Source organism: Vibrio sp. R10-SF1-ISO8 (assembly GCF_059833805.1).
This window is the reverse complement of the sequence record NZ_JCBDHL010000002.1, coordinates 1-57,671: the sequence shown is the minus strand read 5'-3', so window position 1 is coordinate 57,671 and position 57,671 is coordinate 1. Positions and strand designations below refer to the sequence as shown.

Here is a 57,671-nt window from a genome sequence, read left to right as displayed (position 1 = left end):
CTGAACTCATCGCGTACTTTAAAGAAGTTCATCCTACTGGTGAGGTCACCATCGGCTAACGTGTTAAGCGCTTTATTCATGGTAAACATTGCACCGCCAATAAAGGTCATGATGTAGTAAACACCAAGTGCGATAAGTGACAATGTTACTAAGATAATGACCAAGTGGGTTGTAGACATTGCTGACCACAAGTTTTGCTCGTGAATGGCGGCTAGACTAAACGCTCCATTATTGACGCTTACAGCACCTTCGCCAGTCCCAAATTGGATGGTGTTTGAATTATTGATGATGTTCGCGACCTGCTCTTGAGAGAGGTTTCCTGCTTCAATCAGGTTGCGCATTAGAATCAGTTCATCCTGATAAAGGTGATGAAGCATCTGATCTGCGCTGTTATCGAGTACTAGAGTTAAAATAATTAAAGCGATAACTGGAAGTAAGAAGAGTAAGTAGAACTTCTCCTGAATTTTTAAATGAATGAGATATTTATCAATCCAACGAAATGGTATTTCTTTCATAATTATTATGTCCAATGAAGAGACCCATATATCCATTATGGGTAAGAATAGTACGTGCTTAATATATCATTGACTCAATAGTAGAGGTATACGGAATGGAGCAAAGTTGTGAGAGGTTCACAGTATCGGGATTAGTTCAAGGAGTGGGATTCCGCTACCATACGTCATATCAAGGTCTTAAGCTTGAAGCGACAGGCTATGCTAAAAATCTGGACAATGGGGATGTTGAAGTGGTGGTCTGTGGCAGCCATTTGCAAATAGAAGCGATGGCTAAATGGTTAGAACACGGACCTAGAAGTGCAAGAGTTGATAGCTTGATTCGGGAATCTATCGCCTACAAACCGTTTAAAGGATTTAAAATCCTGTAGTTATTACTACAGGATTTTTAGCGCTACAAACATTTAGCGGGTTTTGGTAGTCCAGCGAGTTTTGTCGCTTGTTTAGCTGGTCCTTGTTTAAATAGTTTAAACAGATACTTACTGTTCCCTTTTTCTGGACCGTGGGCTTTTTCCATCGCTTTAACGAGCATGCGAACCGCAGGAGAAGTATTGAACTCTTCGTAAAAATCGCGAACAAAATGAACCACTTCTAAATGTGCTTCTGTTAACTCGATACCTTCTTGTTCTGCCAGTATTGAAATCATACCTTCTTCCCAGTCGGTATGATTTAACAAGTAGCCTTGTGCGTCAGTTTCGATTTGTTTGCCGTTGTACTCAAACATCTTACGATCCTAATTTTTATGATATTCAATAGGGTAGCGCAGCATACCTTGATTGGACAAGATAGCAACTAAGAAAAAGCCCGAAAGGGAAACCTTTCGGGCTTTGTACTACCTTTACAACAATGACGTATTAGTCGTTGTTCATAATGCCTAGAATTTGAAGCAGGCTAATGAAGATGTTGTAGATTGATACGTATAGAGTCACTGTCGCAGAGATGTAGTTAGTTTCACCACCACGAACAATGCTTTGAGTTGTCATCAGAATTGCCATTGTAGAGAAAACAATGAACAAGCTGCTTAGTGCTAGGTGAAGTACTGTTGATTGGATGAAGATACTTGCAATCATACCAACAATCAGAACAACAAATAGAGACAGCATCAAGCCACCCATCATAGATAGGTCACGCTTTGTTGTTAGTGCGTAAGCAGAAGCTGCTAAAAATGAAAGCGCAGTACCACCTAGTGCAGTAACGATAAGATCGCCCATACCTGCGCCAACGTAGGCGTTAAGGATTGGACCTAGCGTGTAACCCATGAAGCCTGTTAATAGGAATGTGAATACAAGGCCCATTCCATTGTTACGGTTCTTCTCAGTTAAGAATAGTAAGCCGTAAAAGCCTACCAGTGTGATAATTAGGCCAGGGTGAGGAAGGTTCATCACCATAGCAACACCAGCAACGACTGCAGACCAAAGCAGCGTCATTGAAAGTAGTGCGTAAGTGTTACGCAATACCTTGTTGGTTTGTAGAGCACTTTCTTGGCTTGAAGTGCGTGTAAACATAGGACTGTTCATAATCTTCCTCGTGAGGTTTTATGTTTATATCTACATTTATGAGGTTGAATGAGCAAAAGATCAAGCCCCAATTGGTGTAGTAGTAGATAAAATAATAATAGAAATAAAAACTTATGTATTTTGAAAGATGTAACACAATATAACAACTAAAAAGGGGCGACCTAAGTCACCCCTTTTACGTAGATCACGGATTAGTGGTGCAGTATTTGTGCTAAGAAGTTTTGCGTACGATCTGATTGAGGGTTCTCGAAGAAATCGACTGGGTTGTTTTCTTCAATAATCTCTCCCGCATCCATAAAGATAACGCGATCGGCGACTTCTTTGGCAAAGCCCATTTCGTGTGTTACACACAGCATGGTCATCCCTTCTTCCGCCAGTTCTACCATTACATCCAGCACTTCGCGTACCATTTCAGGATCGAGTGCAGAAGTAGGTTCGTCGAACAGCATCACTTGTGGATTCATACATAATGAGCGGGCAATCGCCACACGTTGTTGCTGACCACCAGAAAGCTGACCAGGATACTTGTCTGCCTGCTCAGGAATCTTAACACGCTCCAAATATTTCATCGCAATCGCTTCTGCTTCATCTTTTGGCATCTTCTTCACCCAGATTGGTGCCAGAGTACAGTTCTCTAACACAGTTAGGTGAGGGAAGAGGTTAAAGTGCTGGAAACACATTCCCACTTCACGGCGAACGGCTTCAATATTTTTAAGATCGTCTGTTAACTCGTTACCAGAAACGATGATCTGACCTTTCTGGTGTTCTTCCAAGCGGTTGATGCATCGAATCATTGTAGATTTACCCGAACCTGAAGGGCCACAGATAACGATTTTTTCGCCTTTCTTCACATCTAGGTTGATGTTCTTTAGTACGTGAAACTCGCCGTACCACTTATTCATATCCTTTAACTGGATCATGTAATCTTGTTGTTGCGTCATAATACGTCCTTGAGCTTTCTGATTATCGTTTGTGACCGGTATGAAGTTTGTTCTCTAGCCAGATCGAATATCTCGACATGCCAAAACAAAATACCCAGAACACTAACGCGACAAATACATAACTTTCGGTAGCAAATCCTAACCACTCAGGGTCAGTGTTTGCTGCTTGGCCGATACCGAGTACGTCAAACATACCAATAATAAGTACCAGACTGGTATCTTTAAATAGGCCAATGAATGTGTTGACGATTGAAGGAATGGTAATCTTAAGCGCCTGAGGCAAAATGATTAATCCCATTTTCTTCCAGTAGGTGAGCCCTAGAGCGTCAGCCGCTTCATATTGACCCTTAGGAATGGCTTGCAAGCCACCACGAACCACCTCTGCCATGTAGGCCGCACTGAACATAACCACACCAATAAGAGCGCGGATCAGTTTGTCTGTCTCCGAACCTTCAGCAAGGAACAGTGGCAACATGACTGACGCCATGAAGAGCACAGTGATCAGTGGAACTCCGCGCCATACTTCAATGTAAACGGTACAGATACTGCGGATGATAGGCATATCTGATCGACGACCCAATGCCAAAGCGACACCGATAGGAAGCGATACAACAATACCCACTAGAGCGATGATGAGCGTAACAAGCAAGCCACCCCATTTATGGGTTTCGACTACTTCAAGTCCAAATACGCCACCATACAGCAATGCAGCAATAATAAACGGGTAGATGTTGACAAAGAACAGCCAAATCCAAAGACGTTTTGGTGTCTTTTCATACGCTAACAGTACCGTAAAGATCGCTAGAGTAATGTAAAACAGACGCGGACGCCATAGCTCTTCCTGAGGGTAGAAGCCGTACATGAACTGCTCCCAGCGTACGCTGATAAACACCCAACAGGCTCCGTCACGACTACATGCGTCACGCGTTGTGCCTACCCAGTCAGCTTTCAGAAATGCCCAATCGACAATGTTCCAAAGCAGCATGAACGATAAGTAGGCAAGAACAATGGTAACAATTGAATTTACCGGACCATTAAACAGGTTTTTTCTAAGCCAACCGACAGCACCAACTGTATTTGCTGGAGGTGGCAGGTCAGGCTGAAATTGATGTACTTTCATGCTATCTCTCCACCAAAGCAACTTTACGGTTGTATATGTTCATCAATGCTGAGGTTAACAAACTCAACGTGAGGTAGACGCCCATTGTCATTGCAATAATCTCGATTGCCTGACCGGTCTGGTTGAGTGTTGTACCTGCAAACACGGACACCAAATCTGGGTAGCCAATCGCCATCGCAAGTGATGAGTTCTTGGTTAAGTTCAGATATTGGCTAGTCAGTGGAGGAATGATGATTCTTAGCGCTTGAGGAATAACGACAAGTTTTAAAGTGCGAGAGCGAGGTAGACCAAGCGACATCGCAGCTTCCGTCTGGCCATGGCTTACTGCGTTGATACCTGAACGCACGATCTCAGCGATAAACGACGCTGTATAGATACTTAAAGCCAGTAAAAGTGCTGCAAGCTCTGGAATAATGCTCACACCACCACGGAAGTTAAAGCCTTTTAGCTCTGGATATTCCGCCGTAATTGGTGAGCCCATTAAGAAGTAAACCACAACAGGCAAACCAACACATAACCCTAGGGCGATTCTACCCATTGGCGTTTGCTGACCTGTTAGGCGTTGCTTATTGTTCGCCCATATATTGATAAATACCGTTGCAATAACACCGAGAATCAGCGCACCAATTACAACTGATGATCCTGCTTCGAAGACTGGAGCAGGGAAGTACAGGCCTCGTACGTTGAGGAATATCGCTTCACCTAGGCTCAAACTTTGTCTTGCAGAAGGTAGGGCTTGAAGTACGGCAAAGTACCAAAAGAATATTTGCAGTAACAGAGGAACGTTTCGGAATATCTCAATGTAAACCGCTGCAAATCGGCTAACCAACCAGTTAGATGATAGGCGCGCAATACCCATAATAAAACCGATGATAGTCGCCAAGATGATACCGAAAAACGATACTAAGGCGGTGTTAAGTAGGCCGATAACGAACGTTCGACCGTAAGAATAGGTTTCATCGTATTCAATCAGCGTCAGGCCAATCCCAAAGCCAGCTTCTTGATCGAGGAAGTCAAAACCCGTGGCGATACCGCGAGCTTCTAAGTTGGTAAGTGCATTATTGACAATTGTGTAAAAGAAAAAGACAAGCGCTGCTATCGCAATAATCTGGAAAACAACTGCTCGAAAGGTGGGATTGTAAATAAGGCTAGCGTTTGAATTCGGTCCGTTATCCGAATTCGCCGCAACATTAGTAGGTTTCATACAGCTATAACCTCAAATCCATTTTTATAAAAAGGGCGGCCAAAACCGCCCAATTTTTTGTTTAGTAACTAGCTAATAATAGTTATTAACGGATTGGTGGAGCGTACATGAAGCCGCCAGCGTTCCATAGAGCGTTCACACCACGTGAAATTTTCAGTGGTGAACCTTCACCAACAGTACGCTCGAAGCTTTCACCGTAGTTACCCACTTGTTTGATAACTTGGTAACCCCAGTCGTCACGGATACCTAAACCTTTACCTTTAGGGCCATCAACACCTAGGATACGCTTGATGTTTGGATCTTTTGACTTCAGCATTTCATCCGCATTTTTAGATGTGATGCCGTATTCTTCTGCGTTAACCATCGCAGCTAGTGTCCATTTAGCGATGTTGAACCATTGGTCATCACCTTGACGAACAACTGGGCCAAGAGGCTCTTTAGAGATGATCTCAGGAAGTACTTGAGCTGAAGATGGGTCTTGTAGGTTCAAGCGAAGTGCATATAGACCAGATTGGTCAGTGGTTAGTACGTCACAACGACCTGCATCGAAACCTTTAGATGTTTGAGCTGCTGTATCGAATACAACTGGTTTGTATGACATACCATTGTTACGGAAGTAGTCAGCTAGGTTAAGTTCTGTTGTGGTACCGGATTGAACACATACTGAAGCGCCGTCTAGCTCTTTAGCACTTGTAAGGCCAAGATCTTTCTTAACCATAAAGCCTTGACCATCGTAGTAGTTTACGCCGACGAAGTTTAGACCAAGGGCCGTATCACGGTGCAATGTCCAAGTTGTGTTACGAGAAAGAACGTCGATTTCACCAGATTGTAGGGCAGTGAAGCGCTCTTTAGCTGTTAGAGGAACGTATTTTACTTTTGTTTTATCGCCTAATACTGCAGCTGCAAGACCTTGACAGTATTCTACGTCGATACCTTCCCATTCACCTTTCGAGTTCGGGTTAGAGAAACCTGGCAAGCCAGTACTTACACCACAAGTTAGGAAACCTTGTTTAGTTACTTTATCCAGCGTGCTATCTGCCGCAGAAGCGCTTGTAGACATCAGTGCAGTAGATGCAGCTACAACTGAAGCAAGAAGTGTTAGTTTATGTGCCATTTGTATCCTTCCTGTATGATCCATGTTTGTTCAGGCTCATCCTGATTAAACGATTAAATAATGTTGTGTTTCATTAATTATTAGGTTGCTATCGCTCGTCTTCGAGTCGTAGTTAAATCAACCAGTTATAAGCGTAGGAAAGGATCTGTGATTTCTCAAATGTATAATTTAAAAAGATTTTTGATTGAACTCACAAACCCTGACAGACATTAGAATGGCAATATGTTGCTAAAATGTAAATAGTGCAACAGGTCACAAAACTGGTGCGACAGGATGGTGTAATAAATTTATCAATACAATTAGATTTGAAGTTTGAATGAATGTCTCAGTGTGGTTGATAAAACCAAAGAAAGTATAAAATTTGGTCATAAATTATGGGCTTGATCGAAATCACATGAATCTAATGCCCCAATTTTGTTAGTATCGAGGGTAAAGACGTTTTCAGTTATTCAAGGAATGAAATGCAGTATTTTCCTCTATTTATAGATTTAAACCATAAACCTGTCTTGGTTGTTGGGGGCGGGGAAGTCGCGAGTAGAAAGGTTGATAGCCTGATCAGAGCGGGTGCAGATGTGACAATCGTCTCGCCGAAAATTGAAGACTATCTTGCTAATCTCGTTGCGAAAGAAGAGTGTCGTTGGGTCCAGGGATTTTATTCGGAAGAACTGCTCGAAAAGAAATTTGTGCAAGTATGGGCGACGACTGATAACCCAAGTTTGAATCATCAGGTGCATCATGATGCCAAACGCCAAGGTATTTTGGTCAATGTTGTAGACGATCAACCATATTGCGATTTTATCACGCCGTCTATTATCAACCGTGGTCGCATACAGCTAGCGATATCCAGTGGTGGAGCGGCTCCTGTTCTCATTCGTAATGTACGCGAGAAATTAGAAGCCGTTCTACCGCAAAACTTATCACTTCAAGCTGAGTTTGCCGCCTCTAAGCGTGCGGATATAAAGGAAAAGCTGCCAACTGTAGATGAGCGTCGTAAGTTTTGGGAGGCTTTCTTTGCACGTGCCGATGTAGACAAGGCGACGGCCAACTCAAGCCTAGAGCGTGCGTATCAAGCATTGTTGACTGAAGGGTTTGCTCAAAAAGGTTCAATCACTTGGATTGAACATGGTGATGATGTTGAACTTCTCACATTGAAAGCTCTTAGGCTGATGCAGCAAGCGGAACTAGTCCTTTTCGACGGCAAATGCCCATTTGGCTTTATTGATCTGGTGCGCCGAGATGCGGAGCGAGTGGAATACTGCAATGATGCGGAGCTTGCTAAGCTGCTAGAGAAGGCGAGAGCGGAAGACCTACGTGTGGCAGTCTTCATCCCACCAAAATTGAGTGGAGTGACGTTCTTACAAGGTGGAGACTTGTTATTAAGGTTAGGCTCTGGGAAATAGAAATAAAAAACCGATACTCAGTATCGGTTTTTTTCAGTTAGCACTTTTTCAGCTTAGTCGCGGAAGTTTTCGTACTGGAACGGCTGACCTAGCTCTGCTTCACGCATCAGCGCGATTACGGCTTGCAGGTCATCGCGTTTCTTGCCTGTTACACGTACTTTTTCGCCCTGAATCGAAGCTTGTACCTTCATCTTCTTATCTTTGATAAGTTTGACGATCTTTTTAGCAACAGGTGTTTCAATACCTTGCTTGAAGATGACAATCTGGTGCCAGTTCTTACCAGAGGCTTCTTCGCCTTTTGCTTCCATAGAGTTCGCATCGACACCGCGCTTAGCTAAGTGGCCACGTAGAATGTCGCGCATTTGCTTCAGTTGGAAGTCACCTTCAGCGTTCAATCGTACTGATTCATCTTTTTGCATTTCAAAAGATGCTTCTACACCACGAAAATCGAAACGAGTAGCAAGTTCGCGTGTTGCGTTGTCTACCGCGTTACGCAGTTCTACAGTGTCGACTTCAGAAACAATATCAAATGATGGCATGTTGGTTTCCTTCTATTATGAGCGTTCTTTAACAGCTGTTGCCAGCATATCAAGCATGGTTGCAGTATCTTCCCAACCTAAACAAGGGTCAGTGATGGATTGACCATAGGTGAGGTTGTTGATGTCAGCCATAGACTGGTTGCCTTCAAGAATGAAGCTTTCAGCCATGATACCCGCCACTTGGTTCTTACCAGATTTAATCTGCTCGCAGATATCTTTAGCAACATCCAATTGTTTGCGATGCTGCTTTTGGCAGTTAGCGTGGCTAAAGTCAACAACAAGGCGTTGTGGCAAACCAAACTCTTCCAATTGCTTGCATGCTGCTTCTACTGACTCAGCATCAAAGTTAGGGCCTTTATCACCACCACGCAGGATGACGTGACCATAAGGGTTACCACTAGTGCGGTAGACGGTCATGCGGCCATTTTTATCCGGAGAGTAAAAATAGTGTGACGCTTGTGAAGCGCGGATCGCATCAATTGCAATCTTGATGTTGCCGTTAGTACCGTTTTTAAAACCAACTGGGCAAGAAAGTGCAGAAGCCATTTCACGGTGGATCTGAGATTCTGTTGTACGTGCGCCAATCGCACCCCAAGTGATAAGGTCGGCGATGTATTGACCTGTGATCATATCGAGAAACTCAGTTGCCGTCGCAAGACCAAGTTTGTTGATGTCTAGCAGAAGTTTACGCGCCTTGTTTAAGCCCGCTTCTAATGCGTAAGAACCGTCTAGGTTAGGGTCTGTGATCAGTCCCTTCCAACCGACGACAGTACGAGGCTTTTCGAAATACGTACGCATTACAATGAAAAGCTCATCTTTGTATTGGTCTTGAATTGCTGCAAGACGCTCGGCGTAGTCAATTGCAGCTTCAGTATCATGTACTGAACAAGGGCCTACGATCACCAAAAGGCGTTGGTCTTCCCCTGTAAGAATGTTTTCTATTTGACGACGTGACTGTGCAATACGCTGGGCTACTTCGTCCGTAATGGGATGGGCGCTTCCTAACTCTGCCGGTGTCGGCATTGGACCCAAAGGTTGGGTTCTTAATTCATCGGTTTTTAATGGCATACCACAGCCTGTTCTTTTTATTGCGAAGCGGTAAAGATAACGGAAACACACCTAGGAATAAACTACTTATCGAGATTCTTCTTTATACAGGTCCGTAAAAGTGGAAAATTGACCGTGTGAACAACGCTCAATGGCTTCTAATGCTAGGGAGAGTGCGTTAAGTCTGAGTGAAAAAGGCAGTGACGAAATCGTTAAACCATTTGGACTAGCGGGTCATTACTAAGTGGTTAAACAACTGTTTCATATCACTGTTTGAATGTGTGATGTTAACAAGTTGTTGACATAACAGTGCGTTCGTTATGAACTGGACTAAATTTAACTGGTCGGATTAGATCTATGTTGTCAGCACTGTCAAAAGCAAACTTCTATCTTAACTATTTTGGTTTCTTCAAAGTTCCTTTTATCTGGTTAGCAAGACCAAAGATATTGCAACTTGATTCCGAAAGAGTGGAAATCAAGATTCCGCTAAAACGCAGAACGAAGAATCACCTCAATAGCATGTATTTTGGTGTGCTCGCGGTGGGTGCCGATGTAGCGGGCGGTTTTATGGCGATGAGTAAAGCCCAAGATTGTGGCAAGAAAGTATCGCTCGCCTTTAAAGCGGTCGAAGGGCAGTTTTTGAAACGTCCTGAAGGTGATGTTCACTTTGTGTGTGAAGATGGCAAGTTGATTGATGAAATGCTTGCTGAAACGTTTGAGACAGGGGAGCGGGTCAACAAAGCGGTAAAAATAACCGCCATATGTCCAACTCTTCACGGAGATGAGCCAATGGCGGAGTTCTTTCTTACTCTGTCACTGAAGCAAACGGGTGGCTGATATCTTCTACTTCCATTTGCTCGACGGCGACAATCTTGCTTCGATTTAACACGATCTTCCATCGGTAGAATTTAGGCTCACCGTCATGGTTATCTTCTTTGGCGATTAAGTTTATTAGGTGGCGTTTCTCTACCGATTCGCGACTGACTTGCCCATTGTTATGGGTGTAGACTTTATTCGAGCCCTTATCCATCAATCGGGTGAGGGCACGCATACTAACCATTAAAGATTCACGTGTTTCTTCATAGCCACTCATAAACTTAGAGGTCGACATTTCAGTTTGAGAGCTATAATGAAGGACTTGTTCTTCTCTTTGAACGACCCGTTTTTTACGAATTGATTTGATTCTGTCTGGCAGTTTATCCAGGACTTTATAATCGAGCCATTCGAGTTTTTGTCCGACCGCTTTCTTGGTGGTTGGATCGAGATAGAGCTTACGCCATTTAGGGCGACCTTTACGAATCCAACGCCACATCACGTCACGCAAGTCATCTTTGAAGATTTCTCGTAGTGCATAGACGAAAGACATCAACACGATGAAGGAGGCGGTAATTTCTCCCCAGTAGTCGCGCGCCAAAATCGCAGTGATGGTAACGAACACCATGACAAAGCCTGTCGCACCACCCTTGACAACGCGTTTCATATTCTTGCCGAGAGATTGTGTTTTCTCTTGCAGAACGACAGGGTGCTCAATCAAACGACGTAGCAGTCGCATCTTGTTACTTAATCGCGTTACGTCGTCACGTACACTTTTTGAGTTGTAGTTATTGAGCTTACGGTGTGCCGCCTCTTTTTCTACGATAGCAAGCAAGCTCTCTTTTAAGCTTTTGTATTCACTGTCTCGCGGCATATGCGCGATCAGAGACATCAAGCGCTGACCCGTATACCAAGAAAGATAGTTATCGATATTGGCGTAGTATCGTTTAAGTCCTTCTTCGTAAGGAACACTACGACGTAGCTTCTTTAGTATATCGAGGGAAAGCTTGATGACTTCGTCCACTTCGTCAGTGGTGACTGATTCTTTGTTATGTTTATTGAGCTCATTTACCGCTTTATCTAATGCGATAACATACTGATACGCGAACAAACTCAAACTTACACGATACTGAGTGGTCGATAGTCGGCCACGTTTCGCAAGTCGACTGTGAACGAGAGGGAGAAGTGTTTTGTCACTGTAATAAGCACGTTTTTGAGTGATGGATTCATAATAGAATTCACTCTCTTTGAGAACGTCAGGAGACAAACCAAGCTCACCTGGTACAAAAAAGTACAAGTCTAAATCAGACTTTTTGGTTGCCGCCATAGAGTGGGAAATTTTGAGTGTAATGCCGTCCTGCTTATCAACGGTTAACAAATAGAGCTCCTGAAAAAAGACAAAATACTTGGCGAAAGCATAACAGAGATTCGCTATAATCACCGCAAATTTAACAAGAGACAGTTGAAATGATTAAAGTTGGTCAGATTAACCACTTAGAAGTAGTAAAAAGAGCCGATTTCGGCCTATTTCTTGATGCTGGCGATTATGGTACGACCTTGTTGCCAAATCGATTCGTTCCAGAAGGTGTAGAAGTAGGTGATTTCCTAGATGCTTTTTTATACTTCGATTCTGACAGTCAGTTAGTCGCCACAACTGAAACGCCAATCGCCCAAGTAGGTGAATGGGGTTTGATGAAAATTGAAGGTGTGAACTCTACGGGGGCATTTGCTGATTGGGGTATTAAAGGCAAAGATCTACTTATTCCCTTTAGTGAACAGCGCGCTCGTTTTGCAACGGGGCAAACTGTATTAGTTTATGTCTACACCGATAAAGCATCCGGTCGTATCGTAGGTACCACTAAATTTAACAAGTGGCTTGATAAGACGCCAGCAAACTACCAACGCAATCAACAGGTGGATCTGATTATCGCAGAGCGAAGCGACTTAGGTTTCAAAGCTATTGTTGAAGGTCAGCACTGGGGGATGATTTTTAAATCTGACGTATTCGGTAAGCTGTTTATTGGCAAAAGGCTTAAGGGATACATCAAGAGCGTTCGTGAAGATGGCAAGATCGATCTTTCTCTGCAGAAGGTAGGTGTTGGAAAAATGGACGACTTGAGTCAGAAGGTACTGGACCTGCTAGAGAAGAAAGGGGGTTTCCTTCCTCTTAATGACAAATCTTCTCCAGAAGCAATTTTTGCTGCTTTCCGCACTAGTAAAGGAACGTTTAAGAAAACGATCGGTGGATTGTACAAACAAGGCAAAATAGTTATCGATAAAGAAGGTATTCGCCTTTCTTAGTTAAAACTTGAAGCGGCTTCCAAAAAAAGGCCCTTTGCTGATCCTGCATTGGGCCTAGGGGAAGGGCTCATAAAGAGCCTGCGCTAACTGTTTGAATTTCCGACTTTATCCATACATAAATTGTAGTTCAAGATCCGGATTTAGCTAGGCTCTTATAGAATTTCATACTATTGTTTTACCACTTAGAATAGATTTTTATCTCTTACTAACTCGCGCGGTAAACCATTCTTAATTCGATTTCCAACCCATTTTCCTAGACCAATCACATCGTTACCTAGCTTTACGATGACTTCGCCTTTGCCAGAAAGGCCCTCCGGGCGAACATCACGCCCCATAAACCATTCTCTCGCGTCATCGACTGAAAGTGCTACTGATGTTGTCTCCATTCCATCAGCAAGTGCTGTCGCTACTTGATGCTGCCAACGATAACCTTTTTTATGAGCTTCTGCGATTTTTATACCCATTCGAGAAAAGCGTAGTTCACCTAGCATAGGTTCCAACGCATTCGGGAATAGCCATACATCGTTGTCTCGCAGCCATACTGAGCTGTCGGCGGGCAGGTCGATATCCAAGGCTGATTTTAGCTGGATTTGAATGTCAGCTTGGATTTTGGTATTTGCTTTTTCGAAAGGAAACTTGCCTAGTCTTTTTTTAACTATAGGCGCTTCGACTGAGCCAAGCTTTCGTATACGTGCAACAAAGAAGCCTTCGCAATCATAAACCTGAGGGAAAATGTGCAGGAAACCATCTTCAGTAAGGGCTTTGTCAGCGCCGGGGAAAAGTTCGCTCAAGCTTTCAAAGCTAACTTCTTCACCAAACGTCTCTTTAAGGTGATGACAGACTTGCTGGTTTTCCTCAATGCTTAATGTACAGGTAGAATAAACCATCACGCCACCTGGTTTTAAAGCGTGAAATGCGCTTTCAATCAGGTCTTTCTGCGTATCTGAAATCGAGATGACAGACTCTTTTGTCCAGTTTTTCATTGCGTCTGCATCTTTGCGTACGGTTCCCTCCCCAGAACAAGGAGCATCAATCAGTACCGCATCGAACTGCTCTGGTAGCCAGCCGCCGAAAACGCGACCATCGAAGTTGCTCAATGCAGCGTTGCGGACACCACAACGCTCAATATTGGCATGCAAGACTTTGACTCGACTGGCAGAAAACTCATTCGCTACCAATACACCGCTATTTCCCATACAAGCAGCAATCTGAGTGGTTTTTGAGCCTGGAGCAGCAGCCATATCAAGTACACTTTCGAACTCATTGCTTTGCTCAAACAGTGCAGAAACCGGCATCATTGAACTGGCTTCTTGAATGTAGAATAGACCTGACATATGTTCAGCGGTATTTCCAAGTGGAACTTCAGACTCATCTGCTTCAATCCAAAAACCTTCATGGCACCAAGGCACAGCTTCCAACTGCCAACCTTTGCCTTTAGCTCGTTCAAGAAATTCATCTACGGTTATTTTTAGCGTATTGACTCGAATACTCTTGCGCAGAGGGCGCTGACATGCAGCGACGAAATCGTCCATGTTCAGACCTTGAGGAAGAATGGATTCGATTTCAGACAGGAACTCTTCTGGTAGATAAACGTTATGGTGCAAAGCTTTGTCTCGACTGGCTTAAAAGGTCGCTGATTATAGCCAAATAATAGGAAAAACGCAGCGGTTAGGCTGCGTTTTATTAGGTACATAGTGAATAATTCGTTGAGTGCTAGGGTTTAGGAATAGCCGCTCGCCATTCTTTCCAACCATCTTCTGCTTTAGCGTAAAGATAGAAAGATTGACCTTGCTCAGCGATTGGTTCTAGCTGATTTTGCTCTGGAGTGGAGAAGGTGATACCTCCACGAACTAAACTATCAAATGTACCCGCTTTGATGTTTGCTCCAGTTAAGCCGATAGACACATCCACACCTGATGTATTCCAGAAAACGCTATTGCGTCGCACCAGGTAAGCGTAATTAGGGTCAATGACGACGGTAGAAACCACGCGATCAGCAAATTCTCCCAATTCAACCTTGGTCACTTCGCCAACTTCAATATCTCGGTAAAGTATCGGAGTTCCTGCGCTGATTGAACCGCGAGATTCACTTTGCAGGGTGAAGGTAACACCACGGATAGCTTTTTTATTTGGATGCAGCGCGAATTGATTCTGCGCTTTTCCTTTACCTGGCTGAACACTAATGGATTGTGATAGCAAATTTTGAATGTTCTTAACGCCTCGTAAACCAACTTCGGCTTTTGGAAGCCAAAAGTAGGAGCCTTCAACCGCAATCGTATCGGTATACTCAGGCAAAATTCGTGCTTTGACTTCAACGCTCTTACGGTCAAAATTAGGTACGACAAGTGTCACTTCACCAACTTGTACACCGTTGTAGTTGATGCTCGTTCCTTTAGATAGCGTGTTTTCTCCTTCCAGTATCAAGGTAATCACTTGGCCAAATTTGCGGGCTGTTTTGAAATCTTTGTACAGTAGCCATTTATCATTTTGTTTATTGTCGACGCCGGGCAGTGAATCAAAGGCAATGCCACCTTGAATCAGAGATTTCAGTGGTGCCGCTTTAACATTGATACCAGCAAGGCTGGCGTCAATCTCAACCCCGGAGCGATTCCAAAACACGGTTTGCTCTGTTACCAGATGCTTGTATTGGTTTTCTATGCTGGCTGAGATAATGACACCACCGTCAACCAAATAGAAATCAGCTACGTTACCAACTTGAAGGTTACGGTAGAGTAGAGGGCTCCCTTTGCTAATCGGAGGTAACTCGTTGGCAAACATAGTTAATTTGGTCGACCCAGACATATTATACTTTGCTAGTTCAGCCAGCGACTTGCTAGGGTAGAGCTTATATTCGTCTTGTGCGCTCTCTTTCCCCTCGCTGACAAAGCTAATTGAACCAGTCAGCAGTTGTTTCGCTGGTGGGACACTGATGTTTAAGCCAGTTTCTGTCAACTCTGCACTTGCGCTACCAGTAACAAAGAATCGGTTTTGTGATTTGATTAAGTGGGCATAATCGCTATCAATCAAAGTGTCGAGTTGTACCTTGTCATCGACTAGGCGTACTTGAGTTACACTTCCGACGCTAATCCCGCGGTAGAGAATATGGGCGCCCTGATCTAAGCCAAACGAGTTGTCCGCGACCAAATGGACAGACACAGAGCGAGCTTGCTGTCGATTAAACTCATCTTTTCTAACGGCACTGAATTTACGTGAGCGTTCTCCATCACCAGGAACAATAGTCAAAAAGTTACCTTTAACGATATTGGCAATGTTTTCTATGCCAGAAAGCGATACCTTCGCTTCTTCTAGGATAAACTTACTACCCGTGGTTAGCATATCGCTGAAAGCGGGTTGAATAGCCGCAGAGGCGACAATACTTTGTCTGCCATTACTTAGTTCTAAGTCGGTAATTTGTCCGATTTCGATGCCACGGTACATAATAGGTGCACCACTTTCGCTAATCTTGTTGTCATCAGGAAGCTCCACTTTTATGGCAATACCTCGACCAGCAGTTTTGATATCAGGGTAGAGCCTAAATTCAGTGTGATCAGCGACTGGCGCACCTCCATCTGGAGAGTCAACCGCAATAGAACCTCCAATTAAAGCACTAAAGCTCTCAAGACGAACATCGACCCCTTCAAAGCCAATGTTGGCACCGATACCACTCACATTCCAAAAACGACTATCATCGGTAATGATATGTCGGTATTCATCTTGGATAGATGCTTGAATAACAACGTGTTTCGAGTCGGGATGGAGCTGATAGCTATATACTTCGCCGATAGGGATTTTACGATAAACAATTTGCGAACCAACAGAGATTCCTCCAAGGTCGAGCGCTTTGAGTGAAATATTCAACCCCTCACTTGCCATAAGATCTGATGGTGCACGTTCTAGAGCGGTAAACTCTGTTTCAGGCTCTGATGGGTTACTGCTTGGTGATATAGCGATATAGTTACCCGATACGAGAGCATCGAGCCCAGAGATTCCTGATAGGCTAGCGGTAGGCTTAACCATCCAAAATCGAGTCTCTTTAGTCAGTAGCTTGGTTGCTTCTGGGTATATATCTGCATCAACGTAAATACTTTGAAGGTCTTCTGCTAGGCTGATGTCTTTCACCATCCCAACTTCTAGACCTTGGTATCGAATCGTTGTTCTACCTGCAATCAAACCCTGTGCATCTGAAAAGTAGATTTGCACCCGTTGCCCAGCATCTTGAACCGCTTTAAACACTAACCAGCCTGCTAATACCATGGTCAAAATGGGCAGTAACCACAGTGGGGATAGCCCTTTATTGCGCTTGATATTAGGCGAATAAGAGTTTTGTGTCGGAGAAGGATTACTCATTTAGTGACTCTTTGTTTTTGTTTTCTTCTGGGTAGTTATCCCAAATCAACCTTGGATCCATGCTTTCCGCCGCAAGCATTGTCAATACAACTACAATACCAAAAGCAACTGCCCCGAAACCGGGCGTGAAATCAAGGATTTGGCCTCGATCAACGAGTGTCATCATGATGGAGATAACGAATAAATCCATCATGGACCATCGACCAATCCACTTGATAGTGAAGTAGAGGGTCATTCGGTGTCTGTGATAGACCTTACGCTTAAACTGAATGGCAAGCAGGAGGTATGACAAGCCAAGAATTTTCGCGACTGGTACAACAATACTGGCGACAAAAATAATAACAGCGATTCCCGTCATGCCACTTTTGACCAAAGAGGCAACCCCAGAAAAAATCGTATCTTCTAGCCGTTTCCCATTGGTTAAAAGAATTGATATAGGGATTAGATTTGCGGGAAAAATCGCGATTGAAGCCGCAATTAAGTACGCCCATGTTTTTTGTATAGAGCGCGGCTTACGGTGGTGAATAGGGCTATGACAACGTTTGCACTCAGTCCCTTCAGGTTGAGATAGGTGGCAATGGTGACAGTGTAGCGTTTTTTCAGTTGCAGCGTATTTGTCTTCTGGCTCATACACTTCCCAGTATCTGCGGACACTCACACGAGTAACAAGTAGCACAGTGGATACCTGTAGCAGTAATAGTCCTATCAAACCTGGTCCAACAATAATGTCAGAATAGTCTTGTAGCTTGAAACAAGAAATGGCGATACTCACCAAGAACACGTCGATCATTACCCAAGGTTTAAGGTGTTGAACAAGGGCTAACGATATCTTGAGTAGTTTGAATTGGTGATATTTCAATGCGATATGAGCAGCCACCACTGAACTGCAAACAATCAGCGGAGCGATGGAACTGCAGAAAAAGATCAATAGCGACAACATTACAAAGCCTTCCTGAAATAGAGTAAAGACTCCGTCTGGAAGGGTTGCAGGTATCATGACACCGAAAAGGCGAATACTAATAAAGTCGAAAAAGTGGGAAGGGATAAACAGCAGCAAACAAGTTATAGCAATCGCGAGATTACCCGAAAGAGAAGGGCGACCACCTCGATACAGTTTGGTATTACATCGAGGACAGTATGCAGTTTTACCTCGCTCAACTTCGACAAGATCAACGGGAAGCTCGCAACCGTCGCATAACCTAACAGAGACTAACTTAGAAGAATGGGCATGCATAGATGGAGGAGGGCTCATTGCTCCTCCTCAAGTAAATAGGCGTTATATTGGCTAACTATGAGATTGCACACTGCCATATAATGTTTGATATAAGCCTTGCTGTTCAACCAACTCTCCGTGTGTACCCGCTTGGCTAACTTGCCCATCTTCGAGTACGTAAATTAAGTCTGCTTGTTTCACTGCAGATAATCGGTGCGCTACGATCAGTGTAGTACGACCTTTCAAAAATTCTGTCAGCGCTTTATGCAGCGCAGCTTCTGTCGCAGTATCAAGTGCAGATGTTGCCTCATCCAAAATAACGAATTTTGGATTGCTTAAAATCATCCGTGCAATAGCTAAGCGCTGCCTTTGACCACCTGATAAGCGAATACCACTTCGACCTATTTGTGTTTCTAAACCGTCACTTAATTGGCTAATGACATCTTGCATTTGTGCAATTTCAAGTGCGCGCCACAACTGCAAATCATCGTAGGTCGAACCTAGGGTCAGATTATGCCTTAAAGTGTCATTAAATAGTATAGGCTGTTGTAATACAACGGCAATTTGGTCTCTAATTATGTCAAAACTGATATCGTCAGTGGTTTGACCATTAAATCGTATTGTGCCGGAACTCGCTTGATAAACGCCGATAAGAAGCTGTATGAGTGTCGATTTACCGCCACCACTGGCACCCACTAATGCTACCTTCTTTCCAGCCGGTATAGACACATTAAGATTGGTTAAGACTTGCGTTTCTTCATTATAAGAGAAGTTTACATTTTCTATCTCGATATCCACTTCACGGTCTTCGGTAAATGGATTGATTTTGCTAACAGGACGATGCTCTTCTTCTAAGTCGAGGAGGGCATTGATACGTTTTAAGGCCGCTTTTGCGCTGTACCAAGAAAATTGAATACCCAATAGCTCCTGTACTGGAGAAAGCATAAACCACAAGTAGCCGAAGACTGCGAAAATCTGGCCGATAGTCAGGTCACTAAACAGCACCATCAGCATGGCAACTGCTCGGAACAACTCAAAACCTAGTAAAAACAATAGGAATGACACTCTGCCTGCTGCTTCTGACTGCCAAGCATATTTATCTGCGTCAACACGAATTTGATTGGCTTGGTCTTTTAGTTCATTTAGGAATTCTCTTTCTCTATTGGCGGCGCGCAGTTGATAGATACCATCCAAGGTTTCAACCAAGCGGTTTTGAAAGCGTTCAAAAGACTGGTTCTCACGCTTTTTAAGGTGTTTTACCTTGCTACCTAGTTTACGAGAGAAGTAAATGACGACTGGATTTACCAGCAATATAAATAGACCAAGCCGCCAGTCTAGCCATAATAAAACGCCGGCAGTGCCTAGGACGGTCAATAGACTAATTAGAAACTTACTTAAAGTAGATCCAATAAATTGATCGATAGTCTCTATGTCTGTGATGAGGTGTGCATTGATTCCACCGCTACCACGAGTTTCATACTGACGAATGCTAATGCGCCCCAGTTTATCAATCATCTTGCTGCGCATTTGGAAGGTAATGGTTTTAGAAACCAAGGTAAATTGACGGCTTTGAAGAATACTGAGCGCTTGGCTCGCACTGCGCATAATGACCACCAGCAATAGAGTGAGCGCGATGTATCCCGTTGGCGTTTGCATTGAAGTAGGCAGCAAGCTATTCATCGCCTCTAGCCCTTTCCCCGGTTGGTTGAGAAGGACTTCATCTACCATCAGTGGCATTAACAATGGGATCGGCACACTAATTAAGGTGGCAATAAGCGCGATGATATTGGCAAGTATTAATTTTGACTTGTGCTTTTTTACTTGAGTTATCAACCAAGAACGGCTAATAGTGTTGGGATTATCGATCATTATAATGAGAATGCTTACTATTTAATGTTTGCGGCGATTGTACGCAGATTTATGTTAGAAGTCTCTAATTTTACAAAGGTCACGAATTTTCAAAAGGATGTAACAATGAAAATAGAACATTACCACCGCTTAACCAAGCAAGCTGCGGCATTAATTGAATCTGAAACCGATCTTATTGCGAATTTATCGAATGTAGGTGCTTTGCTTAACATGGAGTTAGACAACTTAAACTGGGTTGGTTTCTATCTAATGAAAGACGGTGAGTTAGTTCTTGGCCCATTCCAAGGTAAACCAGCTTGTGTTCGTATTCCTGTTGGTCGTGGTGTATGTGGAACCGCGGTAGCAACTAACACTGTACAACGTATATACGACGTGCATGAGTTTGAAGGTCACATTGCTTGTGATGCAGAGAGTAATTCTGAGCTGGTTATTCCATTTTCAATTAATGGTGAAATAGCCGGGGTACTGGATATTGATAGCCCTAATGTTGGCCGATTCAATGAAATTGATGAGGAAGGACTGACATTTTTGATGAGCGAAGTAGAAAAGCTGCTTAATTCACACGCTATCGGGGCATAATTTGTCTATTGAGTGTGGTTTTTCGCTTGCAGGTCACTATAATACCTCAAATATTTAAATCTTAATGCTCGCGGACAAGCCGCAATAACCAGGAATCCTCATGGAAAACACTGAAAAGTTAAAAAACAGCAAAGAAGTTATCGCATATATTGCTGAATGTTTCCCTAAGTGCTTTACTTTAGAAGGTGAAGCAAAGCCACTTAAAATTGGTATTTTTCAAGATCTTGCGGAGCGTCTAACGGATGATCCAAAAGTAAGCAAAACTCAACTTCGTGCAGCGTTAAGACAATACACTTCATCATGGCGTTACCTTCACGGTGTGAAGCCTGGTGCAGTACGTGTAGATTTAGATGGCAACCCAGCAGGTGAGCTAGATGAGGAACACGTAGAACACGCGAAAACAGCACTAGCTGAGAGCAAAGCGAAAGTGCAAGCTCGTCGTAAAGAGCAAGCGCAAAAAGCTCGTGAAGAAGGCAAAGCGAAAGCTAAGCCAGCTGCGAAAAAGCCACAAGGCCGTCGCCCACAACAGAATAAAGTACAAAAAGCCAATAAACCGGTAGAAACGCGTGCTTTGAATGCTGATGAAGTAAAAGTTGGCAATCAAGTAAACGTCAATATGGGTAAAGGAAACATGGCTGCGACTATCGTTGAAATCAATAAGGAAGATGTGCGTGTTCAACTGTCTAACGGCCTACAAATGGTTGTAAAAGCGGAGCACCTACGCGCATAAAGGAGATACTCCTACGCATGAAATGCCGTTCAAAAATGTCGCTGATCGCTGCTAGCTTATGGCTAGCAGCTTCTTCAGCCTATGCTCTAGAAGCAAAAATTACCCTTGAGGACTTACCTGTCCTTTCTCCGGAAGCACAACACGCCACAGCAAGTAAGCGTGTTGAAGAAAAGCTTACCAGCTCTCACTACAAACATATCAAACTCAATGATGACCTATCGCGTAAGATCTTTTGGCGCTATGTCGAATCATTGGACTACAACAAGAATGTCTTCACTCAGGCTGACATCGATGCCATTTCTAAGTGGCAAGACTCTGTTGATGACCAGTTAAAGTCTGGTGACACTCAAATTGCATTTGAACTGTACAATTTATCGATGAAGCGTCGTTATGAGCGATTTGTTCATGCGCTTAAGCTTCTTGATACAGAAATGAAGTTTGATGTCGATGAGAGTATTGAGCTTGATCGCAGTGAAGCCACTTGGCCAAAAGACACGGCAGAGCTTGATGAGTTGTGGAGAAAGCGAGTCAAGTATGACGCTCTTAACTTGAAACTTACAGGTAAAGAGTGGGACGAAGTCAAAGAAGTTCTTGGTAAACGATACAACAACGCTTTGAAGAGGCTGAGCCAAACGCACAGTGAAGATGTATTCCAGTTCTATATGAATGCATTTGCTCGTGAAGTGGATCCTCATACTAGTTACCTTTCTCCTCGTAATGCCGAGCAGTTCCAAACAGAGATGAATCTTTCTCTAGAAGGAATTGGTGCAGTATTGCAAATGACGGATGACTACACTGTCATTCGCTCTTTGGTCGCTGGTGGTCCAGCTTCTAAGAGTAAGCAACTGGGCGAGGGTGATCGAATCATTGGCGTTGGTCAAGATGGCGAAGAGATAGTTGATGTCATTGGTTGGCGACTCGATGATGTCGTGCAGCTAATCAAAGGCCCGAAAGGCACTAAGGTTAACCTGCAGATCTTGCCTGAAGGTAAAGATGCGAAAGCAACGGTTATTACCTTGGTTCGTGACAAAATTCGTTTGGAAGACCGCGCTGTTAAATCTGAAGTGATTGAGAAAGACGGCAAGAAGATTGGTGTGCTAGAAGTACCTAGCTTCTATGTCGGTTTGGCAAAAGATACTGACAAACTGATTTCTGAGCTAAAAGAGCAGAATGTTGATGGCATTATCGTCGATCTACGCAACAATGGCGGCGGCGCTTTGACAGAAGCGTCGGCACTAACTGGATTGTTTATCAAGAGTGGACCAGTGGTTCAGGTTCGTGACAGCTACGGCCGAGTCAATGTGAAAGGCGACTTTGATGATCAGATCAGTTATGACGGTCCGATGAGTGTCCTGATTAACCGTAATAGTGCATCGGCCTCTGAGATTTTTGCGGCGGCTCTACAAGACTACGGTCGCGCTGTAATTCTTGGTGAAAACTCGTTTGGTAAAGGCACGGTTCAGCAACACCGCACGCTTGGCAAGATCTATGACTTGTTCGACAAAGAGCTTGGTTATGTTCAATACACGATTCAAAAGTTTTATCGAATCGATGGTGGCAGTACGCAAAATAAAGGCGTAGCGCCAGATATCGCGTATCCAACAGCAGTTGAGCCTAGTGAAACTGGTGAGAGTGTTGAAGATAATGCCCTCCCTTGGGATAGCATCGACAAAGCCAAATATGAAGTGTTACAGCGTAACTCTGAAATGGTTAATAAGCTAGCGGAAAAACACGAAGCTCGTATTGCTAACGATCTTGAGTTTGGCTTTATCGCTGAAGATATTGCTAAGTACAAGGCAGAAAAAGACGACAATACTTTATCATTGAATAAGAAAACTCGTCAGGCTGAGAGCGATAAGTCAGATGAAAGACGTTTAGCTCGAATCAATGAACGTCAGAAAGCAGAGGGTGAAGAGCCATTTAAGTCTTTGGATGATGTGCCTAAAGATTATGAAGCGCCTGATGCTTACCTTGATGAATCGGTAGCTATCATGGTTGATATGATTAAATCTTAAGATTAATCAATGATATAAGAAAGCGGACCTAGTCGGGTTCGCTTTTTTTTTATAGATAATTAATGTGATTTAGATCAATTTTTTCGCTAAATAAACTTTGTGTGCCTAAGCTTAAAGAAAAAGAGTAAGGAGCACGCTATGAGATTGATTGTTTTGATATCGCTAATGTTTAGCTTCTCAGTGCTAGGTAATGGGGTACGTGACAACAGTGACTTAACGCAGTTTGATCACCCATTCTTACTAGGTGATTGGTACTTGGTTAATCCAAATCCCGAGCAGTCACAAGAAAACTTTTTGGCGATTAAGTTGACGCTTGATTCAAACTACAGCTTTAAAATCGACATTCAAAAACGAGATTATTCGGTCGATCACTGGGAAGGGTTTTACACCGCGAATGAAGATACCATAATTCTTGGATTGGACACTTCAGAGCCTCAAGTATATCAATATGCGGCTAACCACAATCTATTGAACCTGAATGGAGTCACCTTTACTAAAGCGCTATCAAACTCTTTAGCCGGTATGTGGTCGAGTGCTCATTTTGAAGGCGATGAAGCTTTATCGAGTGATGTTCATAAACTCGATCTTATCCTTCAACCTGATTTTGTCTTTATGTTCAGAGTGAGTAACGATGACGGTGATGAAGCGGTTCATAGAGGTGTGTATTACACCGAAGGTGAGCATTTAGTTCTTTTATATGAAAACGGCGAACATGAAACCCGGTATACACTGAACAAAGATACCCTTACTTTAGAAATGGAAGAAGGTTCGTTATACGCGGTACTCAATCGAATACGTTAGTGAGATAAGTGTGAGGTTTGATGACTATCTAGACAAATAGTTTGAGTTCGACGTCAACAATAGACAAAAAACGAGGTATTTCTTAGCAGAGCCTCGTTTTTTTGTATCTAGAGTTGTAAGCTAACACGCAATTCGTCAACGTTGATTTTACAACGTTCTAGCCATACTAACGTATATACGTAGTGTGCTCTTCAAATGAATTTAGTCAGAAGGATTTAGACATGGCTCAGACTCCTCAAGCCAAATACCGCAAAGACTATCAGTCTCCATCTCATACTATTACTGATATCGATCTTACGTTTGACCTATATGACAACGAGACCACTGTGACGGCAGTGTCGCAGGTCACACAGTTAAAAGACGCAACAACGATTCGTCTAGAAGGTGAAGACCTTAAACTGAAAAGCATTCACGTCAATGGTGAAGCTTGGACTGCCTATGAAGAATTAGAAGGTGCTTTAGAAGTTCATCAGTTACCAGAGCAAACTGAACTTAAGATTGTAACTTTGATTGACCCGGAAGCAAATACGGCGCTAGAAGGTCTTTATAAGTCAGGCGGCGCGTTCTGTACCCAGTGTGAAGCGGAAGGTTTCCGACGCATTACTTACTACATGGATCGCCCTGATGTATTGGCAAAATACACCACGAAAGTGATTGCCGATAAAGCGGAGTATCCATTCTTGCTTAGTAACGGTAACCGTGTTGCTGAAGGTGAACTTGAAGGAGGACGTCATTGGGTTCAATGGCAAGACCCGCATCCAAAACCTGCGTACTTGTTTGCTTTAGTGGCTGGTGACTTTGATGTACTGCGTGATAAGTACGTCACTAAGTCAGGTCGCAATGTTGAACTGGAAATCTTCGTTGATAAAGGCAACTTAGATCGTGCGCCGCATGCGATGACATCATTGATCAATTCAATGAAGTGGGATGAAGAGCGCTTTGGTCTAGAGTATGACCTTGATATCTACATGATTGTTGCGGTTGATTTCTTCAATATGGGGGCGATGGAGAACAAAGGTCTAAACATCTTTAACTCTAAGTTTGTCCTCGCGAATGAAAAAACAGCGACGGATACCGATTACCTCGGTATTGAAGCGGTAATTGGTCATGAATATTTCCACAACTGGACAGGTAACCGAGTCACTTGTCGCGATTGGTTCCAGTTAAGCTTGAAAGAAGGTTTGACCGTATTCCGTGATCAAGAGTTTTCTTCGGATCTGGGTTCTCGCGCAGTAAATCGTATCAACAATGTCCGTATAATTCGTGGTCCTCAGTTTGCGGAAGATGCGAGCCCAATGTCTCACCCGATTCGTCCTGAGCAAGTTATTGAAATGAATAACTTCTACACATTAACGGTGTACGAAAAAGGCAGTGAAGTCATTCGAATGATGCATACCTTGCTTGGCGAAGAAGGCTTCCAAAAAGGCATGAAGCTTTATTTTGAGCGCCATGATGGAACTGCTGCAACTTGTGAAGATTTTGTCTCGGCAATGGAAGATGCATCTGGCGTGGATCTGAAGCAATTCCGTTTATGGTACAGCCAGTCTGGTACGCCGACTGTAAAAGTCAGCAGTGAATATGATGAGGTCGCGAAAACCTACGCACTCACTGTAGAGCAGACTACGGAACCAACCCAAGACCAAGCTGAAAAACAAGCACTTCATATTCCGTTTGACGTTGAGCTCTATGCACAAAATGGTGATGTGATTGAGTTACGCCGTAACGGTGAGCTGGTCAACAATGTGCTTAATGTCACTGAACCAAAGCAGACGTTTGTGTTCGAGCAGGTGACTGAGCGCCCAGTTCCTTCACTGCTACGTGAATTTTCTGCACCGGTTAAATTAGAGTACGACTACAGCGATGTAGAGCTGATCTTCCTAATGGTGAAAGCACGCAACGAATTTGCTCGTTGGGATGCAGGTCAAATGCTGTTAGCGAAATACATTCGTAGTAACGTAGAGAAAGTTCAGGCGGGTAACGAAGTAGAATTGTCTGCTGAAGTGATAGATGCATTCCGCGGCGTGCTACTTTCTAGCGAGTTAGAGCCTGCATTTATTGCTGAAATGATGTCTCTGCCAAGCCACAATGAGGTGAGTGGTTGGTATAAACAAGTTGATGTTGATGCGGTAGCGAAAGTACTCAAGGCAATCAAAGTCACCTTGGCGACGGAACTTGAAGATGAGTTGAGCGCTATCTACCATAGCCTCAAGCAGCAAGATTACACCATTGAACATGCGGCTATCGGTAAACGTTCTCTACGCAATACGGCATTAGGCTATCTTGCTTACACTGAGCAAGGCAATACATTGGCTAAAGCTCAGTATGCTGATGCGAACAACATGACGGATACCATTGCGGCAATGAGCGCAGCAAACAGTGCTCAGCTTGAATGTCGCGAAGTATTAATGTCTGATTACAGTGACAAGTGGAAACATGATGGACTTGTGATGGACAAGTGGTTTGCTCTACAAGGGACAAACCCTGCTGAAAATGTACTGCAAGTGATCAAGCAAACAATGAACCATGAAGCGTTTAGCTTGAAAAACCCGAACCGTACTCGTAGTTTAGTCGGCTCGTTCCTCAATATGAACCCAGCACGTTTCCATGCCAAAACTGGTGAAGGCTACAAGTTTGCGGGTGAGATCTTACGCGAGCTGAATAGCAGCAACCCGCAGGTGGCGTCGCGCTTAATTGACCCACTGTTGAAATTCCGTAAATATGACGACGAGCGTCAGGCTCTCATCAAAGCGGAGCTTGAAACATTGAAAGCGATGGACAACCTAGCGAAAGATTTGTTTGAGAAAGTGACGAAAGCGCTGGAATCTTAATCAATCTGTTTAAAACAGTAGCACTTTTCAGTGCTACTGTTTATTTGTACAGTTATTTTGCTTTGTTAGAAAAATCGTTACTTTTTTAACCAAACTATGAATCAATATTACTTTACCCTTAACATCTCTTATCAAACTTTTTTGTCTCACTACAATGGGGCGGCAAGCAACGTTTTAGTAGTTACAGACAAAGGCTTACGCCTGCAATTGCCTGCATCGCGTTTCAGGCCATTTCTTAGTCAAATAGGGCTAAAAGGACGCTTCAGGTTAACAACTGACCAAAATAATAAGTTTCTAAAGTTAGAACTTCTGTGAGCAACTGATTTTATAGAAGTTTAAATAGAACCTTAGTCACATTCTCAAACATTTCACCTCTTACCACTCCCAAAAGAATTAACTATTTATCAATAAAGCTTTTACAATAAAGCGGCATTACCCGTGTTAAGCACTATGCTTACAACAACCCCCAAAAAACATACAATTCTAATTGTGGAGTGTGATTATGACCGCGCGTGAAACACTGATGCCGGTTCTGCTTGAAAAAGTGTATAAGCTTATTCAAGACAAACTCGAGCTTGCTCATCAACCCCTAGTCACCCAACTAGCTCAACATTTATTTAGCAACATTTCTCAAGACGATTTAGTCGAGCGTAACGAATCCGACCTATACGGTGCCGTTGTTTCGCTATGGCACCATATTAATGAGAAAAAAGCTGACGAAATTTCTGTTCGAGTATTTAATCCGACCGTGAGCCGCCAAGGCTGGCAATCTACCCACACAATCGTTGAGATTGTTGTGCCAGATGGCCCGTTCTTAGTTGACTCAACAAAAATGGCGTTGAGCCGTTTGGATCTTTCATCACACTTGATGCTGCATGGACCAACGCAGATTGCCCGTTCAGCGAAAGGCGAGATTTCAGCGATTAACCAAGGAGAAGGGGCGCTTCAGTCACTGTTCCATATTGAGGTTGACCGTTTAAGCTCCAAAGAAGAAATGGCTTCATTAAAAGCCGAACTATTAAGTATTCTGAATGACACAGGATTAGTTGTTCAAGACTGGTTACTGATGGTTGAAAAACTTGAAGAAGTAACTGCTCAGGTAGAATCGCAACAGGGAGAGGTTGAGATCCAACGTGATCGTTACGACGAGTCGATCCAATTCCTTCGTTGGTTGGGGAATCACAATTTCACGTTTATGGGGTATAAAGAGTACGATCTTGTTTCAGTTGACGGCGATACCGAACTTCGCCCAACGCCTGATAAGGGTTTGGGGTTGTTTGCGAATCGCGAGCGTGTTCGTACTGTTAAGCTTTCTGACTTCCCTGACTCTGCACGTTTAGAAGCGAAAAAGCCATTCCTTTTGATCGTGACCAAAGGCAACCGCGCATCTCGTATTCACCGTCCTGCTTACACGGATTATATCGGCATCAAGAAATTTGATAAGAACGGTAAAGTGATTGGTGAGCATCGCTTCACTGGTCTATACACTTCAGCGGTATACAACCAGAGTGTTGAAGGCATTCCACTGATTCGTGAGAAAGTGGAACGTATCCTCGAAGCAAGTGGTTACCGAGAAGGCTCTTACTCTTACAAAGCACTTCACAATATTTTAGAAAATTACCCGCGCGACGAGCTTCTTCAAGCGAAAGAAGAGGAACTACTGGAAGTCGGTATGGGTGTAGTGCAGATGCAAGATCGAGATCTACTGCGTCTGTTCGTTCGTAAAGACCCGTTTGGTCGTTTCTTTAGCTGCATGGTTTATGTGACTAAAGATCGTTACAACACAGAGCTGCGCCGACAAACTCAACGAATTCTTCAGCAGTATTTCGGTTGTAAGCAAGAAGTGGAATTCACCACTTACTTCTCAGAGAGCCCACTAGCTCGAACTCACTATATTGTTCGTGTTGATAATAACAACATGGACGTAGACGTTAAAACGATTGAGCAAAACTTAATGGAAGCATCTTCAACTTGGGATGATCGTTTATCTGAAGCGATCGTGGCGAACTTTGGTGAGAGTAAAGGTCTGCCACTTTCTAAAGATTACTTACGTGCATTCCCACGTTCGTACAAAGAAGATGTGATGCCTGGTTCAGCTGTTGCTGATATTGAGCGCTTAGAAAAACTCAGTGATGACAACAAATTAGGCATGCTTTTCTACCGCCCACAAGAGTTGGGTGCAGATTCAAAATCAGTACGCTTAAAGCTTTACCATCGTGATGAGCCTATCCATCTGTCAGATGTGATGCCAATGCTTGAGAACTTGGGCTTACGCGTGATTGGTGAATCGCCATACGAGGTACGCAAAGCGAATGGTCAGGTTTACTGGATCCTAGATTTCTCAATGCTCCATAAGAGCGAGAAAACTGTCGATCTTCGAGAAGCTCGTGATCGTTTCCAGCAGGCATTTGCTGCAATTTGGGCTGGCGAACTTGAAAGCGATGGCTTTAACCGTTTGGTACTAGGTGCATCATTGACGGGTCGTGAGATTTCGATACTTCGTGCTTATGCTCGTTACATGCGTCAAGTTGGCTTCCCATTCAGTCAACAATATATCGAAGACACGCTGAACCATTACCCAGATCTAGCGAAAGGGCTGGTAGAGCTATTTGGTAAGCGTTTCGAACCTAAATTCAAAGGCAGCCAAAAAGGTCAGAACGATCTTATCGCTAAGATTACTGAGCAGTTGGATCATGTTGAAAGCCTGGATGATGATCGTATTCTTCGTCGTTACATGGAGATGATCACTGCTACACTTCGTACTAACTACTATCAGTTAAATGAAGACAAGCAGCCTAAACCTTGGCTATCACTTAAGATGAAACCAAGTGATATTCCAGAAATTCCTCAGCCAGTACCAGCGTTTGAGATCTTTGTTTATGCACCAGATATTGAAGGTGTTCACTTGCGTGGTGGTAAAGTGGCGCGTGGTGGTCTACGTTGGTCAGATCGTCAAGAGGATTTCCGTACCGAAATTCTTGGCTTAGTGAAAGCGCAGCAAGTTAAGAACACGGTGATCGTTCCTGTTGGTGCAAAAGGTGGTTTCGTCTGTAAACGTCAGCCTATGCTAAGTGGCCGTGATGAAATCTTCGCTGAAGGTCAACGCTGTTACAAACGCTTTATCCGCGCACTACTTGATGTGTCAGACAACATTATCGAAGGTGAAGTGGCTCATCCTAAGAGTGTGGTTCGCCATGATGAAGATGATCCGTATTTGGTTGTTGCGGCTGATAAGGGTACAGCAACATTCTCAGATCTTGCGAACTCTGTATCAGAGGAATACAACTTCTGGTTAGGTGACGCATTTGCATCAGGTGGATCAAACGGCTACGACCACAAAGCAATGGGTATCACAGCGAAAGGTGGTTGGGAATCGGTTAAGCGTCACTTCCGTGAAATGGGGATTAACTGTCAGACTACAGACTTCACTGCCATCGGTGTCGGTGATATGGCTGGTGACGTATTTGGTAACGGCATGCTGCTATCTAAGCACATTCGCTTGCAAGCTGCGTTTAACCACATGCATATCTTTATTGACCCGAATCCAGAGTCAGCGCCAAGTTGGGAAGAGCGTAACCGCTTATTCAATCTTCCACGTTCTAGCTGGGAAGACTACGACGCTAAGCTAATTTCAAAAGGTGGCGGTATTTTCTCTCGCCGTGCGAAGTCGATTTCTTTAACGCCAGAAATCCAAAAGATGCTGCGTACCAAGAAATCTTCGGTTGCCCCTAATGATCTGATTAAGATGATCCTATCTATGGAAGTCGATCTTCTATGGAACGGCGGTATCGGTACTTACGTTAAAGCTTCGAGTGAGACACATACTGACGTTGGCGACCGCGCCAATGATGTATTGCGTATCGATGGTCGCGATCTGAAAGCGAAAGTTGTCGGTGAGGGCGGTAACTTGGGTATGACTCAGCTTGGTCGTATCGAATATGCACTGACTGGTGGCCGCGTTAATACCGACTTCGTTGATAACGTAGGTGGCGTTGACTGTTCGGATAATGAGGTCAACATTAAGATCTTCCTTAATGGTCTAGTTACTAATGGTGATCTTACGGTTAAGCAGCGTAATAAGATCCTTGAGTCGATGGAAGACGAAGTGGGTGAAATTGTTTTGGATGACGCATACTGTCAATCTGAGTCCATCTCAGTGACTGAGCAGCAAGGTGTGTCATTAGTTAAGGAACAAATTCGCTTCATTCATACTATGGAAAAAGCGGGTCACCTTGATCGTGCACTAGAGTACATTCCAGATGATGAAACCTTACTTGAGCGTGAAAAGCAGGGTATGGCATTGACTCGTCCAGAACTTTCTGTACTGGTGGCATACGGTAAGATGGTTCTGAAAGAAGAGCTGGTACATGAAGACATCGCAAAAGATGAATTCCACGCTCAGCAACTTGTGAGTTACTTCCCGACTGAGTTACGCCGTAACTATTCTTCGCAAATGGATAATCATCCACTACGTGCTGAAATTATTGCAACAGCGCTTGCGAATCAAATGGTTAACGAAATGGGCTGTAACTTTGTTACTCGTCTACAAGAAGAAACGGGTGCGTGCGTCGTTGATATTGCAAACGCGTATGTAGCATCTCGTGAAATCTTTGGACTAGGCAAGGTACTAGAAGAAGTACGCTCGCTAGACAATGAAGCCTCAACCGAAGCGCAATATGACATGATCTTCTACGTTCGTAGAACGTTACGTCGTCTATCACGTTGGTTGTTACGCAATCGTACTGGTCGTCAGTCTGTTAAAGATCTGATTGAACTGTACCAAGGTGACGTTGATACAATCAAAACGCATCTCGATGACATGCTTGTTCCTTCAGAAGTGGAAGAGCACAACGAGATGGCGCAAGCTTGGATTGAGCAGGGCATCAAGGAAGAAGTGGCTAGCTATGTCGCTCGTTTGTCTAGTCTATACTCAGTACTGGATATATCTACAGTATCTCGTGAAAAAGGCAAAACTATCGAGCAAACGGCTAAGCTTTACTACAACCTGGGTGACCGCTTATCACTGCACTGGTTCTTGAAGCAAATCAATGGCCAAGCGGTGGATAACAACTGGCAAGCATTGGCAAGAGCTGCGTTCCGTGAAGATCTTGATTGGCAACAGCGTCAGTTAACAGGGCAAGTGCTGAGCTGTGGTTGTTCGCCAGAAGATCTCGATGTGATGAAAGCACTAGATGATTGGATCGAAACCAACGAGACATCTTTGCACCGTTGGGAAAATATTCTCAATGAATTCAAGGTGGGTTCAGTGCATGAATTTGCGAAATTCTCTGTTGCATTACGCGAACTTATGCTGCTTAACCTTAATTGCAGTGCGAATGAGTAAACGTTTGCCATAATTCGTTGAATTATTCGGTAAAACATTGAATAATACAGCCCCGTTTATACGGGGCTTTTTTCTTTCGGAGGCACAATGCTTTACCGTCTAGCCAGAACTGGCTTTTTCCAACTCGATGCCGAAAAGGCACACGATCTCGCAATTCAAAACTTCAAGCGCTTTACCGGCACACCACTTGATCTTCTTTACCGTCAGCAACTTCCTCATCGTCCAGTCGAATGTATGGGTTTAACTTTCCGTAACCCAGTTGGCCTCGCGGCTGGTCTGGATAAAAACGGCGAGTGTATTGAAGCATTCGATGCTATGGGCTTTGGTTTTGTTGAAGTCGGCACAGTGACACCTCGTCCGCAAGCAGGAAATGACAAGCCACGTCTATTCCGTCTTGTAGAGGCAGAGGGCATTATCAACCGTATGGGTTTCAACAACCTAGGTGTCGATAACCTTGTCGAAAATGTCAAGAAAGCCAAATACGACTGTGTACTTGGTATTAACATCGGCAAGAACAAAGACACACCAATCGAAAAGGGTGCGGAAGATTACTTGATCTGTATGGAAAAGGTATATCAGTACGCAGGCTACATCGCGGTTAACATTTCTTCGCCAAATACTCCAGGATTGCGTTCGCTGCAATACGGTGAAGCTTTAGATGAGTTGCTGTCAGAGCTAAAAACTAAACAAGCGGAATTGGCTGAAAAGCATGGTAAATATGTTCCTCTTGCATTGAAGATCGCTCCGGATCTTAGTGATGATGAGATCAAACAGATCTGTGACTCTCTGCTTAAAAACAAGATCGACGCAGTTATCGCAACCAACACAACATTGGATCGCTCAATCGTTGAAGGTATGAAGTACGCGAACGAGGCGGGCGGTTTGAGTGGACGTCCTGTTCAAAGCAAAAGTACTGAAGTGGTTCGCTGTCTACATGAACAGCTTAAAGATGAAATTCCAGTCATTGGAGTAGGTGGCGTTGATTCTTACGTTGCTGCTAAAGAAAAAATGATGGCGGGTGCGCAGTTAGTTCAGGTTTACTCTGGGTTTATTTATCACGGTCCGGCACTCGTACGTGATATCGTCAAAAACATCTAAGCCATATTAAAATAGAAAGCAAATCGATGTGACATTGTCACACGATAGATTTCTAATTAAAACTGATTGATAACAAGAGGAAATGACTTTTCATTTCCTCTTTTTTTTCGCCTATTAGCTAATAAAATCCAATTATTGCTAGGAAAGGTAATTAAGCGTTTTACCTAACTTCAAATCAAATTTCAGAGATGGAACGATGCTTAAACCCAGTGACAAATGGACTTGGTACTATGATGACTCAGAAGGGCACCTTATGCTCGATCTGGGTGATGATATGGTATTTAAGACCAACCTTCCTCGTAAGCTGATTGTCGACTGCGCGATTGGCGTTAATGAATTCTCAGTAGATGATGCTTCGGCCTATCAAACCTATAAAGAACAAATCGCATTACTTGGCCTGAGTGAGCCAAGACAAGCAGAGCTCTCATTGTATTGTGTTGCCGCGAAGCGTTTTCATAAACCTGTTCAGCCGAAAAGTTGGTTTTTCGACTGTCTATCGGATGGCCAGATTGCTCCAGAAGAAGGCGACTTGATACGTCTAACGAACTCCCTGAGCGAAGGCTTTTTTATTGTGTTAGAGGTAGGTGAGTGTGCCAGCCTGTGCGCATCTGTTTCACTAGACGGTTTCGAGCTCAATGGTTCTAAATCGCTCCAATTTGGACAAGCGATTAAAGTGATGCACGATAGACTAACTGTAGCGAATCATCTATTTCACGCCCAACCAATCGCATTGGTGGGCTAACCCAAATTATCGTTCCTTTGTTTCATTTCCCGCCAGCATAATTGCTGGCTTTTTTTTGCCCCTAACTCGGCTAAAGAGAGCCTGATAACGCTCTTCAGCTTTATTCTCATCTGTGAGATACGTTCAAATTATCATCACATAGCACAATTAATTTCCATGTTTTCATAGCCACTGATTCTAGAAAAGCAGGGTTTATTCCTCTTTTGTGGCTTTTTTGTAACTTAATTACACGAAAATACACCCCTGGTATAGACCAAAGTAAGCATGAATTAGTATTCACTTCGCTTTTAGAGCCGATTGCTTGGTAGAAATAGGTTTTTATGTTTTTCGGGATTTGAAATCGAACAACGAAGTATGAAAGTGTCGATATTTCATTCAATTGAACGACAAAATGGGGGATTTAACTGATTGAGCTAACGATAACTATTGGAGTCAGGTATAATGCGGGGTCATTTTCTACAGAATTAAAACACCACTATGCATCAATATCTTGCGGTTACGTCCAACGGTTTGGAAAACTTGTTGGTTGAAGAGTTAACTAAGCTAGGGATCACTAATGCCAAACCTGTTCAAGCAGGGGTACGCTTTAAAGCATCAAATGAGCAAATTTATCGTTGTTGCTTATGGAGTCGCTTAGCGTCGCGTTTCGTCCGTGTGCTATCTGAGTTCACTTGTAACGATGATATGGATCTCTACCTAGCAACTTCTTCAGTGAACTGGGTCAATCAATTCCATAGTTCGAAGATGTTTGTTGTTGATTTCAATGGTACTAACCGTGAAATCCGCAATAGCCAGTACGGCGCAATGAAAGTGAAAGATGCCGTAGTGGATAGTTTCGAGAAAAAGAACTTACCAAGACCGTCGATCAGTAAAGATCGTGCCGATCTTCGCATCCATGTTCGTTTGCATCGTGATAAAGCGATTCTTGGTGTCGATATGGTGGGTGGCGGCCTTCATCAACGTGGCTATCGCCCAGAATCTGGTCGTGCGCCGCTTCGCGAAACGCTAGCAACTGCTATTATCCTGCGTAGTGGCTGGAGCGCTGATAAACCACTATTAGACCCTATGTGTGGTTCAGGCACGCTGTTGATTGAAGCGGCCATGATGGCGGCAAACATGGCACCTGGTGTGAATCGTGAGAAATGGGGCTTTGAGTCTCTAGAAGACTTTGAACCTGAGCTTTGGGCTGAGATTAAATCGGAAGCGGCAGTACAGGCGAGACGGGGTGTCAAAAAAGCTGACACTAAGTTTTTCGGCTTTGATAACGACGCGCGAGTGCTTAAAACCGCAAAAGACAACGCGCGCCGTGCAGGTGTTGATTCTCTGATTGAATTTAACCTTGGTGATGCCGCGCAAGTTAAGCGTCCTCAAGAGTTTGAAGCGGGCGTTATTGTTTCAAACCCACCATACGGTGAGCGTTTAGGTACTCATCCTGGTTTGATTGCTTTGTACACGGCATTTGGTGCTCAGCTGAAATCTGAGTTCGGTGGCTGCCAAGCGTCTATTTTCTCTAGCTCTGATGAGCTTCTAAGCTGTTTGCGCATGCGTGCAGACAAGCAGTTCAAACTGAATAACGGTGCGTTACCGTGTCACCAGAAGAACTACTCAATTAGTGACCGTCCGGTTGAAAATAAAGGTGACAATGTCACTGAATCACTAGTTGCACCTGATTTTTCTAACCGCTTGAAGAAGAACATTGCCAAAATTGGTAAATGGGCGCGTAAAGAGAAGCTCGATTGTTACCGAATCTATGATGCAGACTTACCGGAATACAATGTCGCTATCGATGTTTACCTCGATCACCTTGTGATTCAAGAATACGCGGCACCAAAGAATATCCCTGAAGAAAAGGCGAAGCGTCGTCTGACAGATATCATTCGCGCAACTATTCAAGTAACAGGTACAGAAGCGAATAAAGTTGTGCTTAAAGTCCGTGAGAAGCAGAAAGGGCGTTCACAGTACCAAAAGCTGTCTCAAGAGTCTGAAACACTCAATGTGCATGAATATGGTGTGCAGCTTAAAGTAAACCTGCATGACTACCTCGATACAGGTCTGTTCTTAGATCATAAGATTACTCGTCGTAAACTCGGCGAAATGGCTCAAGGCAAAGACTTCTTAAATCTGTTTGCTTATACCGGATCTGGCACAGTGCATGCCGCTTGTGGTGGCGCTAAATCAACCACAACGGTTGATATGTCGAACACCTATCTAGAGTGGGCGAAAGAGAACATGAAACTGAATGGTCAAGTTGGCCGTCAGCATAGATTCGAGCAAGCAGATTGCCTGCAGTGGCTTGAGCGCTCAACGGCACAATTTGATCTTATCTTTATCGATCCCCCAACGTTCTCCAACTCTAAGCGTATGGAACAAAGCTTTGACGTGCAGCGTGACCATATTCAGTTAATGAAGAACCTTAAGCGTTTGCTTCGCAATGGCGGCACGATCGTGTTCTCAAACAATAAGCGTCACTTTAAGATGGATATGGAAGGTTTGGATGAACTTGGTTTAACTGCGAAGAATATTTCACACCAAACTTTACCAATGGACTTTTCTCGCAATAAACACATTCATAACTGCTGGGTTTTGACTCACAAGGAATAGTAGGTCACACGTGATCACTTTATACAGTACAGAAGGGTGCCATCTATGTGAGATGGCATTTGACCTTACAAAACAGCTCAATATTTCTCATCAGGTCGAGATTGTCGATATTGCTTTCGACGATGAATTGTTTTCTCGTTACGGTGTCACCATTCCGGTGCTGAATTATCAAGGTAACGAGCTTAATTGGCCGTTTGATTTACAACAATTACAGCTTTGGTTAGACGAAAATGGCATTACTAACAATAAATAATGGATTACTGGCCTATGGTGATCATCCTCTTCTAGATAATGCAGATTTCGCATTGCAAGAGAATGAACGCGTTTGTTTGGTTGGTAGAAACGGTGCGGGTAAATCCACATTAATGAAAGTGCTTGCCGGTGAGGTGGTACTTGATGATGGTAAACTAACGGTTACCCAAGATGTTGTCGTTTCACGCTTAGAGCAAGATCCACCAAGAAACCAAGAAGGCACAGTGTTCGATTATGTTGCTGGTGGACTGGCGGAAATCGGCGAGCAGATTAAGATCTATCAAGATCAGCTCGATCTGATTGCGGTTGATCCATCAGAGCAGAACATCAATAAGCTGGCACGTATTCAAGAAAATCTTGAACATTCTGGTGCGTGGCGCTTTGAAGACCGCATCAAGAATGTGCTCGCTGCGCTTAAGCTCGATGGTCACACCAAACTGACTGACCTTTCTGGTGGCTGGCAGCGTAAAGCAGCGCTTGCAAGAGCATTGGTTCGTGATCCAGACGTATTATTGCTTGATGAGCCAACTAACCATCTTGATGTTACAACGATTGAATGGCTAGAGAACTTCCTCAAAGACTTCCGTGGTTCGATTATCTTTATCTCTCACGACCGCGCGTTCATTAAATCTATGGCGACGCGTATTGTCGACCTCGATCGCGGCAAACTAGCTTCTTTCCCAGGTAACTATGACAACTACCTAGTCGATAAAGAAGAGATGCTAAGAGTCGAAGAGATGCAGAATGCAGAATTTGATAAAAAGCTTGCTCAAGAAGAAGTTTGGATTCGTCAAGGTATCAAGGCTCGACGTACCCGTAACGAAGGGCGCGTACGTGCGCTTAAAAAGCTACGTGAAGAGCGAAGTGATCGCCGTGAAGTGCAGGGCAAAGCGAATATCCAGATTGATGATGCGTCACGCTCAGGCAAGATTGTCTTCGAAGCGAAGAACATCAACTATGACATTGATGGCAAGTCGATAGTTAAGGATTTCTCTTTCAATATCATGCGCGGTGACCGCATCGCACTGATTGGCCCGAACGGTTGTGGTAAGAGTACATTACTTAAACTGTTGCTAGATGAGCTTCAGCCTCAGTCCGGTAAGCTCCACTGTGGTACTAAGCTTGAAGTGGCTTATTTTGACCAGTACCGCGAAGTACTTGATCCTGAAAAGTCTGTAATTGATAACCTAGCTGATGGTAAACAAGAAGTCATGGTTGGTGGTCGTCAGCGTCATGCGTTGAGTTATCTGCAAGATTTCCTATTTGCACCTAAACGTGCTCGTACTCCTGTTAAAGCACTCTCTGGCGGTGAGAAAAACCGCCTATTGCTAGCAAGAATTTTCCTAAGACCAAATAACTTATTGGTGCTAGATGAACCAACCAACGATTTAGATATCGAAACTTTGGAACTTTTAGAAGATTTGCTTGCCAATTATCAGGGTACGCTTTTACTTGTCAGCCACGATCGTCAGTTTGTTGATAACACAGTAACGACAAGTTGGATCTTTGAAGGTGAAGGCGTAATTGAGGAATTTGTTGGTGGTTACCACGATGCGCAGCAGCAACGCATTCAAACTCAGAAGGCTCGCGCGTCTGAAAAACCAACAAAAAGCATTAAACAGGTTGAGGAAACTCCCAAAACCGCGGCAGTAAAGAACAAGCCTAAGAAGTTATCTTATAAACTGCAGCGAGAGTTAGAAGCATTGCCAGCCAAACTTGAAGAGTTAGAAGCAGAGATTGAAAGCTTACAAGAGCAAGTCAACAGCGCTGATTTCTTTTCAAAACCCGTCGAGCAAACGCAACCCGTATTAGATAAGCTGACTGCTAGAGAGCAGGAGCTTGAAATTGCCTTCGAACGCTGGGAAGAGCTCGAAGCAATGCAACAGGAAAGTTAACAACTAATGAGTAGTAAGATTTTTAAAATTTCAGCAGTAGCGGCAACGATTGCTGCTTCATTCGCAGCCAATGCGGCTCTTTATAATGTGTATTTGGATGAAACCAGCGGTATCAGCCCTGACACTAGCCGCCTGATTTATGGTTCTACGATTTCACCAGAAACGACGGTTTGTTGGAGTAACTCATGTGATGCCGACACTTCAGTTATGGTGACTGAAGTTAAGTATTATCGTGAAGGTTTTAGCTATAGAGATGAAGCTCCATTCTTTCTTCCGTTTGGTTGGGACTATCTGGATGACAACCATAGCGGATTTAAGGATTATTGTCGTAACTATCTAGGTTATGCAGATACCCTTTGTGAAAATTGGGCCACAGCACAGTATACAAACGGTTATGCTAGAGAGCAGGGGGGCAATTATGATAGCTCGATTGCTTACTTAGATGCTAACCGAGATGGTACTGCAACAGCGGTCAAAGCAGAAAACACAGTTGTTAACTCAATTAATTTCTCCGGAGGGGGCCCAGCAGTTGAGCCGGTCGGTAATGCGCGCAATGGTGGTACAAACAGAAACATTGGATTTGTAGGCTCTGATAGTGCGACTTATACAATCGGTGATGCTAATTTCTTGTCATCTCATGCGTGGGTAAGTAAGACCTTGGCTACTAATGCAGGGAATCGGACATTTACTGTAGGAAGCGTTACACGTAATAATGTAGACACAGGCAACACTAAAACTTTCACTTCAAAGCCAACTGTTTGGCTGGATGTAGGTTCGACCAGAACAGAAATTAACTGGGAAGGAGCTAAATCCGAAGATGGTAATTCTAAAGCGCAGGGTAGTGCCAGGGATATTATCTTAGACTCAAGCGATAATAACAACGTTTATGCTGTCGGTTACACGTCAGACGGAAGTGTTAGATTGAAAGCGGCGGTATTTAAATCTACAGACAGTGGTTCAACTTGGAAAGATTTCAGTAATGGTAGTAAGTTGGTCTCAGGTTTCCCATATGCTACAGAAGAATATGCAAACCAGACTTTACAAGCTGTAAACAATAATAAGATCGCCATTGGTACTGCAAAGCTAAGACGTGCACTTAATGGTGCTTACGCAAACACTTTGTTCTATGTAGATAACCTAGACTCTCCAACGTATAAAGAGTTTAGCGGTTCGATCTTCTTCACAGGTGCAAATGGCTTAGCTGGCAATATCAACAATTACAATGATGTGGTGGGCACTGTCGATTATGAACAGCACTCTGAAACAAATGGCAAACCACGTGCACAAAGAGCCTTTATTGCTAACTTGAGCAATGTGCCAGGCTCTTCTGCGCCAATCGGTGGTCAAGCACGCTATCTAGATGATTTGACCTATGGTTCTGGTGCTACAACAGACAATAATAAGTTCCGTGTTATTCAAGCTGCTGATATTAATGATGCAGGTATAATTGCTGCAACTGCGTATTACTGCGCGGCGGGTTTTGAAAGTGAAGCCATCGATGCAAAATGTGCTGCAGGTGCTGCACTAGCCGGTGTTAAACTCGTGCCAATTAACGGACAAGACTCAGGAGATATTTCTCCACGCCCAGTGACTCAAACAACGGTAGAACGCCAAGGTGGCACGTTGGGATTCCTGGCTTTAGGTCTACTTGGATTGCTAGGGTTCCGTAGAAAATAGGTTAAATTGTAAACAAGGGCACAGGTTCACAGTTTTGAATCTGTGCCTTTTTTTTAGCTTGAATTCGCCGTTCTTTTGATCGAATCTTAATTAGGAAGCCATAAAAGCTTCACATTAATCGGTTATCAGGATCTTACAAAGATCGCTGTTGGCAGGTTAAGAAAGTAGTACGTTAAGAAACATTTTATGTATGAGGACGACACTATGAAGAGACAAAAGCGTGACCGCTTAGAGCGAGCTCAATCTCAAGGATATAAAGCAGGCCTGAATGGTCGCTCTATGGAGGCATGTCCATACCAACAGATGGATGCTCGATCTTATTGGCTTGGTGGTTGGCGCGATGCCAGAGAAGATAAACACTCTGGTCTCTACAAATAACACTCATTCCACATACAACAAAGGAACTTAGCCCCGAAAGGGGCTTTTAAGTCGTTATCTAATGCACTATAACTAAATATTTTGGCTATAAAAAAGCGACTCTAGTGAGTCGCTTCTTAAAATACAGTATGCTTAGAAAGCTGATGTGTCTTGGAAAAGACCAACTTTAAGATCTTTCGCTACGTAAATTTCTTTACCGTCAACAAGAACACGGCCATCAGCAAGACCCATAACTAGCTTACGGTTAACTACGCGTTTCATGTGGATTTCGTACGTTACTTTTTTCGCTGTAGGTAGGATTTGACCTGTGAACTTCACTTCGCCAACACCTAGAGCACGACCTTTACCTTTGCCGCCAACCCAGCCAAGGAAGAAACCCACGAGCTGCCACATTGCGTCAAGACCAAGACAGCCAGGCATTACTGGGTCGCCAGGGAAGTGGCAATCAAAGAACCATAGATCTGGAGTAATATCTAGCTCAGCTAGAATCAGACCCTTACCGAAATCACCTTCAGTCTCAGACATCTTAGTGACGCGATCCATCATCAGCATATTTGGCGCAGGTAGTTGAGGGTAACCAGGACCAAATAATTCGCCTTGGCTAGACGCTAGAAGATCTTCACGGTTATAAGAATCACGTTTGTTTTGCATTATCAATTACTCCGATTTTTGATAGCAGCATGTTAGTGAACACGTGTACGCTAAACAACTCCGATCAGTAGATTTATGAGCGAAATTTTGTTCAAACGAACCAGTTTTTGATGCGCTCCACAATTCCTTGCGGGTGCTCGTGTCTTTCAAAGTTTTCAATACGTTGCGCTATTTTACTAATAACGCTTTCTTCATCTTCACCGCGGAAAGGCTTACCCATAATGATAGGAATTGCCTCGTCCACAGTCGATACAGACCAGATATGGAATTCGTCTTTCTTAATGCTCTCAACCACGTCTTTGTTTAGCGACAAATGTTTGAGGTTGGACTTAGGCAAAACAACGCCTTGCTCGCCGGTTAAACCTTGATGCTTACAGACGTGGTAAAAGCCCTCTATCTTCTCATTTAAACCGCCAACGGCTTGCACGCGACCAAACTGGTCAACTGCACCCGTCACAGCAATTTGCTGATTGATAGGGTATTCAGAGAGCGCAGAAACAAAGGAGCAAAGTTCTGCCAGAGTCGCGCTATCACCATCGACTTCACTATAAGATTGCTCGAATACGACAGAAGCCGAGTATGGCAAAGGTTCGTCAAGTTGCAATGCACTACTAACAAATGCCTGCATGATCATCATGCCTTTAGCATGAAGATTTCCGCCTAACTCAGCTTTGCGCTCAACGTCAGAGATGTCGCCGTCACCAAAGTGGATAACACATGAGATTCGTGCAGGCTCACCATAAGACATCGGGTGACCTGGTACATCAATAACAGTAAGGCCGTTTACTTGGCCAATACATTCACCTTGCGTCTCGATGATTACTTGCCCGTCGGTAATATCCGACAGTGCGCGTTCAGGAAGATAGGCTTCGCGATGGTATTTAGCATCTAGGGCTTGCTCAAGATCTTGCTCAGAAAGCACCTTGTTATTCGATGTCAGTAACGCTTCTTGAAAAAGAGAAAGATACCAAAGAACCTCGATCGGCATGTAGTTTTGATCTTCGGTGTAACGTGCTCCGGCATTCATTAAGCGGTGTATAGCGCCAAATGAAAGAGTGGGCAGATCATATTTTTTAATAAGCCACGCAAGAAACCCCAGATAATGTTCGATAGTCTGACTGTTTACCGCGAACTCATCTTCAATCTCAGTAAACATAGCGAGTCCGGTATACAGCTCAGGCTCCAAGTACTCAAAGTCAGCAATTTGGTGACGATCACCAACCAAGACGATTTTTATGTCATAAGTTTTAGCTGGTGGACAGGTAGCGATCTTTTGTGGATTGGCGTTTATCGGGCTAACGGCTTGACCTAATAGAACGGACTTTAGAGTTTGCCAACTTGCAGGGTTAGCTAGCAACAATGTCGCAGGAATCACCAGATAGCCACCATCTGCTAGCTCAAGTAGACCATTGCTAGAAGTGACAATGTCACCCTTATCGTCGCAAGTGTATGAGCCCAATAGCGTCGCAATGTTCAAAGACTCAGTGGTAGCGACAGGCTTTTGACCAATAAACTTTTTCAGTCCATCTTTAATAAGATCGCGGTAGAACGAGTTGTCAGTGGAATTAATGATAAGTAAGCGGCAAAAGCCTTTAACAGCATTTAACGTTTCCAATGATTGCTTAAGTCGTGGTTGAATATCGAAGAAATCAACGTTATCCAGTTCATCGAATCGTTGGATCTGGGCGTCAAATTGTGAATATTGTGGTGTGACAGCGTGCCAGCTTTCTTGGTTCATTAAATCAATTCATATACTTAAAATGGATGAAAATTATATAGAAAAACCCCATCGGGAGATATAGATAATTTTATCTGATGATCTTGATCGCTTTTCGATTACAATGGGGATTGTAACTTTTATTATTTAGGGTTACGCTGTCACCTAGAACGTTAACGGAATGGCTTTGCAATGAAATATCAACAGCTTGAAAACTTAGAGTGTGGCTGGAAGTGGAATTACTTGATCAATAAATGGAAGGCGGGAGAAGCTATCACTCGTCATATTGATACGAGTGAGGCGGATGCTGCAGTCAACGAGCTTCGTCAATTAGAACACGAACCGACGAAAGTTCTTGAGTGGATTGAGAACCACATGTCACCAGAGCTCGATAACAAGCTTAAGCAGGCCATTCGTGCGAAACGTAAACGTCATTTTAACGCAGAGCAAATTCATACCAAGAAAAAGTCGATAGACTTAGATTATCGCGTTTGGGAAAAGTTATCTCACAGAGCGAATGAGCTTGGATGTACTTTGTCAGATGCTATCGAATATTTGCTGTCCGAAGCGTCCCGCAGTGAAAAAGCAAGTAAAGCCGTAAGCAGTTTAAAGGAAGATTTGACCAAGTTACTCGACTAACAAGGAGAGTTTATGCTGTATGTTATTCTTATCGCGTCTATCGTGATTTTTTGGTTAGTGGCGGTTGATAGACCAGTTCTAAAAGTGACGTTTTCTGACGGTAAAATTACTCGGGAAAAAGGGCATTTTCCCCCTAGCTTCAAACACAATGTGGTAGAGATTGCTGAACGTACGCCTTTTAGTGGTGAGTTAAAAGTATATCAACAGCGCACTGGCACCAAGCTCGTTATGTCGAAGCAGGTACCAAAGAAGGTGCAACAACGAATCCGCAATGTGTTCCCGCATCAAGGTTTTCGTAGCAAAGGTAAGAAGCATACTGGCTGATACACTTATCAGTTTCCACCGCCCATAATCTCTCCCCAAAATCAGCTATCTCTAAGTTCAAAGTAACACGCGATTTGCTACTTTGAGCTCAGAGGTAACCTATGAAATCTATCAATATCTTTCTTTTGTTTTTGTTGACTTTGCCAGCATTCGCTGACGATGCCGAGTCAAACCCATTAGCGAAAAAACTCAAAGTCATAATTCAAAAGCAAATCAGTAATAAAGGTCTGAATGGTTATTGCGATTTGTTTATCGAGATGACCCATCAAGATTCAGTAGCTATAGTTAAAAGAGTCTCGTCAACAGGCGACTATCAGCTGTGTAAATCGAGTAAGAAATCGCTCCGTATAGGTGAAAGCTTTACCTATGTTGTTCCAGAGAAGTACATTCGGTTACACATCGAGAATTAGTTTGTAATTAATGGATGACTCTAAGTAATTGAAGCATGCATAGCTCACTGACCACTAACAAGAAATATAATGAGGAAGCGAACGCTTTAGCTCAGAAGATCACCCACATGACGAGAGAACGTCATGCCAAGTGGTTAGTGAGCCTAAAGTACATTCTCGATCAATCGGATGTCGATAGCACATTGAGTCGGCAGACCGAGTTCTGTGATAGCGTTATATTAAAAGAAGAAGAGCGCATTACGCATAATCAGCGTTTACTGCTTGAGTGTGAAAAAGAAAAAGTTCAAGAGCGAAGGCAAGCGGTAGAAGACCGACAAAAGGTCCTTGTTTCTGTGGTGTCTGATATTGCAGAGCACGCACAAAGTTATATTTGTGAAAAGCTTGAAGAGATGTCTGTTCTTCAACTGTTCGGGCGATTTCCTGATTTTTCGTATTTCTCTAGTATTGCATACTCGCCATCTTTAACCTTCAGTAAGCTCGCTGTACTGACAACCAACGACAATCAACTAAAATCGAACGTCATAGATCTGGTTAACAACCTAAAGTTCTGCAAACGTATTGGTCGTTCTCCGCGAAGTATTCAAGACCCCAAAATTGCGATAGGTTCGATTGGAATAGACAATTGTGGGCTTTTACTTCCGATCTTAATGGTAAAGCCTATTCTCAAATGGCACGACCCAGTGACTAAGAACATTGCTCCCAAATTGTGGCAACATATGGTTTTAACAGCAAATGTGACTCGTATTAGACTAGATCAATCGGGGTTAAAATGCCCGCAACAGGGTATTTTACTTGGTGTGCTAAGAACCATGAGTCATTTTGCTATAGTTAACCACTTCAGTTTACTATTCGAAGATGCACAAGTAGCAAAGATGCAGTGGTATCGGGAAAATAACTTGCGTGAAGAATATTATGCGTGTGGCGAGGTTCGCCCAGATTTAAGTGTTTTGCCTCCAATCATTCACAACCTTGAGGCGGTTCTTACCAGAAAAGTAATAGAAGCTATAGAATGGACTCCATTTACAGTACCAATCCGAAATGCGCTTGAAGAGGATCTTGATAATTTACCTGTTATCGAAAGAAGCGATGCTGGGGTCGCATTAGCGCAAGCACAAGCATATGCAATGTTCGATACATTGGACCGAAGTAACGCCTTTATTGAAAAACATAAACCTTTTTGGTTTGCTAACGTACAGATGCCGCCTGACGCATTGCAAACTATTAGAGAATTGAACCCTGGCCGCATAGGTTTATCAAAATAATAAAGCCCCTTAGTGCACTATAACTAAATAGATGTGATTGATACATACATATTAGGCCAGTTATTAAATGAAACTCAGGAGTTAGTCCTTTTAGAATGGTGATTACAAGCTAAGATACAGTGTCATATTTCTAGGCGGATTTGCGAGAAATGACTATTCATGTAAGGATAAGCTCTGCTTAAAAAACGTTCGACAAAGGAGTGTCCATGTTTCCCGCTGAAGTGTTAGTGTCTTATACATTAGCCTGCGCATTATTAGTCATCTCTCCAGGCCCTGACAATCTACTGGCTATCGGTCGAGGTTTAAGCCAAGGTCGCTGGGCTGCTATTGTTTCTGGTATGTCTTCGGGAACCGGTATCTTGTTTCATGTGCTAGCCGCCACCTTCGGTTTGACGTTACTCATTCAAACTTCAGAACTCGCTTTTTATGCCGTCAAAATAGTGGGGGCGGGTTATCTGATTTGGCTCGGAATTAAAGTGTTACGCTCTCGTAGTCTGTTTTCTCTTGAGCCCGCAAAGAAACTGCCGCTTTCAAAGATATTTCTTACCGGCTTTTTGTCGGCTGCACTGAATCCAAAACCGGGCCTGTTTGTGCTTGCGTTCGTCCCTCAGTTTGTTAATCCAACCTTAGGGTCAGTGACAGTTCAAATGATGGGGTACGGCGCTTGGTTTGCACTCCTTACTGCGTTAGGTTTTAGCCTTATGGGCGTTTTCTCTTCTCAGCTTGCAGATTGGCTTCGCAATAAACCTAGAATGGTCTCTGGTTTAAATATTGGAGCAGGGGTGACATTCATTGCTTCTGGTCTAACGGTTGCGTTTATGAAGCAAAGGTAACTTAACATATTGTTGGGACTTGCTTGACATTTACATTAAAAGAACGAGTAGGGAACTCGCTCTTTTACAGGAAACGATGGTTAGTTGTCGCGTTTTTCAAACTCGTAAATCATCTTGTACGTATCTCTTCCCGACTTATCTGTAAACTCGGTATAACTGGTTACGATAAGTTTACTGTCTCTTTGAACGACAATCAGCCTTATGTCGGAGAAATGGGTCGTCCACGTTGCGATAGCTTCATTAGTGGACGGTTTCTCTCCCGGCGATAGCGCCACTAACCTAAGCGGGGTTTCGCCCCATTCGCAGTCCACTGGGTGGCATTTACCCTTTGCACTAATTAGATAGTTATTGTTTCTGTGTGTAATTTCTAGCTCGGTAATACCTCTGGTGCTTTCATCGACGTTCTTCCAAGAACCCGTATAGTTTGTTACCTCCGCGTTCACTTGCGCAGTTAGTAACAACGATAGAGTTATAAATGCTCTTTTCATGTTTGCCTCGCTGGTGCAACTATTGTGTTCAGAGATATATACCACTGAAATACGGTTAAGTTTCTAATTATTAGTGAAAAAAAATAAAACATACTCAGACAAAGCCCATGTACATTGTCAATATGTGAGTATGCTTCATAATACGCCGCGCCATATTTGCTATTGAATGATTATTGCTTTGACCACACAAACATAACTTGGAGAGTGCCATGTCAGAGATGTATACAAAACATGCCCACAGATACAGCGAAGTCGTGAAGGGGAACATCTACAATGCGTTACTTGAACGGCCTTCAACAATATCATTACTAGGCGATGTTAAAGGCAAGGATGTCATCGACATGGGGTGTGGATCTGGCATATACGCAGAATGGTTTATCGCTAATGATGTGGCAAATCTAACCTGCGTTGACCTTTCACCAGAGATGATAAACATTGTTAAGTCTGAATACAGTGATCGTTTAAGAGCCTATGTGCAAGACCTTTCAAAAGGGCTACCCAACGAAGCGAGCAACAGTGCTGATATCATCGTTTGTCCTTTAGTTCTGCATTACATCGAAGATTTGAGTGTGGTGTTTAACGACGTTTATCGCGTTCTAAAACCCGGTGGTTACATAGTATTCTCGACTCACCATCCATTTGCGGATTTTGAATGCACAACAAGCGGCAATTACTTTGAACGTGAGCGAGTGACTGAAGATTGGAATACGGTTGGAGAACCTGTAGAAGTGAGTTTTTATCGTCGCTCTTTGACTGAAATAAGTGATGCTGTCACTCATTCTGGATTGGTTATTTCAAGGATTTCAGAGGGCAAAGTTGATGAGCGTGCGAAAGCGATCTCTGAAGAGGCCTACCAACACCTTAAGCGTAATCCGAACTTTATTTTCTTTAGATGCGAAAAGTAGCCGTTCAGTACTTATCCTTTAATATGGGGTTAGTCAAAGTTTAGGTGGTCATCTGCAATGATTATAAGCGCTAGTAGAAGGACGGACATTCCTGCTTTTTATCATCGCTGGTTCATGAATCGCATTCGTGAGGGGGTTCTACTGACTCGAAATCCCTTTAACGCAAGTCAGGTAAAGCGTGTATCTCTTGAACCTCAAGATGTAGACGCACTGGTGTTCTGGACGAGAAATGCAGAGCCGCTAATCAAACACCTGCCGAAACTTTCCGAGTTTAACTATTACTTTCAATATACCATTACAGGTTACCCCAAAGCGCTTGAAAGGCATTTACCTAACACTTATCAATCGATAGAAACGTTTGTGCGTTTAAGCGACATTATCGGGCCATCGAAGATAATCTGGCGTTACGATCCAATACTTGTCTCTAATTTAACACCACTTAGTGAGCACAAAAGAAAATTCCACAAAATAGCGAGCCAGTTAGCGGGAAAAACACATAAAGTGGTGATAAGTTTCGTTGATTTGTATTCGAAGACTGAACGCGGATTAAAGTCGGTATCCAATCTAACTTATTGCGATTTAATCGAAAACCAAGGCGAACTTATCGACTTGTGCAGGTTTATGGTAGAGGTTTGTCTGCAATATAAACTAGCCATTGAAACCTGTGCTGAGGGTATAGATCTAACGGATATCGGTATTAAACCTGGAAAATGCATTGATGATGAACTGATCAAGCATGTATTTGGTATCGATACCGGGCATAAAAAAGACCCAAACCAAAGAATCGAATGCGGCTGCGTTAAAAGCATCGATATTGGTAGTTACAACACATGCTTACACGGCTGCAAATACTGTTACGCAACGTACAATGAAACATCTGTACAGAAGAACCGATTAAAGCACGATCCGAACAGCCCGTTTTTGCTCGGTGGTATCGAAGGTATTGATAAACATTTATTAAGTAAACCCATAATCTAGCAAGAACTTTTCTAGCTTTGGCTGATTAAGAAGTGGTAAGTAGTTGGAGTAGATTAACACGTTGATCAAACGGGATATATCGTTTTGGCCTTACAACCTAAGTGCGCATTATGTATATGTGGTTAGAAAGGAAAATAAGCTTATATTAAAGGTCTAAAATCCTCTAACACCTTGACTACACGCCTATTTTTGATTTTGTTGGTGATAATCCCCCAAACCACATTTTGATCGGATTCACCAAGGAGATCAGCAATACGAAACGCAAGATCCCAATCTATTGAGTTTCGACCATTTCGCCAATTTCTGACGGTGGACTGGTCAACTCCCAACTTTTTCGCCAATTGATATTCAGAATCTAATCCAAACTTGGCTTTTACGCGATTGAGCAGTGCATTCTCATAAGTAAAGCGTTCCATTGAACGTCCCTCCTGATGCTCATTGTATGTACAAAAAACGGCAAAACGCTATACGGGGCATGCTTGCCAGTATCAAAAATCTTCTCGTAAAGTGATGTACATCCAAGGCTTGGCGGCATTGAGGAGGCGTGATGGTAGCGCGAAAAACTGAAATCGAGATTGCGCTTGATGAAGCAGAATCCAGTGCCAAAAGTGGTCACTTGGAATCGAGCCTTAGGCTCGTGATTGCCACATTGAGAAGGCTATATCAATTGCAGGAAGGAAGCCATGCCTGTTCGCAAGAATCAAAGGATCAAAATTCATCTTCTGATTAAACGTTATGCCCAGCGTGAGAAAAAACATGGTCAATTACGGCGAATAACAGAGCGGGTGATAAAGGAGAAAAAGCATGGAAGAGTACAAAATTGTTGAGGTGTGTATGGCGCATCTGACTGCAGCTATTAAAACTGGACGCGACATCGAAGCCGTGACTGGGGATCATCTTACCCAAGCAAACATTATCACGCCGATACTGATTCTGGGTTGTGATTTGCTGACACCATCCAAGCAGTTTAATGGCCTAGCTCGTGAGATGGCCAACTATGCGATGCAGTACAGTTATTCCATTGCCGAATCCCATGCAGGCAGTGTGAACAAGGTGTCACCACTGACGGACGAACTTGAGCGATTTGTCGGTTTGGTCATGGTTTCTAATGTGCGTGAGATGGCGAGCCCGACACTGCAATGAATGCTTCCACGTTTACCCGACGCGAACGACCGTTAGCGGCGCTGAATCGATCACGCTGGTCATTGTTGCTTCAAGATCCTTCACGCTATGCCTATTTATTGTCGGTGTCTGGCAAAGCCACGCAGCGCCAGTTCCTGCGCGATATCGCTTCCGTGATGGACTATCTCGTTAGTGAGCTTGAGTTGCGTACGCGTAAGGTTGGGGTAGCCACTCAACGTGGTTTCCTGCTGCGTACTTGGGCCAATGTGGCCGAAGGGACGGGATTACCCGTTTGGCGAGTCAAACAGTGTGTGTCGTTTGCTAAGCAGCGCGGTTGGCTAACGTCCACCCAGCCGCGACACAATGAAAACGGTGAGTGGTACGGCTTAGCGTCGATTAAGCGCATCACAGAGCGCTATTTTGCCGATCTGGGTCTGACCGACGCGATGCTTAAGGCGAGGGCGGCCGCCAGTGACTCCATCAAGCGCATGGCCTCACGCACCGGCGTCCATGTTCGTTACCTGCTGACGCCTATCACCTTGCTACGTAAGTTCGCCCGTCGTCACGACCAATCCCCACACAATCTTTGATCCACCAGCTTAGCCTCGATCCGTCTGTAACACGCTAAATCCCTGAAAAACCGACCTTAATTCGGTTTAATCGCGGCTTTTATGACCGTTTTATCACAGTCATCCACCGTTTCTGTGGATAACGCGGTGACTAAGCGGTGGTTTGTCATATTAACTGCTCCATGAAACTGGATCTTAACGGTTTGATCCATAGTCTACGACTAGTGATCTTTCTAAAGAAAGATAATAGTGATGATAAGTGTTACCCCGTTAAAAACGGGGATAACTATAAGGAAGCGGCGTATCTTGCTCGCCAGCGAGCTGACGCCTAGACCACGCGGTGACTGCGTTAGCACCGTGATAAGCCGTAGTGAACGACGATGCACCACCGCCGTGTGTGTCGCTGCGCGACGGTCTGGCAAGAAGGTGGAATTTAATTGGTACTAACTATTGAAAGTGGCTTATTAATCGTCATAATCAAAGAGCTAACGTCGTGAGACAGGGGCACCCATTCACCAACGTCGTGAGACAGAGGTCAGTATGACAATCAGACAACAAGAGTTTGCCGACTTAATGGCCAAACTCGATGACATCGAGCAGGCGCTGGCTCAATCTGCGCCAGACTGGTCAAGCATTCCTGCGTTTAAAAAACCGATGGTCGCCATTCAGGCCGCCGAGCAGGCCAAAAGCCACATCGACACCACCGTCACTACCATTAAAGCCATTACCTTGAACTTCCATCAGCGGCTCACTGAGCTTGAGGAGGCGCAGCATGGCCAGTAAGAATCCCATCAAAGGTTACATTGCCTGTCCGACGCAGGGTTGCGGCGAAGTGTGTACCGTGCATGCGGTCGGGGAACATCGCGTGCTCGAAGGCGGCGATCCACCCAAGAACAAGCGCCGACTGGGTCAGCTCTACACCATTTGCCCCAACTGCAAAGCCAATCAAAGCGCGGGCAAACCGTTTCAAGACTGGTTAACTAACCACATGAAACCGACTCGCGAAGAGGTTAATACTGGGTATAAAAACAGTACCCCGCAAAAACCGCACTCGGTAACCGATACTAAACCGCACGAACCCAATCACGACGGGGCTTGTGAGGTAAATCCGATAACCGAGCCGAAACCGACCAAGATAACCAAACGAACCGTCGCGGGCGCATTAGCCTTTGTTGGCGGCTGCGCGTTGCTGTTTGTCTTGCTGACGACGAAGAAGGAGCCGAGCCATGAGCCAAACCAATGAGCCAGAAGTCACGGCACCGGTCGATGAGCGCGATCTCACCGCGCAAGCGGCCATCGATGAGATGCAGCAAGAAGAGCACATGATTGAACAGGCCGAAAGCGACACCGACGAGCAGGAAGAAGCCAGCTTTGATCCGGAGACCTCGCGCCAAATGTTGGGTTATGGCTTAGGCATTGTCGAGTTCAGCGTCGGTGCGGCGTTTGATGTGCCGTTTGAAATTGATGAGAACGTCGGTAACAAGTGGCTCGATGCGGCCACGCCAATGCTGCAAAAGTACGGACCGGCCGGTTTTGCGTGGTTTGCTGAATATGAAAAAGAGCTGGTCTTTGCCATGGCGTCGTGCACCTTGGTCGGCGGTTGTACGCTTCAGGTGCGTCGACTGCGTCAAGAGAAAGCGTTGTTAGCAGCCAAAGTGGCGAAGGAAGCCAATCAAGCGCAAGGAGAGACGGATGAAGCTGCCGAGTCCGATCAACAAGAATAACGCCCTCAATGCGCAGCACGTGTGTTACATGGGCACCACAGGCAGCTGTAAAACCACGGCGATTCGCAAGCTCAAGCTGATCCCCAAGTCGGCTCAGGTGGTGATGTTTGATCCGTACGCGGAGCATTCAGAGCAGCGGCTCGAAGGGTTAAAAGTCGTGCCGTGTGCGTCGTTCTCTGAGTTCTATCAGCGCGCCTGGTATGGGCGAAAGCAGCGCAAGCCGTTTCGTTTGGCGCTTGTGAATCAGGAGCGTAGCCGCGATAACCTTGAGCGCTTTGCCCAGATGGTGTGGTCATTGGGCGATGGCCAACACGCGCACGAGTTGCACTGTGTGATTGAGGAGCTGGCCAAATGCACCAACAACACCGCCAAACTCGATGGCGTGGCGGGCGAGCTGTGGACCGGTGGCCGCGGCTTTGGTCTGGTGATGCACGCGACCTTTCAGCGCAGTCAGGAAGTGCCAAAAACCGTGCTCGATGAATCGAAGCACATCTACATTGGGGCGGTCAGTTCGAAACGTAACGCGCGCTATATCGCTGATTATTACGATGTGCCGTACGAGTCGATCCTCGCGCTGAAAGGCTGTCATGAGCGGGAGCATTTAGGGACAGGTAAGTACGCCGATTACATCCTCAAAAGCCCCGGTATCGGTAACCATCGTCAGGGCAAAATCTACCCTGCACGGTAAGGCTGAAACCTATTAGGTTAGAGTGTCTGCCTAATAGGTTTCACTCTCTATCCAATCCCTCATAGGCGCCCTAGGGTCAGAGCATCCATTTCAATGAGGATGTCACTATGCGATTGAATGCTCGTAACGTTGCCATCATTGCTGGCGTATCAGCTTTGACGACAGGGGCGATCATCTTGGCCGTCAACAATAAAGTTGGTGGACTAGATAAGCTTCTTGGCAAGTCCGGTTGGTTCTAAGGGGGCGCTATGTCAGTCAAACCAATCAAACTTAACTCCATGGTCGGCGCCGCTTGGGGACAAAAAGGCACACTGCCTATTCCCAATGGCCCGACGTATCACGAACTGGTGCTTGAAACCAACGCCGACGCGCAGGACATGACGCGAATTTCCATCACTTTGAACGCTGAGGAAATCTACGTGTTGACCGGTGAAGAGCTGTTGATGCTTGAGCGATACAAACGTCGTGATGCGACGTCGGGACACTTTATCATCCCGTTCAGCGATGTCGTGGCCAGAACCAAAAACGGGGTGCGCTACACCGGCTTAGTCACAGAGCTGGGTGACAACATTCACCTTGATATCCAGTTCCGTAACAAGCGCGCAGATGCGGATCCACTCACGATCCAAGTACATGCTTGGGTGAGTAACGCGCAAGCGATGCGCGTCGTGGTGCCGTTGGTCAAACGCGAAACTATGCCCGCCAATGCGGCAGGCGTCAACGAGTTCACCAACCTGATCGCCAGTCCACTCATCAGTATTCGCCGCATGCACTTTATGCACGACAAGATCACCAAGCTGGAGATTGAGCGCGACTTCGTCAAAGAGTTTGAAGCGAACAAGTTTATCGCTGAAGCCAACGCCAAGCGTAATGAACGCACACCGCAATCAGGCTATTTCCACTTCGATCCGATTGTGCGCGGTTTCTCGATTGATGAACTGTTTCCCACGCAGCACAGCTCGAATTTGAAGTTCTCGGTCACCACTGAAGATGTACCCGGTTCCTCTGATTTTGGTCGAATCGGTACGCTTAGAGCGACCGGAGAAGCTGCAAGGTGGCGCGGCCTAAGGAGCGCCCATGAAAAGCTTTTTTGATGATTTATTGGAGTTTGGCGCGGGGGCACTCGATTCGGTGGGTGAACATGCCGATTGGCTGTTCGACACCAACGATCAAACCTCTAACCCAAACAAAACCCAGCAGCCCAACCACCCGCAGGTCGATAACGCCGGTAATGTGGTGACGCGTCCGATGGGCGCAAAATCCGGTATCGATCCGATGGTGTGGTATGTCGGCGGCGCATTAGCCGTAACGAGCGTGGTGCTGCTTGGTGTGATGGCGTTTAAGAAGTAGGAGACGCGGATGCCAATTCTATTTTGGGTCTTAGGCGGATTTGGCGCGGGCAGTGTATTAGGCCTGAGTGCCAGCAATGGTCTAAATAAGCTCCTGCTGTTGGTCGCGGTGATCGCCACCATCATCTTCTTTAAAGGAGGCTTGTGATGCTCGGTTCATTAACGTCGTTAACCGGTGGTGGAGGCTTACAAGGCGGTGCGTCAGGGCCTGCCATGTCGGGCACCTCGGGCAACACCACCAACAATATGGGTTTTACGGGCGGTGGGATCAATCTCGGTGGCACCAGCTCCCAATGGTGGCTGATCGTGATGTTGGTACTGCTTGTCCTGTATGTGGCGCTTAAGAAGTAGTCTTCAACGTGAACAATGGAGTCGAGTTAAAGACCAACTGAAGCCGGCACTGAAAGATTACTTCAAGGATGCTGAACGTGCAGTTCAACAAGGTAACGAACACGTCTTTCGCCTTGATAACACCGTGATGCTGTTAAGGGGGGAAGGACTCAAAGACGGCAGCAAAGAATTGGTTGTGGTGGCTTTAGTTGGTGATATGGCCGCAGGCACATTGGGCGCGCTCAATCATGCCAGGGCCCACGGGTTTGACTCGATACGGGCGCACTTCTTTCGCGCTGGCGCTGAGCGGTTTATTCGCCACAAATTGGGATTACCGGTTCAGGAGATTGAACGCCGAGACGATGAACGCGTTTTACGAATAAGGTTTGTAGATATGGGTGGCAGAAGCTCTTCACAAAGTCGACAAAGCACGGTCACAACGACCACTAATACCAGTGGTAGCGCGGCCGCAGGGCGCGACAACTACGGCATTATGGTCGCAGGGGTCAATGATTCCGATATCAATCTGACCATGACCGACCACGGTGCAATGGCCATTGCGGGCAATCTCGCCGAGGAAGCGCTCGACTTTGGCCAGCAAACCCTGCGTTCAAATGAAATCATCGTGACAGGGTCACTCGATACGGTCAATAACACCGTCGATGAGGCGTTTAACTTCGGCACCTCAGCGCTTGAAGAAACCTCCGAAGTCAGCCAGTACGCGATTGACTCGATCAAGTCGATGGCGGGCCAACAAACCGAAACCACTAAAGCGGCACTGGCGATGGCCAGCAGCGCCAAATCGCGCGAGCAAACCGGTGGCCTTGAGTCGGATAACAACTTACTGAAGAACATCTCGCTGATTGTCGGCATCGCCGGCACCATCATCACCGTGGCGGTGTTGTATAAAGGGAGCCGCTCATGAGACAAGTCCACACCCTCGAACCTCATCAAACCCTCAGCTTTAACGCCGGACAGGCTGGGAAGTTTCTTATTCTGCGTGAATCGACTCATACCTTGATGATACGCAGCGATGTACTGCGTCCAACCGAAATACAGCGAGGCGATACGGTCGACGTCAGCACCTTTGATGAATTGACACTGGAAAACCATCACGATGACGCCGCGACGTTTGAATACCAAATCAGTGATGTGCCGATTTTAACCCAAGCGCAGAAGGTTGACGTGTCGAATGCCGTGGTCGTGCACGAAGTGCAAAGACCGGTGAGTGTGGTCGAGATACAACGCGCCGTCAGAGCCCAAATTCAGAACGAATTACTTAACGTTCACGTCGATAACGAGACGCTGAGCGTGACGCCTAGCGTGACGTTATACACCTACGCGGCCATTGATGAAGGTGTGTTTGAGCTCGATGGCAGTGAGCAGACTATTGCCGGCAGCTCCGAGCGTAAAGCGTTGTTTCTACAGGTGCCGGATGACAATACCGAGTCGGTCCTGGTACAGGGTTTTATGGTCGTTAATCCCGGTGGTCATCTGCCACTTAGCACCAACCAAGCCATCACGGTCAAAGGCAAAGACGGGGAAACCGTCAGAGTCGGGGAGATGCGCTGATGTTGATGCTGTATAACCCACCGCCAAAAGCCAAACCTGATATTGAAATCGCCACCGAATCACAAGGCACGGTAGGCGATGCGGCGATATTTCACTTTACCGAACACGTCGAACTGGTCGATTTGTCGTTTAAACGCACGTCACTGAGCAATCGCCAAACGATTCCTGCGCAGTTGTGCAGTCTGACGTTGTCGTTTCTGAAAGGTGACCAGATTGTTGAGCGTCGTTATTTGTATCTGTCTTTCGCCGCCGGTGTCGATCATCACTATCCGATGACCCTCATTAAGCCCAAAGGGGCCGATGAGCTGCAAGTGGTGAGCAGTTTAGCGCTGGTCTCACGAATTGAAACGCGTTTGATCTTCAAACAGGAGGTGCCCGATGCGGTGGGCATTCCCCCTCTTATTAACGGTTAGCCTGGGAGTGTATCTGATGAACAAAAAACAGGTCGATAAAGCCGTCAGCGGTTTTGCGTTGTCGGTGCGCAGCGAAACGAAATTGATTGGTGTCCATCACGACTTAAAAAACGTGGTCAGGCGCGCGTTAGAGCTCAGTCCGTTTGATTTTGGGATTACATCGGGCAAACGAACGGCAGAAGAGCAGTTCCAGCTTTTTCAAAATAAGGCGAGTCAGCTCGATGGCTATTCACGTATCAGCCGCCACCAAACCGGTCACGCGATTGACTATGTGGTGTATGACGAGGACGGTAACGTCACGTGGGGTTTCAGCTATTACGAGCAAGTGAGCTGGGCATTCAAGCAAGCGGCCAGAGAACTCGGTGTGCCGATTGTCTGGGGTGGTGATTGGACCTCGTTTAAAGATGGTCCCCACATCGAACTCGATCGACAGGTGTACCCATGATTGGTGCGATTGTCAGTTTGTTCAATGGCGGACTTGAAACCTATAGGCAGTATAACCGCAATAAAGCGGAAGCCCTGAAGCGCAAAGACGAACTTGACCAGGAGAAACATCAGGCGAGGGTGCGCAGACTGCAAAAGGGCGAAGAGCAGGCCAGTAGCCTTGATGAAGTGAGCATCAAAGAACGCGGCTTCAAAGACGAGTTTATATTGTTAGTCGTCTTTATTCCCTTGATCCTTTCCTTTATTCCCGATTACGCCCCCTACGTCGAACAAGGCTTCCAGGCGCTGCAGAGATTCCCGAACCGTACTGGTATGTCGTCGGCGCGGTCGTCATCGATACCCTCGGCATGCGTGCCATGGTTCGCTACCTGCTTGA

The 57,671-nt window shown here is 44.7% G+C and carries 58 protein-coding genes and 2 pseudogenes (1 of these 60 running past the window's edge); 42 read left to right on the top strand and 18 right to left on the bottom strand.

Translation table 11 applies throughout. The features are described from left to right. Positions 1-515: the 5' end (the start) of a methyl-accepting chemotaxis protein gene (locus AC6R00_RS00525; protein WP_500638987.1), read on the bottom strand. Its footprint begins 889 nt before the window's first position; 515 of the gene's 1,404 nt are visible here — the first part of the coding sequence; its start codon is at positions 513-515; the stop codon falls past the left edge of the window. Positions 516-610: 95 nt separating this feature from the next. Between AC6R00_RS00525 and yccX the strand changes: the two genes are divergently transcribed. Continuing rightward, entirely contained in the window at positions 611-883 is a 273-nt protein-coding gene (gene yccX, locus AC6R00_RS00520) for an acylphosphatase (protein ID WP_500638986.1), read from the top strand. A gap of 23 nt (positions 884-906) precedes the next feature. On the opposite strand, the gene AC6R00_RS00515 is transcribed toward yccX, so the two are convergent. The 6 genes from AC6R00_RS00515 to AC6R00_RS00490 form a co-directional block, all read right to left on the bottom strand. Further along, entirely contained in the window at positions 907-1,236 is a 330-nt protein-coding gene (locus AC6R00_RS00515; protein ID WP_239854339.1) for a TusE/DsrC/DsvC family sulfur relay protein, read from the bottom strand. Between the two features lie 130 nt (positions 1,237-1,366). Continuing rightward, positions 1,367-2,029, bottom strand: a complete 663-nt coding sequence (locus AC6R00_RS00510; protein WP_004743393.1) for a Bax inhibitor-1/YccA family protein — start codon at positions 2,027-2,029, stop codon at positions 1,367-1,369. A 191-nt stretch (positions 2,030-2,220) separates the two neighbouring features. Next, positions 2,221-2,970, bottom strand: coding sequence for an amino acid ABC transporter ATP-binding protein (locus AC6R00_RS00505; RefSeq protein WP_004749473.1), 750 nt, complete (start codon positions 2,968-2,970; stop codon positions 2,221-2,223). Positions 2,971-2,992: 22 nt separating this feature from the next. Further along, the gene (locus tag AC6R00_RS00500) at positions 2,993-4,090 is read right to left on the bottom strand and encodes an amino acid ABC transporter permease (RefSeq protein ID WP_239856153.1); all 1,098 of its coding nucleotides are present in this window, start codon (positions 4,088-4,090) and stop codon (positions 2,993-2,995) included. A 1-nt stretch (position 4,091) separates the two neighbouring features. Then, on the bottom strand, positions 4,092-5,294 hold the full coding sequence (locus AC6R00_RS00495; protein WP_239856152.1) for an amino acid ABC transporter permease: 1,203 nt from the start codon (positions 5,292-5,294) through the stop codon (positions 4,092-4,094). Positions 5,295-5,379: 85 nt separating this feature from the next. Continuing rightward, complete coding sequence (locus AC6R00_RS00490; RefSeq protein ID WP_239856151.1) at positions 5,380-6,408, bottom strand: amino acid ABC transporter substrate-binding protein; 1,029 nt, start codon at positions 6,406-6,408, stop codon at positions 5,380-5,382. 461 nt (positions 6,409-6,869) lie between these two features. On the opposite strand from AC6R00_RS00490, the gene AC6R00_RS00485 reads away from it, so the two are divergent. Then, a complete protein-coding gene (locus AC6R00_RS00485) occupies positions 6,870-7,808 on the top strand; it encodes a precorrin-2 dehydrogenase/sirohydrochlorin ferrochelatase family protein (protein WP_239853077.1) in 939 nt (312 codons plus the stop codon). 53 nt (positions 7,809-7,861) lie between these two features. Here the strand turns inward: AC6R00_RS00485 and AC6R00_RS00480 are convergent, their stop codons facing one another. Together AC6R00_RS00480 and AC6R00_RS00475 are read right to left on the bottom strand one after the other, a co-directional pair. Further along, entirely contained in the window at positions 7,862-8,347 is a 486-nt protein-coding gene (locus AC6R00_RS00480; protein ID WP_004744051.1) for a YajQ family cyclic di-GMP-binding protein, read from the bottom strand. A 15-nt stretch (positions 8,348-8,362) separates the two neighbouring features. Further along, positions 8,363-9,415: a 3-deoxy-7-phosphoheptulonate synthase gene (locus AC6R00_RS00475; RefSeq protein WP_171325564.1), complete on the bottom strand. Its 1,053-nt coding sequence runs from the start codon at positions 9,413-9,415 to the stop codon at positions 8,363-8,365. A gap of 336 nt (positions 9,416-9,751) precedes the next feature. On the opposite strand from AC6R00_RS00475, the gene AC6R00_RS00470 reads away from it, so the two are divergent. Then, positions 9,752-10,231, top strand: coding sequence for a DUF4442 domain-containing protein (locus tag AC6R00_RS00470; RefSeq protein ID WP_004743369.1), 480 nt, complete (start codon positions 9,752-9,754; stop codon positions 10,229-10,231). Here the strand turns inward: AC6R00_RS00470 and AC6R00_RS00465 are convergent. Beyond that, positions 10,200-11,585, bottom strand: a complete 1,386-nt coding sequence (locus tag AC6R00_RS00465) for a hypothetical protein (protein ID WP_500638985.1) — start codon at positions 11,583-11,585, stop codon at positions 10,200-10,202. The genes AC6R00_RS00470 and AC6R00_RS00465 overlap by 32 nt on opposite strands. Before the next feature lie 89 nt (positions 11,586-11,674). Here AC6R00_RS00465 and AC6R00_RS00460 point away from each other — a divergent pair, with 89 nt between their 5' ends. After that, a complete protein-coding gene (locus AC6R00_RS00460) occupies positions 11,675-12,508 on the top strand; it encodes a CvfB family protein (protein WP_500638984.1) in 834 nt (277 codons plus the stop codon). 182 nt (positions 12,509-12,690) lie between these two features. Here AC6R00_RS00460 and rsmF read toward each other — a convergent pair whose 3' ends face one another. From rsmF to AC6R00_RS00440, 4 genes are all read right to left on the bottom strand, one after another. Then, positions 12,691-14,112, bottom strand: coding sequence for a 16S rRNA (cytosine(1407)-C(5))-methyltransferase RsmF (gene rsmF, locus AC6R00_RS00455; RefSeq protein WP_500638983.1), 1,422 nt, complete (start codon positions 14,110-14,112; stop codon positions 12,691-12,693). 109 nt (positions 14,113-14,221) lie between these two features. Beyond that, positions 14,222-16,855: a PqiB family protein gene (locus tag AC6R00_RS00450; protein WP_500638982.1), complete on the bottom strand. Its 2,634-nt coding sequence runs from the start codon at positions 16,853-16,855 to the stop codon at positions 14,222-14,224. Further along, positions 16,848-18,107, bottom strand: a complete 1,260-nt coding sequence (locus AC6R00_RS00445) for a PqiA/YebS family transporter subunit (RefSeq protein ID WP_500638981.1) — start codon at positions 18,105-18,107, stop codon at positions 16,848-16,850. Before AC6R00_RS00445 ends, AC6R00_RS00450 begins: the two co-directional genes overlap by 8 nt. Before the next feature lie 33 nt (positions 18,108-18,140). Next, entirely contained in the window at positions 18,141-19,937 is a 1,797-nt protein-coding gene (locus AC6R00_RS00440; RefSeq protein ID WP_500638980.1) for an ABC transporter ATP-binding protein, read from the bottom strand. A 105-nt stretch (positions 19,938-20,042) separates the two neighbouring features. Here AC6R00_RS00440 and AC6R00_RS00435 point away from each other — a divergent pair, with 105 nt between their 5' ends. The 14 genes from AC6R00_RS00435 (at position 20,043) to rmf (ending at position 40,877) form a co-directional block, all read left to right on the top strand. Beyond that, on the top strand, positions 20,043-20,516 hold the full coding sequence (locus AC6R00_RS00435) for a GAF domain-containing protein (protein WP_500638979.1): 474 nt from the start codon (positions 20,043-20,045) through the stop codon (positions 20,514-20,516). 100 nt (positions 20,517-20,616) lie between these two features. Beyond that, positions 20,617-21,246 carry an RNA chaperone ProQ gene (gene proQ / locus AC6R00_RS00430; RefSeq protein WP_004742836.1) on the top strand — a complete coding sequence of 210 codons (630 nt, stop codon included), beginning with the start codon at positions 20,617-20,619 and terminating at the stop codon, positions 21,244-21,246. A gap of 17 nt (positions 21,247-21,263) precedes the next feature. Continuing rightward, positions 21,264-23,261 carry a carboxy terminal-processing peptidase gene (prc, locus tag AC6R00_RS00425; RefSeq protein WP_500638978.1) on the top strand — a complete coding sequence of 666 codons (1,998 nt, stop codon included), beginning with the start codon at positions 21,264-21,266 and terminating at the stop codon, positions 23,259-23,261. Positions 23,262-23,399: 138 nt separating this feature from the next. Next, positions 23,400-24,062 (top strand): hypothetical protein, encoded by a 663-nt coding sequence (locus tag AC6R00_RS00420; RefSeq protein WP_500638977.1) that lies wholly within the window; start codon positions 23,400-23,402, stop codon positions 24,060-24,062. Positions 24,063-24,283: 221 nt separating this feature from the next. Beyond that, entirely contained in the window at positions 24,284-26,890 is a 2,607-nt protein-coding gene (gene pepN, locus AC6R00_RS00415; RefSeq protein WP_500638976.1) for an aminopeptidase N, read from the top strand. Positions 26,891-26,986: 96 nt separating this feature from the next. Then, complete coding sequence (locus AC6R00_RS00410) at positions 26,987-27,205, top strand: DUF2835 domain-containing protein (protein ID WP_425666824.1); 219 nt, start codon at positions 26,987-26,989, stop codon at positions 27,203-27,205. A 187-nt stretch (positions 27,206-27,392) separates the two neighbouring features. Continuing rightward, entirely contained in the window at positions 27,393-32,234 is a 4,842-nt protein-coding gene (locus AC6R00_RS00405) for an NAD-glutamate dehydrogenase (protein ID WP_500638975.1), read from the top strand. Between the two features lie 87 nt (positions 32,235-32,321). Further along, the gene (gene pyrD, locus AC6R00_RS00400) at positions 32,322-33,332 is read left to right on the top strand and encodes a quinone-dependent dihydroorotate dehydrogenase (RefSeq protein ID WP_500638974.1); all 1,011 of its coding nucleotides are present in this window, start codon (positions 32,322-32,324) and stop codon (positions 33,330-33,332) included. Between the two features lie 196 nt (positions 33,333-33,528). Then, a complete protein-coding gene (locus tag AC6R00_RS00395) occupies positions 33,529-34,074 on the top strand; it encodes a cell division protein ZapC (RefSeq protein ID WP_004749467.1) in 546 nt (181 codons plus the stop codon). A 477-nt stretch (positions 34,075-34,551) separates the two neighbouring features. Then, the gene (rlmKL, locus tag AC6R00_RS00390; protein WP_500638973.1) at positions 34,552-36,675 is read left to right on the top strand and encodes a bifunctional 23S rRNA (guanine(2069)-N(7))-methyltransferase RlmK/23S rRNA (guanine(2445)-N(2))-methyltransferase RlmL; all 2,124 of its coding nucleotides are present in this window, start codon (positions 34,552-34,554) and stop codon (positions 36,673-36,675) included. Between the two features lie 10 nt (positions 36,676-36,685). Then, on the top strand, positions 36,686-36,928 hold the full coding sequence (locus AC6R00_RS00385; protein WP_239825857.1) for a glutaredoxin family protein: 243 nt from the start codon (positions 36,686-36,688) through the stop codon (positions 36,926-36,928). Further along, complete coding sequence (locus AC6R00_RS00380; protein ID WP_500638972.1) at positions 36,906-38,822, top strand: ABC transporter ATP-binding protein; 1,917 nt, start codon at positions 36,906-36,908, stop codon at positions 38,820-38,822. The genes AC6R00_RS00385 and AC6R00_RS00380 overlap by 23 nt, the downstream gene beginning before the upstream one ends. Positions 38,823-38,828: 6 nt before the next feature. After that, positions 38,829-40,499, top strand: coding sequence for a DUF3466 family protein (locus AC6R00_RS00375; protein WP_500638971.1), 1,671 nt, complete (start codon positions 38,829-38,831; stop codon positions 40,497-40,499). Between the two features lie 204 nt (positions 40,500-40,703). After that, positions 40,704-40,877 (top strand): ribosome modulation factor, encoded by a 174-nt coding sequence (rmf, locus tag AC6R00_RS00370; RefSeq protein ID WP_004414030.1) that lies wholly within the window; start codon positions 40,704-40,706, stop codon positions 40,875-40,877. Positions 40,878-41,009: 132 nt separating this feature from the next. Here rmf and fabA read toward each other — a convergent pair whose 3' ends face one another. Continuing rightward, a complete protein-coding gene (gene fabA / locus AC6R00_RS00365) occupies positions 41,010-41,528 on the bottom strand; it encodes a bifunctional 3-hydroxydecanoyl-ACP dehydratase/trans-2-decenoyl-ACP isomerase (RefSeq protein ID WP_004743352.1) in 519 nt (172 codons plus the stop codon). A 91-nt stretch (positions 41,529-41,619) separates the two neighbouring features. Beyond that, positions 41,620-43,266 carry a S16 family serine protease gene (locus tag AC6R00_RS00360; protein WP_500638970.1) on the bottom strand — a complete coding sequence of 549 codons (1,647 nt, stop codon included), beginning with the start codon at positions 43,264-43,266 and terminating at the stop codon, positions 41,620-41,622. Positions 43,267-43,437: 171 nt separating this feature from the next. On the opposite strand from AC6R00_RS00360, the gene matP reads away from it, so the two are divergent. The 5 genes from matP to AC6R00_RS00335 all read left to right on the top strand — a co-directional run bounded on the left by matP (position 43,438) and on the right by AC6R00_RS00335 (position 46,713). Next, positions 43,438-43,884, top strand: a complete 447-nt coding sequence (gene matP, locus AC6R00_RS00355; RefSeq protein WP_486794072.1) for a macrodomain Ter protein MatP — start codon at positions 43,438-43,440, stop codon at positions 43,882-43,884. A gap of 12 nt (positions 43,885-43,896) precedes the next feature. After that, positions 43,897-44,208 carry a DUF3634 family protein gene (locus AC6R00_RS00350; RefSeq protein ID WP_004743224.1) on the top strand — a complete coding sequence of 104 codons (312 nt, stop codon included), beginning with the start codon at positions 43,897-43,899 and terminating at the stop codon, positions 44,206-44,208. A 101-nt stretch (positions 44,209-44,309) separates the two neighbouring features. Continuing rightward, on the top strand, positions 44,310-44,618 hold the full coding sequence (locus tag AC6R00_RS00345) for a hypothetical protein (RefSeq protein WP_500638969.1): 309 nt from the start codon (positions 44,310-44,312) through the stop codon (positions 44,616-44,618). A 35-nt stretch (positions 44,619-44,653) separates the two neighbouring features. After that, positions 44,654-45,880: an HDOD domain-containing protein gene (locus AC6R00_RS00340; protein WP_500638968.1), complete on the top strand. Its 1,227-nt coding sequence runs from the start codon at positions 44,654-44,656 to the stop codon at positions 45,878-45,880. 206 nt (positions 45,881-46,086) lie between these two features. Then, the gene (locus AC6R00_RS00335) at positions 46,087-46,713 is read left to right on the top strand and encodes a LysE family translocator (protein ID WP_500638967.1); all 627 of its coding nucleotides are present in this window, start codon (positions 46,087-46,089) and stop codon (positions 46,711-46,713) included. Positions 46,714-46,793: 80 nt separating this feature from the next. Here AC6R00_RS00335 and AC6R00_RS00330 read toward each other — a convergent pair whose 3' ends face one another. Continuing rightward, positions 46,794-47,201, bottom strand: coding sequence for a hypothetical protein (locus tag AC6R00_RS00330; protein ID WP_500638966.1), 408 nt, complete (start codon positions 47,199-47,201; stop codon positions 46,794-46,796). 209 nt (positions 47,202-47,410) lie between these two features. Here AC6R00_RS00330 and AC6R00_RS00325 point away from each other — a divergent pair, with 209 nt between their 5' ends. Both AC6R00_RS00325 and AC6R00_RS00320 read left to right on the top strand, forming a co-directional pair. Then, entirely contained in the window at positions 47,411-48,106 is a 696-nt protein-coding gene (locus tag AC6R00_RS00325; protein WP_500638965.1) for a class I SAM-dependent DNA methyltransferase, read from the top strand. Positions 48,107-48,163: 57 nt separating this feature from the next. Next, complete coding sequence (locus tag AC6R00_RS00320; RefSeq protein ID WP_500638964.1) at positions 48,164-49,084, top strand: DUF1848 domain-containing protein; 921 nt, start codon at positions 48,164-48,166, stop codon at positions 49,082-49,084. 140 nt (positions 49,085-49,224) lie between these two features. Here the strand turns inward: AC6R00_RS00320 and AC6R00_RS00315 are convergent, their stop codons facing one another. Continuing rightward, positions 49,225-49,500: a helix-turn-helix transcriptional regulator gene (locus AC6R00_RS00315; protein ID WP_171325466.1), complete on the bottom strand. Its 276-nt coding sequence runs from the start codon at positions 49,498-49,500 to the stop codon at positions 49,225-49,227. Between the two features lie 131 nt (positions 49,501-49,631). Between AC6R00_RS00315 and AC6R00_RS00310 the strand changes: the two genes are divergently transcribed. From AC6R00_RS00310 to AC6R00_RS00230, 17 genes and pseudogenes are all read left to right on the top strand, one after another. Continuing rightward, on the top strand, positions 49,632-49,814 hold the full coding sequence (locus AC6R00_RS00310) for a hypothetical protein (RefSeq protein ID WP_171325464.1): 183 nt from the start codon (positions 49,632-49,634) through the stop codon (positions 49,812-49,814). A gap of 74 nt (positions 49,815-49,888) precedes the next feature. Continuing rightward, positions 49,889-50,227 (top strand): hypothetical protein, encoded by a 339-nt coding sequence (locus AC6R00_RS00305; protein ID WP_500638951.1) that lies wholly within the window; start codon positions 49,889-49,891, stop codon positions 50,225-50,227. Beyond that, complete coding sequence (locus AC6R00_RS00300) at positions 50,224-50,796, top strand: hypothetical protein (protein WP_500638952.1); 573 nt, start codon at positions 50,224-50,226, stop codon at positions 50,794-50,796. Before AC6R00_RS00305 ends, AC6R00_RS00300 begins: the two co-directional genes overlap by 4 nt. A 519-nt stretch (positions 50,797-51,315) precedes the next feature. Beyond that, complete coding sequence (locus tag AC6R00_RS00295) at positions 51,316-51,558, top strand: hypothetical protein (RefSeq protein WP_171802553.1); 243 nt, start codon at positions 51,316-51,318, stop codon at positions 51,556-51,558. Positions 51,559-51,607: 49 nt separating this feature from the next. After that, entirely contained in the window at positions 51,608-52,018 is a 411-nt protein-coding gene (locus AC6R00_RS00290; protein WP_500638953.1) for a hypothetical protein, read from the top strand. Next, positions 52,002-52,499 carry a hypothetical protein gene (locus tag AC6R00_RS00285; RefSeq protein WP_500638954.1) on the top strand — a complete coding sequence of 166 codons (498 nt, stop codon included), beginning with the start codon at positions 52,002-52,004 and terminating at the stop codon, positions 52,497-52,499. The genes AC6R00_RS00290 and AC6R00_RS00285 overlap by 17 nt, the downstream gene beginning before the upstream one ends. Continuing rightward, the gene (locus tag AC6R00_RS00280; RefSeq protein WP_500638955.1) at positions 52,468-53,187 is read left to right on the top strand and encodes a hypothetical protein; all 720 of its coding nucleotides are present in this window, start codon (positions 52,468-52,470) and stop codon (positions 53,185-53,187) included. The genes AC6R00_RS00285 and AC6R00_RS00280 overlap by 32 nt, the downstream gene beginning before the upstream one ends. A gap of 107 nt (positions 53,188-53,294) precedes the next feature. Beyond that, entirely contained in the window at positions 53,295-53,426 is a 132-nt protein-coding gene (locus AC6R00_RS00275) for a hypothetical protein (RefSeq protein ID WP_257214423.1), read from the top strand. A 9-nt stretch (positions 53,427-53,435) separates the two neighbouring features. Further along, positions 53,436-54,255: pseudogene (locus tag AC6R00_RS00270) on the top strand (major capsid protein P2). Between the two features lie 9 nt (positions 54,256-54,264). Beyond that, entirely contained in the window at positions 54,265-54,537 is a 273-nt protein-coding gene (locus AC6R00_RS00265) for a hypothetical protein (protein ID WP_500638963.1), read from the top strand. A gap of 9 nt (positions 54,538-54,546) precedes the next feature. Then, positions 54,547-54,684 (top strand): hypothetical protein, encoded by a 138-nt coding sequence (locus AC6R00_RS00260; protein WP_500638962.1) that lies wholly within the window; start codon positions 54,547-54,549, stop codon positions 54,682-54,684. After that, positions 54,684-54,887 (top strand): hypothetical protein, encoded by a 204-nt coding sequence (locus tag AC6R00_RS00255; RefSeq protein ID WP_049843888.1) that lies wholly within the window; start codon positions 54,684-54,686, stop codon positions 54,885-54,887. The genes AC6R00_RS00260 and AC6R00_RS00255 overlap by 1 nt, the downstream gene beginning before the upstream one ends. Then, positions 54,868-55,791 carry a hypothetical protein gene (locus AC6R00_RS00250; RefSeq protein WP_500638961.1) on the top strand — a complete coding sequence of 308 codons (924 nt, stop codon included), beginning with the start codon at positions 54,868-54,870 and terminating at the stop codon, positions 55,789-55,791. The genes AC6R00_RS00255 and AC6R00_RS00250 overlap by 20 nt, the downstream gene beginning before the upstream one ends. Continuing rightward, a complete protein-coding gene (locus AC6R00_RS00245) occupies positions 55,788-56,438 on the top strand; it encodes a hypothetical protein (RefSeq protein ID WP_500638960.1) in 651 nt (216 codons plus the stop codon). Before AC6R00_RS00250 ends, AC6R00_RS00245 begins: the two co-directional genes overlap by 4 nt. Then, a complete protein-coding gene (locus AC6R00_RS00240; RefSeq protein WP_500638959.1) occupies positions 56,438-56,851 on the top strand; it encodes a hypothetical protein in 414 nt (137 codons plus the stop codon). Before AC6R00_RS00245 ends, AC6R00_RS00240 begins: the two co-directional genes overlap by 1 nt. Before the next feature lie 16 nt (positions 56,852-56,867). Then, a complete protein-coding gene (locus AC6R00_RS00235) occupies positions 56,868-57,296 on the top strand; it encodes a M15 family metallopeptidase (RefSeq protein WP_500638958.1) in 429 nt (142 codons plus the stop codon). Further along, a pseudogene (locus tag AC6R00_RS00230) lies at positions 57,293-57,671 on the top strand (hypothetical protein); the annotation flags it as partial. The gene AC6R00_RS00235 and the pseudogene AC6R00_RS00230, both read left to right, overlap by 4 nt.

Excerpts from the sequence above, each read along its gene's own strand:
- AC6R00_RS00500 (WP_239856153.1), bottom strand. The coding sequence starts at position 4,090 with ATGAAAGTACATCAATTTCAGCCTGACCTGCCACCTCCAGCAAATACA.
- AC6R00_RS00485 (WP_239853077.1), top strand. The coding sequence starts at position 6,870 with ATGCAGTATTTTCCTCTATTTATAGATTTAAACCATAAACCTGTCTTG.
- AC6R00_RS00315 (WP_171325466.1), bottom strand. The coding sequence starts at position 49,500 with ATGGAACGCTTTACTTATGAGAATGCACTGCTCAATCGCGTAAAAGCC.
- AC6R00_RS00440 (WP_500638980.1), bottom strand. The coding sequence starts at position 19,937 with ATGATCGATAATCCCAACACTATTAGCCGTTCTTGGTTGATAACTCAA.
- AC6R00_RS00460 (WP_500638984.1), top strand. The coding sequence starts at position 11,675 with ATGATTAAAGTTGGTCAGATTAACCACTTAGAAGTAGTAAAAAGAGCC.
- AC6R00_RS00435 (WP_500638979.1), top strand. The coding sequence starts at position 20,043 with ATGAAAATAGAACATTACCACCGCTTAACCAAGCAAGCTGCGGCATTA.
- matP (WP_486794072.1), top strand. The coding sequence starts at position 43,438 with ATGAAATATCAACAGCTTGAAAACTTAGAGTGTGGCTGGAAGTGGAAT.
- prc (WP_500638978.1), top strand. The coding sequence starts at position 21,264 with ATGAAATGCCGTTCAAAAATGTCGCTGATCGCTGCTAGCTTATGGCTA.
- AC6R00_RS00275 (WP_257214423.1), top strand. The coding sequence starts at position 53,295 with ATGCGATTGAATGCTCGTAACGTTGCCATCATTGCTGGCGTATCAGCT.
- AC6R00_RS00320 (WP_500638964.1), top strand. The coding sequence starts at position 48,164 with ATGATTATAAGCGCTAGTAGAAGGACGGACATTCCTGCTTTTTATCAT.
- AC6R00_RS00265 (WP_500638963.1), top strand. The coding sequence starts at position 54,265 with ATGAAAAGCTTTTTTGATGATTTATTGGAGTTTGGCGCGGGGGCACTC.
- AC6R00_RS00445 (WP_500638981.1), bottom strand. The coding sequence starts at position 18,107 with ATGAGCCCTCCTCCATCTATGCATGCCCATTCTTCTAAGTTAGTCTCT.
- AC6R00_RS00280 (WP_500638955.1), top strand. The coding sequence starts at position 52,468 with ATGAAGCTGCCGAGTCCGATCAACAAGAATAACGCCCTCAATGCGCAG.
- AC6R00_RS00340 (WP_500638968.1), top strand. The coding sequence starts at position 44,654 with ATGCATAGCTCACTGACCACTAACAAGAAATATAATGAGGAAGCGAAC.
- proQ (WP_004742836.1), top strand. The coding sequence starts at position 20,617 with ATGGAAAACACTGAAAAGTTAAAAAACAGCAAAGAAGTTATCGCATAT.
- AC6R00_RS00310 (WP_171325464.1), top strand. The coding sequence starts at position 49,632 with ATGGTAGCGCGAAAAACTGAAATCGAGATTGCGCTTGATGAAGCAGAA.
- AC6R00_RS00490 (WP_239856151.1), bottom strand. The coding sequence starts at position 6,408 with ATGGCACATAAACTAACACTTCTTGCTTCAGTTGTAGCTGCATCTACT.
- AC6R00_RS00330 (WP_500638966.1), bottom strand. The coding sequence starts at position 47,201 with ATGAAAAGAGCATTTATAACTCTATCGTTGTTACTAACTGCGCAAGTG.
- AC6R00_RS00305 (WP_500638951.1), top strand. The coding sequence starts at position 49,889 with ATGGAAGAGTACAAAATTGTTGAGGTGTGTATGGCGCATCTGACTGCA.
- AC6R00_RS00360 (WP_500638970.1), bottom strand. The coding sequence starts at position 43,266 with ATGAACCAAGAAAGCTGGCACGCTGTCACACCACAATATTCACAATTT.
- AC6R00_RS00250 (WP_500638961.1), top strand. The coding sequence starts at position 54,868 with ATGTGGCGCTTAAGAAGTAGTCTTCAACGTGAACAATGGAGTCGAGTT.
- AC6R00_RS00345 (WP_500638969.1), top strand. The coding sequence starts at position 44,310 with ATGAAATCTATCAATATCTTTCTTTTGTTTTTGTTGACTTTGCCAGCA.
- AC6R00_RS00240 (WP_500638959.1), top strand. The coding sequence starts at position 56,438 with ATGTTGATGCTGTATAACCCACCGCCAAAAGCCAAACCTGATATTGAA.
- AC6R00_RS00395 (WP_004749467.1), top strand. The coding sequence starts at position 33,529 with ATGCTTAAACCCAGTGACAAATGGACTTGGTACTATGATGACTCAGAA.
- AC6R00_RS00510 (WP_004743393.1), bottom strand. The coding sequence starts at position 2,029 with ATGAACAGTCCTATGTTTACACGCACTTCAAGCCAAGAAAGTGCTCTA.
- AC6R00_RS00350 (WP_004743224.1), top strand. The coding sequence starts at position 43,897 with ATGCTGTATGTTATTCTTATCGCGTCTATCGTGATTTTTTGGTTAGTG.
- pepN (WP_500638976.1), top strand. The coding sequence starts at position 24,284 with ATGGCTCAGACTCCTCAAGCCAAATACCGCAAAGACTATCAGTCTCCA.
- AC6R00_RS00495 (WP_239856152.1), bottom strand. The coding sequence starts at position 5,294 with ATGAAACCTACTAATGTTGCGGCGAATTCGGATAACGGACCGAATTCA.
- AC6R00_RS00515 (WP_239854339.1), bottom strand. The coding sequence starts at position 1,236 with ATGTTTGAGTACAACGGCAAACAAATCGAAACTGACGCACAAGGCTAC.
- AC6R00_RS00420 (WP_500638977.1), top strand. The coding sequence starts at position 23,400 with ATGAGATTGATTGTTTTGATATCGCTAATGTTTAGCTTCTCAGTGCTA.
- AC6R00_RS00475 (WP_171325564.1), bottom strand. The coding sequence starts at position 9,415 with ATGCCATTAAAAACCGATGAATTAAGAACCCAACCTTTGGGTCCAATG.
- AC6R00_RS00410 (WP_425666824.1), top strand. The coding sequence starts at position 26,987 with ATGAATCAATATTACTTTACCCTTAACATCTCTTATCAAACTTTTTTG.
- AC6R00_RS00505 (WP_004749473.1), bottom strand. The coding sequence starts at position 2,970 with ATGACGCAACAACAAGATTACATGATCCAGTTAAAGGATATGAATAAG.
- pyrD (WP_500638974.1), top strand. The coding sequence starts at position 32,322 with ATGCTTTACCGTCTAGCCAGAACTGGCTTTTTCCAACTCGATGCCGAA.
- yccX (WP_500638986.1), top strand. The coding sequence starts at position 611 with ATGGAGCAAAGTTGTGAGAGGTTCACAGTATCGGGATTAGTTCAAGGA.
- AC6R00_RS00375 (WP_500638971.1), top strand. The coding sequence starts at position 38,829 with ATGAGTAGTAAGATTTTTAAAATTTCAGCAGTAGCGGCAACGATTGCT.
- AC6R00_RS00325 (WP_500638965.1), top strand. The coding sequence starts at position 47,411 with ATGTCAGAGATGTATACAAAACATGCCCACAGATACAGCGAAGTCGTG.
- AC6R00_RS00260 (WP_500638962.1), top strand. The coding sequence starts at position 54,547 with ATGCCAATTCTATTTTGGGTCTTAGGCGGATTTGGCGCGGGCAGTGTA.
- rlmKL (WP_500638973.1), top strand. The coding sequence starts at position 34,552 with ATGCATCAATATCTTGCGGTTACGTCCAACGGTTTGGAAAACTTGTTG.
- AC6R00_RS00335 (WP_500638967.1), top strand. The coding sequence starts at position 46,087 with ATGTTTCCCGCTGAAGTGTTAGTGTCTTATACATTAGCCTGCGCATTA.
- AC6R00_RS00255 (WP_049843888.1), top strand. The coding sequence starts at position 54,684 with ATGCTCGGTTCATTAACGTCGTTAACCGGTGGTGGAGGCTTACAAGGC.
- AC6R00_RS00470 (WP_004743369.1), top strand. The coding sequence starts at position 9,752 with ATGTTGTCAGCACTGTCAAAAGCAAACTTCTATCTTAACTATTTTGGT.
- AC6R00_RS00245 (WP_500638960.1), top strand. The coding sequence starts at position 55,788 with ATGAGACAAGTCCACACCCTCGAACCTCATCAAACCCTCAGCTTTAAC.
- AC6R00_RS00450 (WP_500638982.1), bottom strand. The coding sequence starts at position 16,855 with ATGAGTAATCCTTCTCCGACACAAAACTCTTATTCGCCTAATATCAAG.
- AC6R00_RS00285 (WP_500638954.1), top strand. The coding sequence starts at position 52,002 with ATGAGCCAAACCAATGAGCCAGAAGTCACGGCACCGGTCGATGAGCGC.
- rmf (WP_004414030.1), top strand. The coding sequence starts at position 40,704 with ATGAAGAGACAAAAGCGTGACCGCTTAGAGCGAGCTCAATCTCAAGGA.
- AC6R00_RS00300 (WP_500638952.1), top strand. The coding sequence starts at position 50,224 with ATGAATGCTTCCACGTTTACCCGACGCGAACGACCGTTAGCGGCGCTG.
- AC6R00_RS00405 (WP_500638975.1), top strand. The coding sequence starts at position 27,393 with ATGACCGCGCGTGAAACACTGATGCCGGTTCTGCTTGAAAAAGTGTAT.
- AC6R00_RS00235 (WP_500638958.1), top strand. The coding sequence starts at position 56,868 with ATGAACAAAAAACAGGTCGATAAAGCCGTCAGCGGTTTTGCGTTGTCG.
- AC6R00_RS00380 (WP_500638972.1), top strand. The coding sequence starts at position 36,906 with ATGGCATTACTAACAATAAATAATGGATTACTGGCCTATGGTGATCAT.
- AC6R00_RS00480 (WP_004744051.1), bottom strand. The coding sequence starts at position 8,347 with ATGCCATCATTTGATATTGTTTCTGAAGTCGACACTGTAGAACTGCGT.
- fabA (WP_004743352.1), bottom strand. The coding sequence starts at position 41,528 with ATGCAAAACAAACGTGATTCTTATAACCGTGAAGATCTTCTAGCGTCT.
- AC6R00_RS00295 (WP_171802553.1), top strand. The coding sequence starts at position 51,316 with ATGACAATCAGACAACAAGAGTTTGCCGACTTAATGGCCAAACTCGAT.